This is a genomic window from Duganella qianjiadongensis (assembly GCF_009857915.1).
GTDB classification, from domain to species: domain Bacteria; phylum Pseudomonadota; class Gammaproteobacteria; order Burkholderiales; family Burkholderiaceae_D; genus Rugamonas; species Rugamonas qianjiadongensis.
Genome location: NZ_WWCM01000004.1, coordinates 173,015 through 230,685 on the forward strand (window position 1 = coordinate 173,015; position 57,671 = coordinate 230,685).

General features: G+C 62.2%; 43 protein-coding genes, 1 tRNA gene, 1 pseudogene and 1 riboswitch (2 of these 46 running past the window's edge). Of the genes and pseudogenes, 16 read left to right on the top strand and 29 right to left on the bottom strand.

Annotated features, from left to right (window positions below):
- Window positions 1-67: the end of an ACP S-malonyltransferase gene (locus GTP27_RS08245; protein WP_161038689.1), read on the top strand. Its footprint begins 839 nt before the window's first position; 67 of the gene's 906 nt are visible here — the last part of the coding sequence; the start codon falls outside the window, past its left edge; the stop codon is at window positions 65-67.
- Window positions 68-172: 105 nt separating this feature from the next.
- Here GTP27_RS08245 and GTP27_RS08250 read toward each other — a convergent pair whose 3' ends face one another.
- Together GTP27_RS08250 and GTP27_RS08255 are read right to left on the bottom strand one after the other, a co-directional pair.
- Window positions 173-775, bottom strand: a complete 603-nt coding sequence (locus GTP27_RS08250; RefSeq protein WP_229633543.1) for a phasin family protein — start codon at window positions 773-775, stop codon at window positions 173-175.
- A 231-nt stretch (window positions 776-1,006) separates the two neighbouring features.
- The gene (locus GTP27_RS08255) at window positions 1,007-1,873 is read right to left on the bottom strand and encodes a substrate-binding periplasmic protein (RefSeq protein WP_371865898.1); all 867 of its coding nucleotides are present in this window, start codon (window positions 1,871-1,873) and stop codon (window positions 1,007-1,009) included.
- A 140-nt stretch (window positions 1,874-2,013) separates the two neighbouring features.
- Here GTP27_RS08255 and GTP27_RS08260 point away from each other — a divergent pair, with 140 nt between their 5' ends.
- Window positions 2,014-2,340 carry a flagellar basal body rod C-terminal domain-containing protein gene (locus GTP27_RS08260; protein WP_161038691.1) on the top strand — a complete coding sequence of 109 codons (327 nt, stop codon included), beginning with the start codon at window positions 2,014-2,016 and terminating at the stop codon, window positions 2,338-2,340.
- Between the two features lie 8 nt (window positions 2,341-2,348).
- Complete coding sequence (locus GTP27_RS08265; RefSeq protein WP_161038692.1) at window positions 2,349-3,095, top strand: transporter substrate-binding domain-containing protein; 747 nt, start codon at window positions 2,349-2,351, stop codon at window positions 3,093-3,095.
- On the opposite strand, the gene GTP27_RS08270 is transcribed toward GTP27_RS08265, so the two are convergent.
- Together GTP27_RS08270 and GTP27_RS08275 are read right to left on the bottom strand one after the other, a co-directional pair.
- Window positions 3,096-4,214: a YbdK family carboxylate-amine ligase gene (locus tag GTP27_RS08270; RefSeq protein WP_161038693.1), complete on the bottom strand. Its 1,119-nt coding sequence runs from the start codon at window positions 4,212-4,214 to the stop codon at window positions 3,096-3,098.
- Window positions 4,215-5,402, bottom strand: coding sequence for a cation:proton antiporter (locus GTP27_RS08275; protein ID WP_161038694.1), 1,188 nt, complete (start codon window positions 5,400-5,402; stop codon window positions 4,215-4,217).
- A 106-nt stretch (window positions 5,403-5,508) separates the two neighbouring features.
- On the opposite strand from GTP27_RS08275, the gene fghA reads away from it, so the two are divergent.
- Window positions 5,509-6,357 carry an S-formylglutathione hydrolase gene (gene fghA, locus GTP27_RS08280; RefSeq protein ID WP_161038695.1) on the top strand — a complete coding sequence of 283 codons (849 nt, stop codon included), beginning with the start codon at window positions 5,509-5,511 and terminating at the stop codon, window positions 6,355-6,357.
- A gap of 110 nt (window positions 6,358-6,467) precedes the next feature.
- On the opposite strand, the gene GTP27_RS08285 is transcribed toward fghA, so the two are convergent.
- Together GTP27_RS08285 and GTP27_RS08290 are read right to left on the bottom strand one after the other, a co-directional pair.
- Window positions 6,468-7,430 carry a chemotaxis protein gene (locus GTP27_RS08285; RefSeq protein ID WP_161038696.1) on the bottom strand — a complete coding sequence of 321 codons (963 nt, stop codon included), beginning with the start codon at window positions 7,428-7,430 and terminating at the stop codon, window positions 6,468-6,470.
- Between the two features lie 209 nt (window positions 7,431-7,639).
- Window positions 7,640-7,715 (bottom strand) — tRNA-Gly (locus GTP27_RS08290).
- 163 nt (window positions 7,716-7,878) lie between these two features.
- Between GTP27_RS08290 and GTP27_RS08295 the strand changes: the two genes are divergently transcribed.
- From GTP27_RS08295 to GTP27_RS08310, 4 genes and pseudogenes are all read left to right on the top strand, one after another.
- Entirely contained in the window at window positions 7,879-9,513 is a 1,635-nt protein-coding gene (locus GTP27_RS08295; protein WP_161038697.1) for a Na+/H+ antiporter, read from the top strand.
- Window positions 9,514-9,517: 4 nt separating this feature from the next.
- Window positions 9,518-10,588 carry a sensor histidine kinase gene (locus GTP27_RS08300; protein ID WP_161038698.1) on the top strand — a complete coding sequence of 357 codons (1,071 nt, stop codon included), beginning with the start codon at window positions 9,518-9,520 and terminating at the stop codon, window positions 10,586-10,588.
- A complete protein-coding gene (locus GTP27_RS08305) occupies window positions 10,576-11,334 on the top strand; it encodes a LytR/AlgR family response regulator transcription factor (protein WP_161038699.1) in 759 nt (252 codons plus the stop codon). Before GTP27_RS08300 ends, GTP27_RS08305 begins: the two co-directional genes overlap by 13 nt.
- A 94-nt stretch (window positions 11,335-11,428) precedes the next feature.
- Window positions 11,429-12,520 (top strand): annotated as a pseudogene (locus GTP27_RS08310) (acyltransferase family protein); the annotation flags it as partial.
- Window positions 12,521-12,587: 67 nt separating this feature from the next.
- Here GTP27_RS08310 and GTP27_RS08315 read toward each other — a convergent pair.
- The 22 genes from GTP27_RS08315 to GTP27_RS08420 all read right to left on the bottom strand — a co-directional run bounded on the left by GTP27_RS08315 (window position 12,588) and on the right by GTP27_RS08420 (window position 44,969).
- On the bottom strand, window positions 12,588-15,035 hold the full coding sequence (locus GTP27_RS08315) for a penicillin acylase family protein (protein WP_161038700.1): 2,448 nt from the start codon (window positions 15,033-15,035) through the stop codon (window positions 12,588-12,590).
- A 101-nt stretch (window positions 15,036-15,136) separates the two neighbouring features.
- The gene (locus tag GTP27_RS08320) at window positions 15,137-16,075 is read right to left on the bottom strand and encodes a LysR family transcriptional regulator (protein WP_161038701.1); all 939 of its coding nucleotides are present in this window, start codon (window positions 16,073-16,075) and stop codon (window positions 15,137-15,139) included.
- A 56-nt stretch (window positions 16,076-16,131) separates the two neighbouring features.
- Window positions 16,132-17,100 (bottom strand): glycoside hydrolase family 43 protein, encoded by a 969-nt coding sequence (locus tag GTP27_RS08325; RefSeq protein ID WP_371865899.1) that lies wholly within the window; start codon window positions 17,098-17,100, stop codon window positions 16,132-16,134.
- A 19-nt stretch (window positions 17,101-17,119) separates the two neighbouring features.
- Window positions 17,120-18,103 (bottom strand): galactofuranose ABC transporter, permease protein YjfF, encoded by a 984-nt coding sequence (gene yjfF, locus GTP27_RS08330; RefSeq protein ID WP_161038702.1) that lies wholly within the window; start codon window positions 18,101-18,103, stop codon window positions 17,120-17,122.
- Window positions 18,100-19,140 (bottom strand): ABC transporter permease, encoded by a 1,041-nt coding sequence (locus GTP27_RS08335; protein WP_161038703.1) that lies wholly within the window; start codon window positions 19,138-19,140, stop codon window positions 18,100-18,102. Before GTP27_RS08335 ends, yjfF begins: the two co-directional genes overlap by 4 nt.
- Before the next feature lie 49 nt (window positions 19,141-19,189).
- On the bottom strand, window positions 19,190-20,752 hold the full coding sequence (locus tag GTP27_RS08340) for a sugar ABC transporter ATP-binding protein (RefSeq protein ID WP_161038704.1): 1,563 nt from the start codon (window positions 20,750-20,752) through the stop codon (window positions 19,190-19,192).
- Between the two features lie 4 nt (window positions 20,753-20,756).
- Window positions 20,757-21,731 carry an ABC transporter substrate-binding protein gene (locus GTP27_RS08345; protein ID WP_161038705.1) on the bottom strand — a complete coding sequence of 325 codons (975 nt, stop codon included), beginning with the start codon at window positions 21,729-21,731 and terminating at the stop codon, window positions 20,757-20,759.
- A gap of 107 nt (window positions 21,732-21,838) precedes the next feature.
- Window positions 21,839-24,226, bottom strand: coding sequence for a glycoside hydrolase family 127 protein (locus tag GTP27_RS08350; protein ID WP_161038706.1), 2,388 nt, complete (start codon window positions 24,224-24,226; stop codon window positions 21,839-21,841).
- 64 nt (window positions 24,227-24,290) lie between these two features.
- The gene (locus GTP27_RS08355) at window positions 24,291-25,385 is read right to left on the bottom strand and encodes an arabinan endo-1,5-alpha-L-arabinosidase (RefSeq protein WP_308495214.1); all 1,095 of its coding nucleotides are present in this window, start codon (window positions 25,383-25,385) and stop codon (window positions 24,291-24,293) included.
- A 1-nt stretch (window position 25,386) separates the two neighbouring features.
- Window positions 25,387-26,991 (bottom strand): glycoside hydrolase family 43 protein, encoded by a 1,605-nt coding sequence (locus tag GTP27_RS08360; protein ID WP_286173199.1) that lies wholly within the window; start codon window positions 26,989-26,991, stop codon window positions 25,387-25,389.
- Between the two features lie 3 nt (window positions 26,992-26,994).
- Window positions 26,995-28,542: an alpha-N-arabinofuranosidase gene (locus GTP27_RS08365; protein WP_161038707.1), complete on the bottom strand. Its 1,548-nt coding sequence runs from the start codon at window positions 28,540-28,542 to the stop codon at window positions 26,995-26,997.
- Window positions 28,543-28,605: 63 nt separating this feature from the next.
- Window positions 28,606-30,549, bottom strand: coding sequence for a glycoside hydrolase family 97 protein (locus GTP27_RS08370; RefSeq protein ID WP_161038708.1), 1,944 nt, complete (start codon window positions 30,547-30,549; stop codon window positions 28,606-28,608).
- 90 nt (window positions 30,550-30,639) lie between these two features.
- Window positions 30,640-31,407 (bottom strand): SDR family NAD(P)-dependent oxidoreductase, encoded by a 768-nt coding sequence (locus GTP27_RS08375; RefSeq protein ID WP_161038709.1) that lies wholly within the window; start codon window positions 31,405-31,407, stop codon window positions 30,640-30,642.
- Between the two features lie 28 nt (window positions 31,408-31,435).
- Window positions 31,436-32,974: an aldehyde dehydrogenase (NADP(+)) gene (locus GTP27_RS08380; protein ID WP_161038710.1), complete on the bottom strand. Its 1,539-nt coding sequence runs from the start codon at window positions 32,972-32,974 to the stop codon at window positions 31,436-31,438.
- Window positions 32,971-33,963 carry an AraD1 family protein gene (gene araD1, locus GTP27_RS08385; RefSeq protein WP_161038711.1) on the bottom strand — a complete coding sequence of 331 codons (993 nt, stop codon included), beginning with the start codon at window positions 33,961-33,963 and terminating at the stop codon, window positions 32,971-32,973. Before araD1 ends, GTP27_RS08380 begins: the two co-directional genes overlap by 4 nt.
- A 78-nt stretch (window positions 33,964-34,041) precedes the next feature.
- Window positions 34,042-35,784 (bottom strand): IlvD/Edd family dehydratase, encoded by a 1,743-nt coding sequence (locus GTP27_RS08390; RefSeq protein WP_161038712.1) that lies wholly within the window; start codon window positions 35,782-35,784, stop codon window positions 34,042-34,044.
- A gap of 130 nt (window positions 35,785-35,914) precedes the next feature.
- A complete protein-coding gene (locus GTP27_RS08395; RefSeq protein WP_161038713.1) occupies window positions 35,915-37,021 on the bottom strand; it encodes an aldose epimerase family protein in 1,107 nt (368 codons plus the stop codon).
- A 54-nt stretch (window positions 37,022-37,075) separates the two neighbouring features.
- On the bottom strand, window positions 37,076-37,672 hold the full coding sequence (locus tag GTP27_RS08400) for a hypothetical protein (protein ID WP_161038714.1): 597 nt from the start codon (window positions 37,670-37,672) through the stop codon (window positions 37,076-37,078).
- A gap of 192 nt (window positions 37,673-37,864) precedes the next feature.
- The gene (locus tag GTP27_RS08405; RefSeq protein ID WP_161038715.1) at window positions 37,865-38,818 is read right to left on the bottom strand and encodes a glycoside hydrolase family 43 protein; all 954 of its coding nucleotides are present in this window, start codon (window positions 38,816-38,818) and stop codon (window positions 37,865-37,867) included.
- Window positions 38,819-38,852: 34 nt separating this feature from the next.
- Window positions 38,853-40,205, bottom strand: coding sequence for an MFS transporter (locus tag GTP27_RS08410; protein WP_161038716.1), 1,353 nt, complete (start codon window positions 40,203-40,205; stop codon window positions 38,853-38,855).
- Between the two features lie 156 nt (window positions 40,206-40,361).
- Window positions 40,362-43,247 (bottom strand): TonB-dependent receptor, encoded by a 2,886-nt coding sequence (locus GTP27_RS08415; protein WP_161038717.1) that lies wholly within the window; start codon window positions 43,245-43,247, stop codon window positions 40,362-40,364.
- A gap of 216 nt (window positions 43,248-43,463) precedes the next feature.
- Complete coding sequence (locus GTP27_RS08420) at window positions 43,464-44,969, bottom strand: AMP nucleosidase (RefSeq protein WP_161038807.1); 1,506 nt, start codon at window positions 44,967-44,969, stop codon at window positions 43,464-43,466.
- A gap of 244 nt (window positions 44,970-45,213) precedes the next feature.
- Between GTP27_RS08420 and GTP27_RS08425 the strand changes: the two genes are divergently transcribed.
- Complete coding sequence (locus GTP27_RS08425) at window positions 45,214-49,293, top strand: Pls/PosA family non-ribosomal peptide synthetase (protein WP_161038718.1); 4,080 nt, start codon at window positions 45,214-45,216, stop codon at window positions 49,291-49,293.
- 12 nt (window positions 49,294-49,305) lie between these two features.
- Entirely contained in the window at window positions 49,306-49,914 is a 609-nt protein-coding gene (locus GTP27_RS24025) for a 4'-phosphopantetheinyl transferase family protein (protein WP_161038719.1), read from the top strand.
- A gap of 20 nt (window positions 49,915-49,934) precedes the next feature.
- Here the strand turns inward: GTP27_RS24025 and bla are convergent, their stop codons facing one another.
- On the bottom strand, window positions 49,935-50,819 hold the full coding sequence (gene bla / locus GTP27_RS08435; protein WP_371865903.1) for a class A beta-lactamase: 885 nt from the start codon (window positions 50,817-50,819) through the stop codon (window positions 49,935-49,937).
- Window positions 50,820-51,004: 185 nt separating this feature from the next.
- On the opposite strand from bla, the gene GTP27_RS08440 reads away from it, so the two are divergent.
- The 6 genes from GTP27_RS08440 to GTP27_RS08465 all read left to right on the top strand — a co-directional run.
- Entirely contained in the window at window positions 51,005-52,855 is a 1,851-nt protein-coding gene (locus tag GTP27_RS08440) for a DUF885 domain-containing protein (RefSeq protein ID WP_161038721.1), read from the top strand.
- Entirely contained in the window at window positions 52,855-53,769 is a 915-nt protein-coding gene (locus GTP27_RS08445; protein WP_161038722.1) for a cupin-like domain-containing protein, read from the top strand. The genes GTP27_RS08440 and GTP27_RS08445 overlap by 1 nt, the downstream gene beginning before the upstream one ends.
- 73 nt (window positions 53,770-53,842) lie before the next feature.
- Window positions 53,843-53,940: riboswitch (glycine riboswitch) on the top strand.
- 163 nt (window positions 53,941-54,103) lie between these two features.
- Window positions 54,104-55,369, top strand: coding sequence for a D-amino acid dehydrogenase (locus tag GTP27_RS08450; protein WP_161038723.1), 1,266 nt, complete (start codon window positions 54,104-54,106; stop codon window positions 55,367-55,369).
- Window positions 55,370-55,410: 41 nt separating this feature from the next.
- The gene (locus GTP27_RS08455) at window positions 55,411-56,328 is read left to right on the top strand and encodes a tetratricopeptide repeat protein (protein WP_202416621.1); all 918 of its coding nucleotides are present in this window, start codon (window positions 55,411-55,413) and stop codon (window positions 56,326-56,328) included.
- 84 nt (window positions 56,329-56,412) lie between these two features.
- Entirely contained in the window at window positions 56,413-56,739 is a 327-nt protein-coding gene (locus GTP27_RS08460) for a hypothetical protein (RefSeq protein ID WP_229633544.1), read from the top strand.
- A 162-nt stretch (window positions 56,740-56,901) separates the two neighbouring features.
- Window positions 56,902-57,671 carry the 5' end (the start) of a TonB-dependent receptor gene (locus GTP27_RS08465; protein ID WP_161038724.1) on the top strand. Its footprint extends 1,363 nt past the window's final position, so only the first 770 of its 2,133 coding nucleotides appear in the window; the start codon lies at window positions 56,902-56,904; its stop codon lies off the right edge, out of view.

The window sequence follows — 57,671 nt, forward strand, 5'->3', positions numbered from 1 at the left end:
TTCGGTGGCCGACTTCCGCAGCCTCGATGGCATACTGCGCTGGCTGGAGCGCTGCAGCGAAGCCTGAACACGCGCTCCGCCAGAACCCGTTCGGCAGCGCCCAAACGACAAGGGATACAACACCATGTTGCATCCCTTGCAGTGCCAAGGCCGCTGGCCTCAGGTCAGCGCCCTAGCTGTCTTTGCGGGCGCCAGCCGGTTTCGCCCCGGCCGTGCTCTGAGTGGTGCTGCTGCCAGTGGGCGACTGTGCCGTCTGGCCACCCTGCATATTGCCTTCGCGAATATCGCCGCTATGCTGACCGGCACTCTGCATGGTCGACGTGCCGCGCATTTCGCTGCCACGCGACTGGCGCATGCCATCGTTATAGCTGGTAAATGGATCACTGAATTTTTCCAGCGCATCCTGGTGGTTGCGCATGGTTTTTTCGGTTTCCTCCGAAGTGACGCGCGCCACTTCGTCGGCCAGTGCCTTGGCCGTGCGGCTGGTTTCCTGCACATGTTCCTCGGCCACTTTGGACAGGTCCACCTGGGTGTCGGCGGCGATACGGGACAGGTGCTGCTGATAGGCACGGACTTTTTCAGCCGTCGGCTGAGCATGTGCAGCCACAGCGGCAAACGCTTCCGTTGGACGATGCGACGTAATCATATGCTGGCCAGCCTTGGTACCTTCTTCCAGCATAGTCTGGGCCAGCTGGATATTCAGATCGCTGTATTGCTGCATAGTACGGAACAGCGACTTCGACATATCGTTAAAGAACGACAGTTGCGCTTCCATGTGATTTTTTGCGGCGGGGGTGACAGATTGAGAATATGGATACATAGATAAGCCTCGATAAAAGATGTGTAACTGTGAATGATTTGAACCGGTTCAACGCCGCTTAGGCAGCGCGAATGACAAGGCTACGTGACACAGGAGTGGTACCTCTGATATAGATCAAAGGTGCACACCTAGAATCGAGGGAACTTTTTAAATCGGAATTTTCTGATACGAGTAGCGGGATTCTGCTCAACGCATGCGTTTCAGGTCGCTCAGGTTAAACCATAGCTCCTTGCGCGCCAGCGGCGTCTGTGGCGGCAGCAAGGGATTGTTCAGCTCGATCAGCACGCGCTTGTCGAGCTGCGCACGCCGGATTGCCGGGCCAAAATGGCGCGCAAACAGCTGGCCGAAAGAACCATCGGCCAGCGCCAGCTCCAGCCCCTGCCGCAAATTCTCGGCCAGTTCGGCATTCTTCTTGTTGACGAAATAGTAATCGGCCGTAGGGTAGATCAGCAGGATGTTAGGGTCCACTGCCAGATCGGGATGGTGGCGCACTTCGCTCCAGATTTCGTGCACCGAACGGGGCGCCCAGTCGAAACGCTCCGCTTTAAGCATGCCGAACAGGCTGCTATATACGGTCACCGGATAAACGACGATGCCGTTATGGCGCAGTATGGTCAGATCGGGCCAGTCATGCCCCTGCCCGGTGGTGTAACGGCGCAAATCCTCCACGCTGCGTACCGCAGCCAGCAGATTCCTGCGCTCCGCTTTCACCAGGCCCAGCCGCCAGCCGATCAGGCCGCGCGACATGGGGATGCGGATAGGCAGCAGCAGTTTTTCCCGCTCCACCGATGTCATGGTACTGACCACATCGATACGGCCTGCGCCCGATTGCAACTCCACCAGCGCACGGTTCTGCTGCATGCTGGTGGGTGAGAGTTCCACCCGATATTTATTGCCCGCCTTTTCCAGCGCCAGTTTCAGCAAGGCATGACCATATTCGCCGCGCTCGTCTTCCACGCTCTCGGCGCGCGGATAATGCACCACAATAGGCTCGGCCCGGACAGCCGCCATCCAGCACAGACCCAGCAAAAAGAGACAGAAACGCAGCGCCACAGGCAATCCGGAACGAGATATTTTCACTTCGACCATACCGGCACGCCTGTGAACCGTCAAGCCTGCCTTTTTTTTCATCAGCACCGTGCACAGCAGCCCACATGGGTGTACACTGTACGAAATTACCTTGGGGAAATACCATGGCCATCGCTGTGCTCAGTTCAGGCGTCACCGGACTCAATGCTGCCGAGCGCGCACTGGGTAATAGCGCCCATGCGATTGCCAATATCGGCACTCAGGGCTTCCAGCCTTCGCAGGCCTATTTCGCGGAAAGCCAGCCGGCCGGCAGCGGCGTGACCGTCTCGTTTCAGGCCCAGCAATTACAGCAGATCGACGGCCCCAGCCAGACCGATCTGGCCAAGGAAACCACCAATTCCCTCGTCTACGAAAAGCAGTTCGATTTCTCGGCCAAAGTCATCAAGACTGCCGACCAGATGCTGGGCTCGCTGATCGATACCAAGGCCTAAGCCCGTTCATGTCGCTTATCCGCCCTTTCCGGCTGCTTGCTTCGTGCTATCTGCTGGCTGCTGCGGCGCATGCCCATGAACCGGCCGTACAAGTACTGTACAGCGAACGTCCGCCCTATTTGCTGCCTTCGGCCGAAGGCGGCCCCGGCGGACTGACGGGCGCTCCGGCCACACGCGCCTTCAAACAGGCTGGCATCGCTACCCGCTGGCTCAAGCTGCCCACCAACCGCCAATTGCTCACCATACGCGACAGCAAACTGCCGAGCTGCGCCATCGGCTGGTTTCGCACGCCGGAGCGCGAACGCTACGCCAGATTCAGCCGGCCGCTCTATCATGACAAGGACTGGACTGTACTTGCCCACAGCAGTCTTGCCGAACAGGGCGCGGGCAGCCTGCATGAACTCATGCAGCACAAGGAAGTGCGCATTCTTGTCAAGGACAACTATTCCTACGGCAGCGAACTGGACAAACTACTGGCCCGCACCAATCCCGTGCTAGCAGTATCCACTGCGCCCACCAGCAAAATGGTGCAGTCGATTAGCATGGGCGCTGCCGACATGATGTTTATCTCGGAAGAAGAAGGCAGCTATATCATGGAGCACCATCCAGCCCAGCAGACGCGTAGCCTGCGCCTGCTGCACCTCAAGGACCTCCCGCACGGCGGCGAACGCTACCTGATGTGCAACAAGGCCATGCCGGAAGCTTACATGGATCGCCTCAACAATGCGCTGGGCTCGCCCCCTGCTGGCCACTAGCTAACCGGCACGGAAGCGCGCGATGGCCGCTGCGACCATGCCCTCGGCACTGCCGCTGCGAACAAACTGCTGGCGCAGATAATGGGCATCACTGCCTTCGTGCGTCACCGCCACCAGATGTTCCAGCCCGTCCGTGCCGCCCAGCGCCGCTGCATAGGGCAGCATCTTGCGCAGCGTGGTCAGGATATCCTCGCGCAGCGACAGGCTTTCGTAGGTTTTGGGATGCACCAGTGTGCCGTCCAGACCGAAGCGGCAGGCCTGAAAGCGGTTGTAGTTATAGACCAGATAGTCGTCCTCCTGCGGCGCCGCTTCGCGCCGCTCCAGCAGATAGGCGCACAGTGCCTGCAGATAGCTGGCCAGTGCCGCGGCCCGTGCCACCGTCAGCGGCGTATCGCACACGCGCAGTTCGATGGTGCCGTATTCGGGCTTGGGGCGGATATCCCAGTAGAAGTCCTTCATGCTGTTGATCACGCCCGTATGTTCCATCTTGGCGAAATAGTCGCGCTCGAAGCTGGCCCAGTCCAGCAGGAACGGCGCCCGCCCGCTCATGGGGAAGGCAAACACGGAATTGAGCCGCGCCGAATTGAACAGCGTGTCGTTGGCCTGTACGAAGGGCGAGGACGACGACAGCGCGATAAAGTGCGGCACGTAGCGGCTCAGCGCATGCAGCAGATACAGCGCATCGTCGCCCGACGCGCAGCCGATGTGCACATGCTGGCCGAAGATGGTGAACTGCTTGGCCAGATAGCCATACAGCGCCGAGACCTCCTTGAAGCGGGGCTTGGCATAGATGCGCCGCTCGGTCCACTTCTGGAACGGATGGGTGCCGCCGCCGCAGATGCCGATATTGAGCCGCTCGCCTGCCTGCACCAGCGTATCGCGCACCAGTTCCAGCTGGGCCAGCAAGGCATCGTGCTGATGCTGCACATCGCTGTTAATCTCTATCATGCTCTCGGTGATCTCGGGCGTAACATTGCCGGGAAACGGCTTGCGCCCCAGCAGATGCAGCAGATCGGGACTGGACGCCGTCAGATCGTAATCGGACAGGCTGACCAGTTGCAGCTCCAGTTCCACCCCCATGCTCAGCGGAGTGGATGATTTAAACGGTGGCAAAGGCATTCAGACTTCCTCCTCGTCAGGGGTTTCGCGTGCCCAGATCAGGGCACGCTGGGTCAGCACGGGGCCCAGCACTTCCAGCAGCAGCGTCATGGCAGCCAGCGCCGCCAGCTCGTCCACCAGAACGATGCCCACATAGCGGGTCTGCTCCAGCAGCAGCGTAACGAACACCGACATCGGCGCCAGCGCCACACCGGTCAGCAAGCCTTTGCGCCAGCTGATCCCGCCCGCGCGGGCAAACAGCATCACCGCGCCCGTCTTGACCAGAAAGCGCGCCAGCACCAGTACGGCGCCCAGTGCCGCACCGGCCACCACGCGCTCCCATTCCAGTGCCGTGGCGGCAAACACGAACAGCAATATGGCCAGCAGTTCGCCGATGGCGCCGAAATTGCGCTCGGTACGGCTCAGCATCACGCGGCTATGGCGTGCTGCCAGGCCGAAGGTCAGCGTGGCCAGCACCGGCGACACATCGAGCGTGTGGGCCAGCAGCACCAGCAGCATTACGCCCATGGCAAAGGCCAGCGTGCCATCCTGCGCCAGTGCGCCCAGCTGGCGCAGCAGGGCCGGCACCAGCCAGCCCAGCAGGCCGCCCAGCAATGCTGCGCCACCGAGTTCGATCAGGCTGTGCGAAACCGCCTGCGCCAGACTGCCGGAAGTCTGGAACACCCAGAAGCCCACCACCACCTTGAACACGAACAGGGCCAGCACGCAGTTGATGGCCACCAGATGCAGCACGCGCTCCGTCACCTGCCCGGCGCTGTCGGACTCGTTAATCACCCGCAGCACGCCGGCGGGCGACGTGGACATGGCCAGCGACGCCAGCAGCAGCGAGGTCAGGGGCGGCATCTGGGTCAGGTGGGAGATCAGGTACACCACCGCGAAGGTGGCGGCCGCTTCGGCCAGCCCGCTCACGGCTATCCACGGATTGATGCGCAACCAGTGCAGATTGATGCGGTAGCCGAATTCGAACAGGATCAGGCCGAAAGCCAGATTGGCCAGCAGCGTGACGGTGCTGGAAGCGCCGCTGCTGAAACTGTCCGGCATGACCTGCGCCATCAGAAAGCCGACCAGCCCATACATGCTGATGCGGGGCAGGCGCGACCAGCGATGCAGTACTTCACCGGCCAGCCACGCCAGTATGATGGCGAGCGGCCAGCCCATAGCTGTCACGATGCGCGAAAAATCCGCCATGCTCTACTCCTGCTGTTGGAAACTTGTACAATTCTGGCGGGGCGGCACAGTTTCTACTGTGCGCCAGGATACATATGCAAGACAGCAGAGATAAAAAGGGTAGCCCATGCTAGAACTACTGAGCGAGCACGTCTGCTTTGGCGGCGTCCAGCGTTTTTACCGCCACACCTCACAGAGCACGGGTCTGCCCATGCGTTTCGGCCTGTTTCTGCCGCCCGCCGCACATCAGGCGGGAGCGCAGGTGCCGGCGCTATTCTTTCTGGCCGGGCTCACCTGCAGCGAAGAGACCTTCATGATCAAGGCCGGTGCCCAGCGCGTCGCAGCGGAAGTGGGTATGGCCCTGATTACGCCCGATACCAGCCCGCGGGGTGCCGGCATCGACGGGGAAAGTGCGCACTGGGATTTCGGCGTGGGCGCCGGATTCTATCTCGATGCCAGCGCGCAGCCATGGGCGCGGCACTACCGCATGGAGAGCTACATCCACGAATTGCAGCAACTGCTGGTGAAGGAATTCCCCATACATCCGCGCCGCATCGGCATCAGCGGGCATTCCATGGGCGGCCACGGCGCACTGACGCTGGCCTTGCGCCGGCCCGATATCTTCCGTTCGGTTTCCGCCTTTGCGCCTATCGCCGCGCCGTCGCGCTGCCCGTGGGGCATCAAGGCCTTCAGCGGCTATCTGGGCGAAGACCGCAAACAGTGGGCCGCGCACGACGCCAGTCTGCTGATGGAACAGGAGCAGACGCCCTTCCCCGACGGCATACTGATCGATCAGGGGCTGGGCGATAAATTCCTCGCCGAGCAGCTCTACCCTCAGGAATTCGAAGCCGCCTGCATCAATGCGCGCCAGCCGCTGCAACTGCGCCGCCATGCCGGCTATGACCATGGCTATTACTTCATCGCCAGCTTCATCGACGATCACATCCGTTTCCACGCCCGCAATCTGGCCAGCTGAGGCGGCGCCGGCTATGCAGGCACGCCGCTAGCCCGCTGGCGACGCCAGAAACAACAGGGGCCGTGACGCTGCCGTCACGGCCCCTGCATTATTAAGCTGGTGCGTCGCGCTTACAGCTGAACTTTGCCCAGCACATTACGGATGGTGCTGGCCAGATCCTCGGCAGAGAACTTGGCCACGTAGGCATCCGCGCCCACGCCTTTGACGTGGTCTTCATTGGTCTTGCCCGACAGCGAAGAGTGGATCACCACCGGAATCTTGGAGAAGCGCGCATCCTGCTTGATCAGGCGGGTCAGCGTAAAGCCGTCCATCTCCGGCATTTCCAGATCGGTCAGCACCATCGCGATGCGGTCCTGAATCTGGATGCCTTCCGCCTTGGTGCCTTCGTAGATCGCCTGCAGGCGATCCCACGCTTCCTTGCCCGACTTGGTCATGATGAAGTGTGCGCCCATCGCTTCCAGACCTTTTTCGATCAGGTTACGCGCTACCACCGAGTCGTCCGCTGCCAGCACCACGGCGCCCTGCTTCATATTCAGTTTCGGACCGATGGTTTCCGGATCGACGTCATCGCCGTCCGACGGAGTCAGGTCGCGCAGGATGGTTTCCACGTCCAGCACTTGGGCCAGACGGGTGTTCTGCACATCGCCGTCGACGCGGGCGATACTGGTCACCTTGCCGCCAGCCGTGCCTTCGGCGGTCAGCACCTGGCTCCAGTCCAGACGCACGATCTCGTCTACCGACTCCACCGCAAACGCCTGGGTGGTGCGGGCAAATTCCGTTACCAGCATGATGTTCAGGCCGGTCTTGGGCTTGACGCCCACGATACCGGGCAGATCGAGCACGGTAATGATCTGGCCGCGCAGATTGACCACGCCCAGCATATGCTGGGGCGAACCGGCCACTGCAGTCACTTCCGGCATCGCGACAATTTCGCGGATTTTGAAGACGTTAATACCAAACAACTCAGAATGTTCGCCATTGGCATCAGCGCCAAGGCGGAACAGTAGCAGTTCGAATTTATTGGAGTTGGTCAGATTACTGCGCTCATCAACTTCCTGCTGAACTGATTTCATAGATTTCGTCTCCGAAGGTGGTCCGCTAACCAGCAGTCGCCCTGATGGGGCAACCCTGCCATTACGCCTCAGTATAACGTTTGCAAGTGGGATAAGTCACATTTTGCGCGGCAAAGTATTGATTTACAGCACGATTTACAACGCTGTTCTTGAAAATAGGCAAAAAAAAAGAAGCCGCAAGGCTTCTTTTTTGATGTACCGCTGAATTCTGGAGCGGGAGAAGAGTCTCGAACTCTCGACCTCAACCTTGGCAAGGTTGCGCTCTACCAACTGAGCTACTCCCGCAGAAGGCAAGATTATGACAGAAGCACGACAAAAATACCAGAGCCATTTTTCTGCCCGTGCAAACACTGGCCGCAACGGGCCGGCACTATGAGGCCGCGCAACTTTTTCATGCAGTAATGATGGTGTAAAGTAAGACTGGTTTTGCAATATTGAAAGTAGTGAAATGGATGCTGTTGAAGTCATACTGATCATGCTGCTGGCGGTGGTGGCCAGTGCCTACCTCTCGCGCCTGCTGCCGCGCGCGGTGCCGCTGCCGCTGGTGCAGATCACCCTAGGCGCCCTGATCGCAGCCAAGTCCAGCCACGGCGTGGAACTGGAACCGGATCTGTTCTTCCTCGCCTTCCTGCCGCCACTGCTATTCCTCGACGGCTGGCGCATTCCCAAAAGCGGCCTGCTGCGCGACAAAGGCATGATTCTCGAACTGGCGCTGGGACTGGTGATCTTCACGGTAATCGGTGCCGGCTTCCTGATCCACTGGCTGATACCGGCCATGCCGCTGGCGGTGGCGTTTGCGCTGGCAGCCATCGTCTCGCCTACCGATCCTGTCGCCGTCAGCGCCGTCGCCGCCAGCACGCCCATCCCCAAGCGCCTGATGCACATACTGGAAGGCGAATCGCTGCTCAACGACGCCAGCGGCCTGGTTTGCTTCCGCTTTGCCGTAGTGGCGGCCCTGACAGGTGCATTCTCGCCGGCCAGCGCGGCCATGACTTTTGTCTGGCTGGTACTGGCCGGGATAAGCGCAGGTGTCGCAGTCACCCTGCTGGTGACAGGCGTACAGCGCTGGCTCACGCGCCACTTCGGCGAGCCGGTGGGCTCGCCCATACTGGTCAACCTGCTGCTGCCATTCGGCGCCTATCTGGTAGCCGAGCGTCTGCATGGTTCCGGCATACTGGCCGCCGTGGCTGCCGGCATTACCATGAGCTATGTGGAACTGAGCGGCCATGCACTGGCTCACACCCGCATCCAGCGTTCGGCAGTCTGGGATACCGTGCAGTTCGCCCTCAACGGCGTGATGTTCGTGCTGCTGGGCGAACAGCTGCCTGACGTTTTCCGTGACGCCCGCGCCACCATCGAGGAAAGCGGCCACCTCAATCCATGGTGGCTGGCCGTGTATGCGCTGGCCATCAACGCCGGTCTGCTGCTGTTGCGCATGCTGTGGGTCTGGGCCTCGCTGCGCCTGACCGTCTTCAAACAGCGCATGCGCCACCAGCCGCGCCTGAAGATCAATCCGCGCCTGCTGCTGGCTACCACACTGGCCGGTGCGCGCGGCACCATCACGCTGGCTGGCGTGCTGACGCTGCCGCTGGTGATGCCGGATGGCCGGCCCTTCCCTGCGCGTGCGCTGACGATTTTTCTGGCCTGTTCGGTGATACTGGTTTCGCTGCTGATCGCCAGCATAGGCCTGCCGCGTCTGCTGGCCGGGGTCAGTTTCCCGGCCGAGACAGAAGAGCAGCGCGAGGAAGATCTGGCACGCCGCACTGCCGCCAAAGCCGCCATTACGGCCATCGAGCAGACCCAGATCAGCCTGATGGAAGCGGAAAGCTGCGTCGATCCGGAGGTGTATCCGCAGGCGGCTGCGCGGGTGATTGCGTTCTACGAGCACCGTCTCAAGGAGGTCGATCCAGCCAGCGAGCAGGTCTGGCGCAAAACCGACCATGCCGAACAGGAGCTGCGCTTTGCCGCGCTGGACGCGGAACGGCGCGCCATCTGGAATCTGGCCAGACATGATCACATTTCCGATGAAATTTCGCGTAAGCTGGTGCGCGAAATCGATCTTATGGAAGCGCGCTACCGCTAAGCCTATGCCCAAGACCCGCACCATCGTCAGCATCGCCTGGATATTGTTCTGGGGCCTGATGATCGCCACCTCGGTGCAGGAATACCTGCGCGATCACCAGCACGGCATCTGGAAACCGGTGCTGTGGGAAACTTCGTCTGCCCTGGTCGCCAGCGTGCTACTCCTGCTGCAGCGGCATTACACGCGCCGCCATGACGCGCTGGTCGCCGCGCCGCTACGCTGGTTCCTGCGCCAGCTGGTGTGGCTGCCCGCCTACTGGATACTGTTCGTCCCGCTGGCTTTCAGCCTACGCCATGCCGTGTATGGCCTGATGGGCGAGCAGTACACCCATGATGGCTGGACACAGGTGTATCTGTACGAAGATATCAAGATGACGATTTTCTTCTCGCTGTTTACTGCGATTACTTTCGGCATACTGTCTTTCCATGCCATGCTCGATGAACGCCTGCGGGTAGAACGGGCCAATGCCTCGCTGCGGCAGGCGCAGCTGCTGCAGCTTAGCCAGCAGATGCAGCCGCATTTCCTGTTTAATGCGCTCAACACCATTTCGTCGCTGATGCACAGCGATGTAGCAAGGGCCGACAGCATGCTGGTGCAACTGGCCGATGTGCTGCGCGCCACGCTGGAAGTGGGCGAACGCCATCTGGTCACGCTGGAAACCGAACTGCGCATCGTGCGCGGCTATGCCGCCCTGATGAGCGAACGGTTTGCCGACCGGGTCAGCATTACGTGGGACATCGAGGAGGGCGCACTCACCTGCGAGGTGCCCGTCATGTGTCTGCAACCGCTGCTGGAGAACGTCTTCAAGCACACGGTGGAACGGCGGCGCCAGCCGGTTGCCATCCGCATTATGGCGCAACGCCAGCAAACCACACTCACGCTGTGCGTGCAGGACGATAGCGGCCTGTTGCCTACGCCCGCAATAGGCAGCGACACTGATGCCGGCAGCGGCATCAGCCTGCGCAACCTGCAGGAAAGGCTGGCCGCACTGTATGGCAAGCGCGCCAGCTTCGAACTGCGCCAGCTGGCACCAGCCGGCGTACTGGCCGAGCTAAGGCTGCCATGCGCATCCTGATCGTCGACGACGAGCGTCCCGCGCGCGAAAAATTGCGCCGTCTGCTGGCGTCCGAGCCCGGCATCAGCGCAATCGAAGAAGCACGTGATGGCGTCGAAGCGCTGGAGCGCCTGCCCGCCTTCGCGCCCGATCTGCTGCTGCTCGATATACAGATGCCGGAAGTTAGCGGCCTCGATGTCGCCGCTTCGCTGCCCGCACCGGCGCCTTGCGTGGTATTCGTCACGGCGTACGATGACTATGCCATCCGGGCCTTCGATGCCAACGCCATCGATTACCTGCTCAAGCCCTACGATCAGCCACGCCTGCAGCGCGCGCTCCTGCGCGTACGCGAACGCCTCGCCCTGCGCGCAGCGGCCAGCACCACTACCTCGCTCGACGATGCGCCCATGCCTTCCCCTGTCACCGTGCAGCTTCCCGCCATTACCCAGCTGCTGGTGCCCGAACGCAGCGGCACACGGATAGTCAAGGTCGACCAGATCGGCTGGATAGAAACGGCAGATAACTATGTCGTGCTGCACACGGCCCATGCCGCACCGCTGATGCGCCAGACACTGGCCGGCCTGCTGGAGCAGCTCGGCCCGCGCTTCGTCCGCTGCCACCGGCGCGCCGCAATCCAGCTCGAATGGGTAGCCAGCATCGTCAATCTCGACAAAGGCGATGGCGAAATTATCCTGCGCGACGGCAGCCGCGTGCCGCTCAGCCGCCAGTACCGCAACGAGCTGGAAACGCGCCTCAGCGCCGACTAATCCGCTTCGCCCCACGCCACGCCCGTTTCGCCCCAAAACCATCGCTGCGCACAGCTGGCGGCGCTAGTCTTGCAACATCAACCAGGAGACTAGTATGAACCAGACTCGCCTTAACCCCCAGCGCCTGTATTTTCTCGACTGGATACGCATCTTCGCCTTCTGTGTGCTGATCTTCTACCACACCGGCATGTACTACGTGAGCTGGGACTGGCATGTGAAAAGCCCGTTCGCCAGCGACGCGATCGAACCGCTGATGGTGCTGTCGTCGCCCTGGCGGCTAGGCCTGCTGTTCCTGATTTCCGGCGCTGCTACCGCCTTCATGCTGCAGAAGTGGCGCGTGAGCACCCTGCTGCGTCAGCGCAGCTGGCGTTTGCTGCTGCCGCTCATATTCGGCATGTTCGTCATCGTGCCGCCGCAAGCCTATTTCGAAGTGGTGGAAAAAGTCGCCTATCAGGGCGGCTACGCAGAATTCATGCGCCTGTATGTGAGCGGCTACCATGGCTTCTGCCGCGGCAGCGACTGTCTGCGCCTGCCGACCTGGAACCATCTGTGGTTTGTCGCCTATCTGTGGGCCTATACCATGCTGGGCGGGCTGCTGGCGTGGCTGCTGGGCGCGCGGCTGGGAGCCATTTCGGACGCGCTGGGCCGCCTGCTGCAAGGCTGGCGTATTGTCGTACTGCCGGTAGCCGTGCTGGCCGCAGCGCGCTTCGCGCTGGCCGACAGCTACCCCACTACCCACGCGCTGGTGGACGACTGGTACAGCCATGCCCAGTATTTCTTCCTGTTCGTGCTGGGCGCCCTGCTGGCAACACAGGCTGCTTACTGGCGCCGAGTGGAAGCGTTGCGCTGGACCAGTCTGGCCTTGTGGCTGGCCAGCTGGGCCCTGATCGTGTGCTACTGGTCGATACCGGAAGCACTGGCCGGCACGCCCGCAGTACAGCAATGGAAGCCGCTGATGCGCACCATCTACTGCCTGTGCCAGTGGGCGCCTATCCTCACCGTCTGCGGCTTCGGTTTGCGCCACCTGAATTTCGACAGCGCCAAACGGCGCTATCTGACCGAAGCCGTATTCCCCGTCTACATCCTGCACCAGACGCTAATCGTCAGCATGGCGCACTGGCTCAAGCCGGTCCGCCTCGCCCCTGCCACCGAAGGGCTGATCCTGATCGTGCTGACCTTTACCATCAGCTTCGGCGTGTTCGAGGTGGTGCGCCGCATTGCCCTGCTGCGCCCTCTGTTCGGACTGGGACCGCTTACTTCACAAACGTCAGCGTATGTTGCGCAGGCCCCGGCAGCAACGGCGCCGGACGGCCATGCACCCAGTCATCCCGGCCATCAAGGAAGTATGGCGACAGCGGGTGCCCGCTCTGGCCACCCGGCAGGTTGAACACGCCCTGCTCTTCATGGCCCGGCGACACCGACAGCCGCTCGGACTGGCCGAAGTTAGGGCCAGATACACGCGGCATGTGCTGATCACCGGGCAGCATGTCCGGTGCCACTTTCAGGAAGCGGCCCAGCAACGGCACGGATGCTGCAAACGGGTGGGCGCTGGTAGCGGTATTGCGCTCGCCCCAGCTGGCACTGGCCAGCGACTTGCCATCCTTGGTCAGATTGGCAATCACGCGGTCGATCGCCGCCAGATGCAGCGCCTGCCAGCTGGCGTACTGCGGCGGCAGCCACGCGGCCGGCTGCTGATCGAGCACACGGGCCAGCACCACCGGCCAGCGCGAAGTAATCGCAGCCATGCTGGCTTTCGGGTCGATGGCTGCCAGCTGTTCGTTGGCGCTCTCGAACAGCAGGTCGTACAGCGCATACATATAAGCACGGCTAATGCGGTAACCTACCGAGTCCACGCTGGCCTTGCCGGTCCAGCTATCCTTGAGCAGCCTGAGTACTTCGGCACGTTGCGGCTGATGGTCCAGCGCCTTGGCATCGAGTGCGGCGATGGCACGCTCGCGCCATGAGGACTGGAAGATAGCGCGGTCATCGAGACCGATTTCATAGACTTTCTGCACATTGGTCTTGGGGCCCAGCGCCGTCAGGTCTTCGCGTACCTGATGGGTGCGAGCGCCAAGGTCGAAACCGCCATCGCCCAGCTTGTCCGAGCCGGCATTGAGCAGCTGGCGGCTATTGGCCGTGTAAAGCTGGCCGGCGGCGGGATTGACCACTTTCGGATATTCTTCCGGCGTCAGCCAGCCCGTCCATACGCCTGCCGCTTCCGTGACCGCCATCGGGTAGGTGGTGACATTGCCGCTGGCGGCACGGCGCGGCAGCGGACCGGCGATGGTCCAGCCGATGTTGCCCTTGTCGTCGCCACCAACGAAGTTCTGCGCCGGTATGCCCAGCGTCGGCGCAATTGCCAGCGCCTGATCCAGCGTATCGGCCCACTCCAGTTGCTGGGCGTTGACGTTCACGGCCTTGGTGGTATGCGCCACCCAGTGCACCGCATAGCTGCGCCCACGCGATTCGCGGATAGGGCCCAGCGTCGTCTCGCGCACGGCCAGCTTCTCCGCAGGCGCGCCTTTGACGAGTATGATTTCCTCGTGCAGCACCGGCGTTTCCCAGCCTGCCTGCGTGCGCACCTGTCCGGGTTTAGCGGCATCGGTATCGAGCGCGATCAGATCGACATAATCGCCATAGCTATTGGTGAAGCCCCATGCCACATGGCCGTTACTGCCCACCACCACCACGGGCGCACCGGGCAAGGTAACGCCGACGATGCGGCGCTGGCCGCCCTTCCCGTCCGGGAACTGCAACGCAGCGCGGTACCAGATGGCGGGCAGCGAAATGCCAAGGTGCATATCGTCAGCCACAATGGCGGCGCCGGTATCGCTACGGCTGCCGGCCACGGCCCAGTTATTGCTGCCTACGGTATTGAGGAAATCGGCGCTGGCCAGCTTGGTGCCGTACAGTGCCTGCACGCTGGCTGCTTTCGGATCGGTCTGGGTAGCGCCGCCAGCCGCTTTCGGTTTGCCCCACCAGACTGGCGGCGCATCCGGTATGGTCGCCGTACCGGCGATAGGCGATACATCATCGAGCGGCGCATCCCAGTGGGTGGCTTCCGGCGCGAGGAATACCCGCTGGGCCGGACTGGCATTTTCCGCCATCCAGCCACGCGCCAGTTCGCGCGCTTCCTGACTGCCCTGCAGATCGAAGTACATGGCCCAGATCACCAGCAGCGAATCATCGGCCGACCATGGACGCGGGGCCATGCCTACCAGTGCATATTCGAACGGACGGCTACGCAGCTGCGCCAGACCGGCATTAACGCCCGCGGCATAGCGTTCGAGCAGGGTGCGGTCGGCCGCCGGCATGGCTTTCAGCGCTTCGGCAGCGCGTGCGCGGAAGCGGTGCAGCCGGTGCGATTTATCCACGCCCAGTGCCCGTTCGCCAAACAGTTCGGACAGTTCGCCCGCTGCAACGCGGCGCAGCAGGTCCATCTGGAAGTAGCGTTCCTGCGCATGCACGAAGCCGGTGGCATAAGCCACATCGAGGCGCGAGCCGCCGCTGATCAGAGGCACGCCATGCGCGTCGCGCGCCACGCTGGCGGTGGTTTCCAGCCCGGGCGCCTGCTGGGTGCCGTCCAGTTGCGCCAGACTGCCGCGCAAATACAGCCAGCCACCTGCTACGGACAGGGCCACAACGCCCGTCACACCCACAGCTACCCGCTTAGACCAGCGCGCCACTTTGCTTCGATTCATGCTTACTCCATCCCTTGTCTAACTTACATGACGGTGAGTTTGCCAGAAGCGATGCGCAGCGCGCAAGCATGCAGTTTCAGATCGGATCAGCTCAGTTCAGCTCAGTTTAGTTCGCGCGCCACTTCGCGTACGGATTTCAGCAGCAGGCTGGCGCCGGGCGACATGATGTGCCCTTCCACCGTGATGATGCCATAGGCGTCCATGCGGCACGGCAGCTCGATCGGCAGAATATTCAGCACGCCCTGCGATTCGTAGTACTTGGCCACCGCCACCGGCATCACGTTGAGCGCGTCGGTCTGCTGCAGCAAAGGGGTAATCAGCAGCACGGCCGTGGTGTCGATCACGTTGATCGGCACTTCCAGCCCGGCGCGGCGGAACATCAGTTCGCAGCGGGCGCGCAGAATACTGCCCTGCGGCGGCAATATCCAAGGCTGGCTGGCCAGCTCGCGCAAACTCAGCTTGCGCGCCGACAGCAGCGGGTGGCCGGCGCGCACCACGGCGCAAGCCGGTTCGTCACCCAGTTCTTCGTAGCTCAGGCCCTCGGAGCTATGCCGCTCGGGGATACGGCCTATCATGAAATCAAGCCGGCCACGCTGCAGCTGCTCCAGCAGGATGTTGGACTGTTCCATCTCCACGCCTATGCGCAGGCGCGGCGCCTGCTGCTTGGTGCGGGTGATCGCCTTGGGCAGCAGTTCTATGCCCGGCGTCATGATGGTGCCAATATCCACCTGCCCGGCCAGACCGGCCTTGATGGCGACGATATCCTCGTGCGCCAGCGACAGGCTGGTAAGCGCCATGCGGGCATGGCGGATCATGGTTTCACCGTAGATGGTCGGTTCCATGCCGCGCGGCAGACGTTCGAACAACTGCACGCCCAGCATTTCCTCCAGATCCTTGAGCTGCTTGGAGGCGGCCGGTTGTGTCATGTGCAGCTCTTCCGAGGCACGGTGTATATTGCGTTGTTCGTCCAGCGCGATCAGCAGCAACAGCTGGCGCGTTTTCAGGCGCGCGCGCAGGAACCAGTTGGGGTTAGTATCCATCGAAAAATGATATCACAATCAGTATTGCAACATGCTCCATCCAGATTGATTGGGTATCACTTGCAGGCTGCGGAAGGATTCCCGGCCGGACCTTCCCTGGTCTGCGGAATAAACGGGATGGTGCCGTCGGCGTTGTACTTGAATTCTTCCACGGCGACGGAACGGCGATATTCGCCGCCACCGGGCAGCTTGGCGTTGTGGTAGAAGATGTAGGACTTGCCGTTAAAGTCGATAATCGCCTGATGGATGGTCTTTACCCTGGCGTTCTTCGACATGATCACGCCGCGATACTGCCATGGCCCCGTTGCCGTCGGCCCCGTCATGTAGGCCGTCTCCTCGGGGAAGTTGCGCGAGTAGGACAGGTAGTAGGTGCCGTTATGCTTGTGCAGATAGGACGCCTCGGTGAACATATCCATGCCCACCGTCTGGATAGGGCCATCGAATTCGATCATGTTCGGTTTCAGCTTGGCGTACTTGAGCACCGTATTGCCCCAGTACAGGTAGGCCTGACCGTCGTCATCCTGAAAAATCGCCGGATCGATATCGTCCCATGCAATCGGCGATTGCAGCGTCATATCATTGGTGACCAGCGCAGTGCCGCGCGCGTCCACAAACGGGCCTTCCGGACGGTCGGCCACGGCCACGCCGATGGCATGGCCGGGGATGGTGGCATGATCGACCGTGGAATAGAAGTAGTATTTGCCATCGCGCTTGGTGATGTCGGCGGCCCACGCGTGGCCCTTGGCCCATTTGAAGGTGGCTGCCTGCACGGGCGAGCCACGGTCGGTCCAGTTCTTCATGTCGCAACTGGTGTAAAGCCGCCATTCATTCATCACATAATCGGGGCTCTTGGACGTGGCTTCGTCGTGGCCCACGTACAGATACACGGTACCATTTTCCACGTAGGCCGACGGGTCGGCCGTGTACAGTTTGGGGAACAGCGGATTGGCTGCCTGCGCCAGCGGCGCGGCCAGACTGGCCACGGTCAAAGCCGCGAACGTCAGAGGTTGCAGATATTTTTTCAAAACAGTCTCCTTGTAAATCCTAACGGCGTGCACCCAGCGCCAGCGCGCGCTGAACCACACAGAATACGAACAGCAGCACCCCGATCACGATCTTGGTCCACCACGAGCTAAGGGTACCGTCGAACGCGATCAGCGTCTGGATGGTGCCCAGTACCAGCACGCCGGACAGCGCGCCAGCCACATAGCCATAGCCGCCACTGAGTAGCGTACCGCCTATCACCACAGCCGCGATGGCGTCGAGCTCCGTGCCCTGTGCGTGCAAACCATAGCCGGACAGCATATAGAACGAGAACAGTACGCCGGAGAGCGCGGCGCAGAATCCGCTGAAGGCATAGATCAGCACTTTGGTGCGGGCCACGCGCAGCCCCATCATCTGGGCCGACTGCTCGTTGCCGCCCACCGCGTAGATGGCGCGACCGAAAGGCGTGCAATGGGCCACGTAAATGGCAGCGGCCAGCGTCAGCAAGGCAATCAGGGCCGACGGCGACAGATAGCCGTCCAGCACCGGCAACTGGGTCTGCGACATGCTGACGAACAGCGGCTGGTCGATGGTAATCGAATTAATGCTGATCAGGTAGCACAGGCCGCGCGCCAGAAACATGCCGGCCAGCGTGACGATGAAGGGCTGCAGCTTGAAAAAGTGGATCATGGCACCCATCAATGCGCCGAAGCCGGTGCCGACTAGCAGCACAATGACAATCGCCAGCAATGGCGGCCAGTGCCACACCTGCACCATCCATGCCGCCATCATCGTGGTCAGCGCCAGTACCGAACCCACCGACAGGTCAATGCCGCCCGAGATGATGACAAAGCTCATGCCTACCGCAATCACCAGCAGGAAGGCATTATCGATCAGCAGATTCAGTAGCACCTGCAAAGACAGAAAACCGGGATAGGCGGCGCCGCCCGCACCCAGCAGCAGCGCCAATAGCGCTACCGTGGCCAGCGAAGTGAAATATGGCGACGCCATCGAGGCGCGTGCGCGCAATGCCAGACTACTCATGCTGCTTCACCTTTATTTGCCTTGGCGCGCGTGCGGAAAGCACGCCACATATTCTTGAACTCGGCCGATTGCGACAAACAGACCAGGAACACCACCACCGACTTGACCACCATATTGATTTCCGGCGGCAGGCCCAGCGAATAAATGGTGTAGGTCAGCGTCTGGATGATAAGCGCTCCTACCACACTGCCGACCAGACTGAATTTGCCGCCGGCGAGCGAGGTGCCGCCCAGCGTGACGGCCAGAATCGCATCGAGTTCCAGCAGCAGGCCTGCATTATTGGCGTCGGCGCTCTTGATATTGGCGCTGATGATCAGGCCGGACAGGCCGGCGCAGGCGCTGCAGAACACATACACGAAGAAGATCAGCACCGCCGTGCGCAGGCCGGCCAGCCGGGCCGCGACGGGATTGACGCCCACCGTCTGGATGAACAGGCCCAGCGCCGTCTTACGCATCAGCAGCGCCGTCAGGGCAAACACGCCGCCCACCAGATACAGCGAGAACGGCAGCCCGAACAGATAGCCGCTGCCGAGGAAGAAGTAAGGCTGGTAGTACACGGTGATGATCTGGCCATCGGTGAACAGCTGGGCCAGGCCCCGTCCGGCCACCATCAGGATCAGCGTGGCGACGATGGGTTGCAGGCCCAGACCGGCCACCAGCACGCCGTTCCATCCGCCGCACAGCAGCGCCGCGCCCATGGCCGCACACAGCGCCCACACCATAGGCGTATTCGCCACATAGGTCGGCACCCCGTCCTGCAGCACCATGGTGCCGCCGATCAGCATCGAGGCTACGGTAGCGCTGATGGCCACCACTGCACCCACCGAAATATCGATGCCGCGCGTGGCGATCACCAGCGTCATGCCCAGCGCCGCCAGTATCAGCGGGGCGGCGCGGTTAAGAATGTCGATCAGACTACCGTAAAGATGGCCATCCTTGATTTCGAGGTGAAAGAAGCCGGGAACCAGCAACAGGTCCAGCATCAGCAGCAGGACCAGCGCCGCCACGGGACGGAACAGAGGGTGGTGCACAAACATAGTAGAGGTTCCGGTTTTCGCTGCAGCGGCGGTCCGCTGCAAAGTCAGACTAGGCATGGCTCGCTCCCGCGGCGATCACCTGCAGTACCGAGCTTTCATCGAGCTCGTCGCGGGCATATTCACCGGCCGTTTTGCGGTCGCGCATCACCACAATGCGGTCGCTCACGCGCAGCACTTCCGCCAGTTCCGAGGAGATGAACAGGATGGACATGCCTTTGCGGCAGAGATTAGCCACATAATCCATGATCTCCTGCTTGGCACGTACGTCGATGCCGCGGGTAGGTTCGTCGAGGATCAGCATTTCAGGCTCGGTCACCAGCCAGCGCGCCAGCAGCACTTTTTGCTGATTGCCGCCGGAAAGCGCAGCGATGGGTGTTTCGATACTGGCGGTCTTGATGCCCAGCGCCTGCACGTAATGCTGCGCCAGTTGCTGCTGGCGTTTCAGCGGTATGGCGCGCAGGATGCCCATGCGTGCCTGCAAGGCCAGCATCATGTTCTCGCGCACTGACAGGTCCAGCACGGCGCCTTCATGCTTGCGGTCTTCCGAGCAGTAGCCTATGCCAGCGGCAATTGCGTCGCGCGGACTGGCGAACTGGCGCTGCTGCCCGTGGATGGCCACCTTGCCGCTATCGGCCCTGTCGGCACCGAACAGCAGCCGCGCCAGTTCGGTACGGCCAGAACCCAGCAGACCGGCCAGACCTAGCAGCTCGCCCTTGCGCACCTCCAGATCCACCGGCGCCAGCGAACCGCGCCGGCCCAGCCCCAGCGTACGCAGGAAAGCCGGCAGGCGGCCCGGGGCCGGCTCGCTCCCGGCGGCGACAGCCGGCTGCGCCGCCGCTGCCGCAGGCCGCACAACTGCGGCTGGCGCACCTACCATCTTGTTCACCAGATCGACGCGCGACAGTTCGCTGCAGGCATACTCGCCTTCCCGTTCGCCATTGCGCATCACCGTGATGCGGTCGGAAATGGCATAGGTCTGGTCGAGGAAGTGGGTAACGAACAGAATTGCCATACCCTGCTGGCGCAGATCGCGCAGCACGGAGAACAGCAGTTCCACTTCCTTTTCATCGAGGCTGGAGGTAGGCTCGTCGAGGATCAGCACTTTGGCCGATCCCAGCAGGGCGCGCGAGATGGCCACCATCTGCTGCACCGCCAGCGGGTAGCTGGCCAGCGGGCGGTCCACGTCGATATTCACTTGCAGGCGGGCCAGCAGCGCGCCAGCCTGCTCGCTCATGCCGCGCCAGTCGATACGGCCACCCTTGTGCGGATAGCGGCCTATGAAGATATTCTCGGCTACGGACAGATTCGGGCACAGATTAACTTCCTGATACACGGTGCTGATACCCAGATTCTGCGCGTCGAGCGTGGAAGCAGGACGGATTGCCCGGCCTTCCAGCAGAATCTGGCCCTGGTCGGGCACATGCACGCCAGTGAGCACTTTGATCAGGGTGGATTTGCCGGCGCCATTCTGCCCCATCAGCGTATGCACTTCTCCGGGATACAGACTGAGCGAAACGCCGTTGAGCGCCTGCACACCGGTAAAAGCCTTGCTGATGCCGCGTAGCTGCAGCACCGGTGCCACTGACGATAACACTGTCGATGAGCTGGTCATGGACTTAGTATTTACGGTTGGGGAATTCTTTGGCCGCCACTTCGGCAGGGAATACGCCCTCCACCGTAGTGATACGGCGCGGCACCGGCTTGCCGGCGACGATATCGCGCGCCAGCTGCATCAGCTGCGGCCCCAGTAGCGGGCTGCATTCCACCGTGACATTGAGCTTACCGGCCAGCATAGCTTCGAAAGCCCCCTTCACGCCGTCGATGGAAATGACGAGGATGTCCTTGCCCGGTTTCAGTCCAGCTTCTTCGATGGCCTGTATCGCACCGATGGCCATGTCGTCGTTATGCGCGTACAGCACGTTGATCTTCTTGCCTTCCGCCTTGAGGAAGGCTTCCATCACTTCCTTGCCTTTGGCACGGGTGAAGTCGCCCGTCTGCGAGCGGATTACCTTGAATTTGGCATTCCCGCCGATGACTTCCTCAAAGCCTTTTTTACGATCCAGTGCAGGCGCCGAACCGACCGTGCCCTGTAGCTCGACAATATTGATGACAGGATTAGGCAGCTTGGCCGAGCGTTCCAGCAGCCAGCGGCCAGCGCGGCGGCCTTCTTCCACGAAGTCGGAGCCGATGAAGGTGACGTACAGCGAAGGATCGCTGACATTGACCGCGCGGTCAGTCAGCACCACGGGAATTTTGGCGGCTTTGGCTTCGCGCAGCACCGTGTCCCAACCCGATTCCACCACCGGCGAGAAGGCGATCAGATCGACCCGCTGGGCGATGAAGGAACGGATGGCTTTGACCTGATTTTCCTGCTTCTGCTGGGCGTCGGCGAATTTCAGCGTAATGCCGTCTTTCCTGGCGGCGTCCTTGATGGACACGGTATTGGCAGTGCGCCATTCGCTTTCGGCGCCCACTTGCGAGAAACCGATGACCAGCGGTTTGGCGGCGTATGCGGCGGGAGTGGCGAAACAGGCGGCGAGGCAGACAGCGAAGCAGCCGCCAGCCAGCAGGGTTCTGCGTTTGGATTGCATAGCAAAGTCTCCAGATGGATTTTTATGTATCTTCTGCCATCCATACTATGAGAATCTCAAATATCTATCCAATCACATTTTCACCAACTTCGATAACAATTTTGATATCAGCGCAGTAGGCGCAAACCATACAGGCCGCCAGCCATGGAACCCTCGCGTGCTTCGAAACGCAGCTCCCATTTTTCCGCCCTGGGCAGGTCCTCGGGCAGCGCATAGTCCACTGTGTAGAACTCCTCACTGGCATCGCCCTGCAGCCTCACTTCGGCCAGCAGATAGCCATTGACGCGGATATCGAAACGCCGCCCTGCGTCACCACGGGCGTAAGTCAGCCGCAGTACGCGCGCTTCGTGCCTCGCGTCATTGAGCTGATAGCTGAACCATCCGCTCGCATGGCGCCAGTGGCGGCCCTGATTCAGCCCGGCGTCGGCACCGTCGCCGCGGAAGAAATGATCGGACTCCGGCTGCTGCTCGCCCGGCGCCACCTGATCGATGGTGCGGGCATCGAGCGCCAGCCGCTCGGCTTCATTTTGCGCTGTCTTTTTCCTCAGCTCTGCCAGATTGGCAGGCGTGGAATACGGCCAGTAGATCACGTAGCGCGAGTCGTGCAGACGATAGAAGGGGATCAGGGTGATGGTCGTGGCGCCCTGCCCCTGCTGCTGCACTAGCCCCGTGGCGGTAAAGGTCAGTGGCTGGCCCGGTACAGGACGCAGGCGCTGCATGAAGTCTTTGCTATCGCTGACCAGCATGGGGCTGGCTTCCAGCGAACAAACCGGCCCCTGTGCCACATGGCCCATACGCGATTCATCGGCCAGGAAGTTGAGCTTCTCGTTAGCGTAAGGCTGCGTCTTCGCAGCCAGTACAACTGGCCCGTGCAGCAGCGCATAGTAGTTGGATTTATCCGGCATCTGCTCCAGCCGGGTTGTCATGGGCAGCTGCACTTCCACCTGATCGCCGTCCTTCCACTGGCGCCGCAGGCGGACAAAATGATCGCTGCCCAGCTGTACTTTCACCGGCCGGCCATTGACGCTGAGGCGCAGCGCGCCTGCGGCCACCCATTCCGGATAGCGTATCTTCAGCGTGAAGCTGGCGCTACCATCGATACGCAACAGGCTGCGCTCTTCGTCGGGGAAGCTGCCATACTGGGTGACGCGGATGCCGCGCTGGCGCCAGTTCAGGGTGGATGGAATGAACAGATTGACGTACAACTCCTCGCCCCGGTGGGCGTAGATAAACTCGCCGTACTTGGCATGGCTCTCGATGCCGGAACCCACACAGCACCACATGCCCTTATCCACCTGCGAATACACGCGGTAGTGGTTGGGCCGCATGGGCGTGAAATACACAAAACCACCCGTTTCCGGCCGCTGCGATGACAGAATGTGGTTGTACAGGGCCCGCTCGTAGTAATCGCCATAGCTGGCGCGGCCATCACGCTGGAACAGCAAACCGGTCAGCTTGAGCATATTGTAGGTGTTGCAGGTCTCCGGCCCCTCCACCTCGCTCATCATGGGCGAGAAGTCCTGCGCATCATGGAAATGCTCCTTGACGCTGTTGCCGCCTATCGCCACCGTGCGGTGGTCGTGCACGGTCTGCCAGAAGAATTGCGCGGCCTGCTGCCAGTCTGCACGGCCGGTCATCGTGCCTATGCGCTGATAGCCTATCACCTTGGGGATCTGGGTATTGGCGTGCATGCCCGTCAGCTGGTCGCGCCCCTGCGCCAGCGGCTGCATCAGCGATGGCTGCGAAAAACGGATGGCGAGATCCAGATATTTGCGCTGCCCCGTCAGCTGCGCGACATCGGCCAGCACTTCGTTCATGCCGCCATGTTCGCTGCGCAGCATGGCCTGCATCTGCTCTTCACTTAGATGGCTGGTCAGATTCAGTGCCCAGTCGGCCATGGCGACCAGCATGTCCCGCGCATCGGCATTGCCGCCATACTGGTAGGCATCGCGCAAACCGGCGTACAGCTTGTGCAGGTTGTACCACGGCACCCATTTGCCATTGACAGAAAAATTATCAGCATGGAGTTCGCCCCGCGCGATGGCCTGCCATGCGGCGCTGCCTTCGGGAATACCGCCGATATAGCCGTTACCGTTCTGCTGCTGGCAGCGTTTCAGTTCTGCGACGAAGTAGTTCAGGCGGCGCAGCACTTCGGCGTCGCCCGTTGACGCATACATTAGCGCCAGTGCGGATAAATAGTGGCCGCCGAGGTGGCCATCGAGACCGCTCGATTCCCAGTTGCCGTAGCTAGGCTGACGGATCGGCAGCCCGGCTTCGCGCAGGAACGGCGCCAGCAGGCGGTCCGGCTCCATTTCCAGTATGTAGTGCAGGTCGGTACGCTGGGCATCCAGAAACGGACTGGCACCGAGCCGGACATCGGCCAGCGGGAATAACTCGATAGGGGCTGACGGTGCGGCGGCGCTGCTGTCCGCAGGCAGCAGCACAACTAGGGGCCACGCCGCCAGCAACGCCAGGCGGCGCAGGCACTGTTTCATTTGCGATCTCACGGGGACTGATCTTCAGGCGCTGGCCAGCCTGTGCTGGCCAGCTGCCAAGGGCTTAATGAGGAGCGATGATGCGGCTGCGGTAGCGCTCCAGATCCGCCGGATCTACCGCAGGCCAGCCTGCGCTATCCCAGCGGATTTCCAGAACCTTCAGCTTCTGCAGGAAGTCATCAGCGGTTTCATAGGCGTGCAGGACCAGATAATCCTTGCCGTCGAAGGTGTAAGTACCGTTGTGACCCAGCCCGCGCCAGGCCTGGTTACCGGCGATGACGGTGGTGCCGCCACCCTTCATCATGTCTACGCCGCTCTTGTCCAGATACGGGCCGGCGACGCTTTTCGAACGTCCCACCACCACGTAATAGGTGCTATCTCCCTTGCGGCAGCAGTAGCCGAACGAGGCAAACTGGTAGTAGTAATCGCCCTTGCGGAAAATGAAGGGGGCTTCGATATCATCCTTGCCCGCCGTGGCACCTGCCGGTGCCGGCACCGTGCTACGGCTGGCAATGGCGTGCCATTCCTGTGGTTCGGCCAGTCCCGTGCGCTGTTGGTTAAGTTTCACCAGCTTGATGCCGCTCCAGAACGATCCGAAAGCCAGCCATGCGCCGCCCTTTCCATCTTCGATGACGTTGGGGTCGATGGCATTCCAGTTATCGCGTATCGGCACCGATTGCAGCACCAATCCCTGATCGTCCCAGCGATAGTCGGGCGAACGGGGATCAAGCGTCTTGTTGACGGTAACGCCTATGCCCGAAGTGTTCTTGCCGAAGCCCGACACCGAGTAGTACAGATAGTAGCGGCCGTTATGGTAGTGCACATCCGGCGCCCAGATATGGCCGTCGAAGGTAGGCGCCACCTTGCGCACCCACGCCGGTGGCTGGGCAAACACCTGCCCTTCCGGCTGCCAGTCGCGCATATTCTTAGAGCTGTAGAACGGAATGCCGGGACCGGTGCTGAACAGATACCAGGTATCGCCTTCCTTGGTCATCACAGGATCGTGCACGCTGACCTGCTGGCCCACGGCGTTAGGCTGCGTCGCTGCGGTGGCCAGCATGGTGCTGGCAGCGCCTATGCCCAGCACTACCCCCAGACTAAACAGCAGGGCCAGCGACGACTTTGCCGCCTGGTGTATTTTTCCGATTTTCGATGGCATCTCAGTTCCCCGTCCGCGCGCCCCAGATGGACACGCCCTCTACCGATTGCGCCGTCCATGTGACGACAAAGGCACCGGCATTGCTGTTCCACTGGCGCGATAGCACGCCATTGAAAGTTCCGGCGCTGCCCAGCGCGATGGTAATCTTATTTCCGCCATTATGCTTCCATGTACCGCTGGCAGAGCCGGAAACCGTGCCATCGGCCGCCAGCCGGATATTTTGCGAGGCCTTGATAGTGGCAGAGATGTCCTTGCCGTGGTTGATCATCTTGTAGGCGCCAGCGGCATCGGCGGCCGTCACTTCCGCAGCGAGCGGCGTGGTGTTCTTGCTCAATGGGGCATAGCGGAACGGCGCCACCACAAACCAGCCATCCTCGTTGAGGAACATTTCGTGCACACGGATCTGGTGCAGTTCGCCCGTGCCGGGGAAGCGGGTATGGAAGATCAGGAAGTACTGGCCTGTCGCACTGTCGTAATAGGCCGAGTTGTGGCCGGGCGAGACATAGCCCAGCGGCGTACCCGTTTCGCCATCCGCCAGCGCGAACTGGTGGTTGCCCATGATTTTCTGGCCATATGGTGCGATGCTGGCGTCGTCGAATAGCGGCAGGGCCGGATTCGACTTCACGTTTGCCATGTCGTTGCCTTTAGCATCCAGGTACGGGCCGTCCGGATTAAGCGAACGCGCCACCCGCATATTGTAGGCGCCGCTGGCATCGAGCCCGCCGAAAGACGTGAACAGATAGTAGTACTTGCTCTGCGGGCTGTAGAGAACGTAGGCGCCTTCGATGCGGCTATGGTTGCCGCCCATCAGATGCTTGCCGTAGCCCTGCCCCGGTTTCTGCAGGCCGGTCGCCGGATCGAGAGCGAGGATGAAGATACCGCCCGAATAGGAGCCGTAGGCCATCCATAGCTTGCCGTCCTTGTCGAAGAAGGTGGCTGGATCAACCGTATTGGGCATGGTCAGTGCATCGTAGACCTTGACGCCATCTTCGCTGATCTGGCCCCACATGCCGGATTTCAGCATGATCTGCTTGTTGACGTAGGGTCCTTCGATCTTGTCCGCTACCGCTACCCCGAGCGCCGAACGGGGCGAATCGCCTTTGCAGGCGTCGTAGTAGAAGTAGTACTTGCCGTCGGCAAGCCGGATCACGTCTGGCGCCCACAGGTCGGTTACCTGCGCCCATGCGAAGGTGTCGGCCAGCGCCGTCGTCACATTGGTGAACAGCGGATTACTGTTGTTGACGCCATCAGCCAGCTTGGTCCAGTTCATCAGGTCGGTGGACTTGGCTGCGGCCAGATGGGAGCCGAACACATAGTAGCTGCCATCGACGCGGATCACGGCAGGGTCGTGCACCGAGGCGTCGGCGAAGCTGATGCTGGTGGGCGTAGGCGTGGGCGCGGGCGTCGGTGTCGGTGTCGGTGTCGGTGTCGGCGTAGGCGTGGGCGTTGGCGTGGGCGTTGGCGCGGGCGTGGGCGTTACCGCCACCGTGCTGCCACCGCCGCCGCCGCAACCGGCCAGCAGCAGCGCCACCCCGCCAGCCATCGCCTTGCGGCGCGAAATGCTGATCTCGTCCAGCTTGATGTTGATGATCTCGTTCTTATTCATGGTTTACTCCACCGCTACCACGACCACGGCCTTGGCCGGAATCTGCACGCTAACTTTACCGTCAACGGCAGTTGCGCTGAACGGCGCAGGTTTGACTGCCTGCGGTGCTGCAAAGGTGTTGTGCGCATCCATGGCAGCGGCAGTCAGCACGCGGCCACGCACGGCTTTTACCGTCTGCCCCGGCACGGTAATGGCTACGTCGGCTGCCTGCCGCGGATTGGTGTTGACCAGCGCCAGATAGACTTTACCGTCGCTGGCCCGGGCTGCCGTAGCGCTAATCTCCGGTATGCTGGCGCCATCGAGCGCGTACTGGCGGTTATTGCTCAGTGTCAGCGGCAGGAAGGTGGCGTTCTGGAACGGCACATACATTTCAAATGCATGATAGGTTGGCGTCAGCAGCATCTTGTCCTTATCGGTGATGATCATGGCCTGCAGCACGTTGACCATCTGGGCGATATTGGTCATGCGCACGCGATCAGCATGGGCATGGAAGATGTTGAAGTTAAGCGCTGCAACAAGCGCATCGCGCAGGGTGTTCTGCTGAAACAGGAAGCCGGCATTGGTGCCCTTTTCCACGTCATACCAGGTGCCCCATTCGTCGACGAACAGGCCCAGTTTCTTCTCCGGATCATGCTGGTCCATGGCGGCGGAATTGCGCTTCATGTGCTCGTCCATGCGCAGGGTATTGGCCAGCGTGGAGATCCATTCCTGCTCGGCGAAGCCGGTGGCCGCGCCCTTCACTTCCCATTTGCCGGTAGGGATGGTGTAGTAGTGGAAGCTGATGCCATCGGTCTGGCGCTTGAGCTGTTTGCTCAGTACATCGGACCAGCTGGTGTCGTTGTCATTGCCGCCGCTGGCGATCATCCTGGGGCGGTATGGCGCCGGCGCACGCAGGAAGGTCTCGACATTGCGATACAGGCTGGCGTAGTGTTCCGGTGTCATATTGCCGCCGCAGCCCCAGGCCTCGTTACCGATGGCGAAATACGCCACCTTGAACGGTTTGTCGCGGCCATTTTTGCGGCGCAGATTGGCCAGCGTGGATTTGCTGTCCGAGGTCAGGTACTCGATCCACTCCGACATCTCCTGTACGCTGCCGGTGCCCAGATTGCCGTTGACGTAGGCATCGGCGCCCAGCATTTCCACCAGATCGAAGAATTCATGCGTGCCGACGGCGTTCGACTCCTCCACGCCGCCCCAGTTGGTGTTGACCTTGACGGGACGTTTGTCGCGTGCACCGATGCCATCCTTCCAGTGATATTCGTCGGCGAAGCAGCCGCCGGGCCAGCGCACCAGCGGTACGTGCATGGCTTTGAGCGCACCCACCACGTCGTTGCGCCAGCCTTTGGTGTTGGGGATTTTTGAATTCGGGCCCACCCACAGGCCACCGTAGATGCCGCTGCCGAGGTGCTCGGCAAACTGGCCGTAGATGTCCTTGTTGATCACCGGTCCGGGCTTGCTGGTGTCGATGCTGACGCCGACCGGTTCGGCTGCAAACACCGATCCTGCCGCCAGCAGCGACAAGGCTAACACGCTACGCTTTAAATAATTCATGCTGATCTCCTGGTTTATTTTGTCTATCTGTTTTAAAAGCTGTATTCGTGCACAGGCACTGGCCTAGAGCCGGATCAGGAAGCCGCCATGCGGCTTGATGGTGAGCTCGACCTGCTTGCCGGCTGCGATAGGCAGCTGAACGAAGCTGCGCTCGGCCGCACCATCGCTGATCAGGCTGCCCTGTCTGTGCTGCGCGAAAGACAGGTCCAGCGTCACGCTGCGGGCACTGTCGCCAGCGTTGATGCCGGCGATATACCAGTGCTGCCCTGCGCGTCGCGCCATGACCACGTACTGACCCGGATAGCCATCCAGCAGGTGGCTGTCGTCCCAGCTGCGCGGCAGTTCCTGCAGCAGCTGTTTGACGTACGGCGGCACAGCAGCCATGCCTTCCGGCGTTTCGGCAAAGTGCTGGATGCCGGACAGGTACAGCACGGCGGTAGCCAGTTCGAAGCCATTGCTGGCACTGCGGCGGATGTTCGGTATATCGCCAAACACCATGGGCGTGAAGTCCATCGGGTCAAACAGGTTGCGGGTGAATGGCAGCATGGCTGCGTGGCCAGGCATGCTGTCCTCGTCCACCTGCTCGAAGGTGGTGAATTCCATCCCGCGCACGGCTTCCATGGTCATCAGATTCGGGTAGGTGCGGCTCCAGCCGCGCGGCAGCGTGGCGCCGTGGAAGTTGACCAGCAGTCCGGCGTCGGCGGCATCGCGCAGGATGCCGACGTAGTAGGCCATCATGGACTGGCCGTCGCCGCCGAAGAAATCGATCTTCACGCCTTTCACGCCCATTGCGCGCAGACGGCGGAATTCGGCCATACGCTGCGCGTGGGTCAGCAGCTGGCTCTTGGGAGTATATTCGGTGGTGTTCCACGCGCCGGACGAGTTATACCAGAGCAGGACGCCGACCTTTTTCGCTGCCGCGTATTGCACCAGTTCGCGCACCTTGTCATAGCCTATCTTGCGGTCCCAGTCGGCATCGATCAGGGTGTAATCCCAGTGCATATCGGCGGCATAGTCGATAAACTTCTTCTGCACTTCGTACACCGTGGCGTCATCCTTGAGCAGCGCCCAGCTCCACGAAGCGTGGCCGGGCTGCACCAGCGCAGGCGGGAAAGCAATCGCCGGCGCTGCCAGATCCGTGCCCAGTGTCGAGTCAGTGACGGTTTTCAGCGTGCCCAGTGCCAGCACGCGCCACGGCGTGGTCAGCGTGCCTGCGACGTCGGCCAGCAGGCCGCCACCGGTATAGACTTCGGCGGCCATGGGCTGGCCCAGGCTGTAGACGCCGCCCTCAGAGTGCTGTGCCAGCCGCGAGGCCTGATAGCTGCCGTCCATGCCAGCCTCGGAAACCGCCAGCCAGTTCGCGCCCGCCTTGAACAGCGCGGGAAATACCCAGCCCGCCGGCGTGGGAGCGGCGCTGCCAGCCGGTATATCCATCTGGTAGTGCTCTTCGTAGGAAGGATTGGTACCCTTCCAGCCTGTCTGTGCTACCGACATGGGCTGCAGCCATGCGCGCGCGCCCGATGGCAGCGCGAATGTAGTCTGTTCGGCGATCAGCTGTTTGCGCGCCAGCGTGGCTTCCTGCACGCGGTAGCGGAAGGCCAGGCCATCATTGGAGACGCGCAGGCTGATCTCCATGCTCTGCCCGCCCGCATTGCGCACTGTGGCAGTCTGCTCCAGCGCGTGATAGCTGATCTTGCGCCGTTTTCCGACCGCCATGTCGTACTGCTGATGGACCGCCTGCACAGAGCTGATACGGGTAACGCTCAGCTGCTGCGACAGGTCGGCGCCCTGCAACTGCAGGCCCAGCCGCGATGGCAGCAGCACTGGCTGACCATCGCGCGTCACCGTGTAATGCAGCGTGCCGCCCGGCCCCGCCTGCAGTGCCACGCTGATATGCCGGTCGGGGCTGCGCAGCACCGTCAGGTCGGCAGAGGCGCGATCTTTTGCTGCCGCCTGGCCTAAGGTACAGGCGGCCAGCATCAGCACGGAGTATCCTGTCTTCACCATGTTTTTACCCAGAATGTAAGTCTTGCGGCTGCCGCTCACCGGCCCGGATTCGAGGCTGGCCAGTGCGACGGCAAAATACGCTGAGCAGGCCTAGACCCAGCCTGCATCGACGATGAATTCCTGCGCCGTACACATGGCACCATCGTCGGCAGCAAGAAACAGCACCATCGAAGCGATATGCTGTGGCATCAGCTTGGTCGGGATGCACTGATTACGCTTGATCTCCGCCTCGCCCGCGTCGTCCAGCCACAGGTCGATCTGGCGCTGCGTCATCACCCAGCCCGGCGTGACCGTGTTGACGCGGATGCCGTGGGCGCCGAATTCACGGGCAAGGCCCCGTGTCAGGCCATGCACTGCTGCTTTCGAGGTGGCGTAGACGGGATAGCCCGCGTTCTTCACATGCCACGAAATGGAACCGACGTTGATGATGGAGCCGGCGCCCTTTTTCTTCATGCCTTCCAGTACAGCCTGGCAGGTGAAAAACATGGGCCGCTGGTTGATGGCGATGCGCTCGTTCCAGTATTCCAGCGTGACTGCGCTGGTTTCATGGCGCTGGTCATTGGCGGCGTTATTCACCAGTATGTCGAAGTCGCCCACGGCAGCGGACATTTCAGCCATGGTGGCCTGCAGGGCGGCGATATCGGTGATGTCGCACTGGCGGAACAGCGGCTCGGGATAACCGGCATCCTTGACGCGGCGCGTCAGCGCCAGACTGGCATCGCGCGCGATATCGACGAACGCCACCTGCGCGCCCTGCTCGGCGAACGAAATCACCATCGCTTCGCCTATGCCGCTACCACCGCCGGTAATGAATACGCGCTTGCCGCGCAGGCTGGCAAATCTGGCCAGTTGGGTCATACAGTCTCCGGATATATTGATCTTTTTTTTAGTTGATAGCGGCACTGCTGTCGCGCAGCACGGCAGGCAGCAGCGCCTGTGCCAGATTCTGGTAGCACACGGGACGCAGGAAGCGGTTGATCGCCGCCGTGCCCACCGACGTGCTGCGGCCATCGGAGGTGGACGGGAACGGGCCGCCGTGCACCATGGCGCTGCAGACTTCCACGCCAGTCGGATAGCCATTGGCCAGTATCCGGCCCGCTTTGCGTTCCAGCAGCGGCAGCAGGGCCTGTGCCGCGTCGAGATCGGCCGTATCCATCTGCAGCGTTGCGGTCAGCTGGCCTTCCAGGCTTTCCGCCACCTGATGCAGCTCGGCCAGATCGCGGCAGGCCACCACCAGCGAGGCTGGGCCGAATACTTCTTCCGCCAGCGCATGCTGCGCCAGGAAGGCAGCGGCCGTGGTGCGGAATAGCGCCGGCGCGCCCTTGCCCTGCTCCTGCGGCGCCAGCGCCAGCGTGGCGACTGCTTCATGCTGCGCCAGCTGCTGTATGCCGCGCTGATAGCTGCCGGCGATACCGGACGACAGCATGGCACAGGCAGCACCGCCAGCCAGCGCCTGCGCGGCCGTGCTGGTAAAGCGTTTCAGATCCGGCCCGTCGATGCCGATCACCAGACCGGGATTGGTACACATCTGCCCTACCCCCAGCACCAGCGAGGCGGCGAAGCCCTGCGCGATCTCTTCAGCGCGTGCCGCCAGCGCCTGCGGCAGCAGGAAGACGGGATTGATCGAACTCATTTCTGCATACACGGGGATGGGCACGGGACGTGCAGCCGCCACGGCCATTAGCGCCATGCCGCCGCTGCGCGAGCCGGTAAAGCCGACCGCCTTGATGGCAGGGTGGCGCACCAGTTCCTGCCCGATGCCGTTGCCACTACCCGTCAGCAGGGCAAACACGCCAGCCGGCAGGCCGCACAGTTGCACCGCCTCGACGATGGCACGGCCTACCAGTTCCGAAGTGCCCGGATGGGCCGAGTGGGCTTTCAGCACCACCGGGCAGCCGGCGGCCAGTGCCGATGCCGTGTCGCCACCGGCCACCGAAAAGGCCAGCGGGAAGTTACTGGCAGCGAAAACGGCCACGGGGCCGACGGCGATCATGCGCATGCGCAGATCGGGCCGCGGCGGGGTGCGCTCGGGCAGTGCCGGATCGAAGCGCAGGTCTTGCCACTTCCCCTCGCGTAGCAAGCTGGCAAACAGTTTCAGCTGGCCCACGGTGCGGCCACGCTCGCCTTCGACGCGCAGGCGCGGCAGGCCGCTTTCGGCCATGACGCGTTCTAGCAGCGTGTCGCCCAGCGCCATGATCTGCTCGGCGATGGTTTCGAGGAATACGGCGCGCTGCTCGGCGCTCAGGGCGCGGAACTGGTCGAACGCGGCATCGGCCAGGCGGCAGGCCTGATCGATCTGCTGCTGATCGACCGCGTGAAACGCCGGTTCCATCTGCTGTTGCAGGCCGGGGTTGAAGGCGTAGACAGCGCTGCCGCTACCTTTGACGGCCACGCCGCCTATCAGTGCATCACCGGTAATCATCATAACGGCAGCACCTTGGCCACTTCGGTGGCGTACACGGACAGCTTGTTGCGCAGCGCAGGGCCGAACTGGGGCGCCTCGATCTCGAAGGTTTCGCCCGCTTGCACCACGATGTTATCGGCCACGCTCAGGGTGGCCGTGCCAAAGAAGTGGATATGCACATCACCGGCGCGCCTGAACAGCGGGTATTTGAAGTGGTGGTGCTCCAGATTGGCCAGCGTGTGCGACATATTCTGCTCGCCGCTGAAGAAGGCTTTTTCCCAGCGCAGCTTGCCCGCTTTATCGTAAATGCGCGAAACGCCTTCGATATGGGCCGGTGCCTCGCCCACCAGCAGGGCCGGGCCGAGGCCGCAAGCGCGCAGTTTGGAGTGGGCCAGATACAGATAGTTCTGACGTTCGGTCACGTGGTCGGAGAACTCGTTGCCGATGGCATAGCCGACGCGATAAGGCTGGCCGTCGTCGCCGATCACATACAGGCCGGCCACCTCGGGCTCTTCACCGCCGTCAAGGGCAAAATCGGGCATGGCCAGATCGGCACCGCTGGCGGCCACGATGGAGCCGTCACCTTTGTAGAACCATTCCGGCTGTACGCCGGCGACGCCGGGCGCAGGCTTGCCGCCTTCCACACCCATGCGGAACATCTTCATGGAATCGCTGAGCGATTCCACATCGCCGCCGATTTTCTTGTGCATGGCGTCGCGCGTGTCGGCGCTGCCCAGATGGGTCAGGCCGGTGCCCGTAACGTAGCAATGGGCCGGATCGGCATGATCGATAGGCGGCAGCAGGCGGTTCTCTGCCAGCACGGCGTCGAAGGCCAGCGTGGCCGCGCCCAGCGCTGCACTGGCCAGTGCAGCCAGGCTCTGTTTCTGGCGGATTGCCGCCTGCGCCAGCGCGTAGGTGGTTTCATAGCCTTCGATTACGCGGATGGTGTTCTGTTCCAACACGCCGATCTGGCGGCTGCCTTGAACATTCTTGAATTGCACGAGCAGCATGGCTTCTCCGTATTTGAGTATTCTGTTGTTGCGATAAAGGGGCGCGGGGGCGCGGCAGCGGGCCGCTACGATGCGGCGCTAGTGCGAGTGACGGGGTACGGCCGAGCCGCGATGTCCGACCAGGAAGTCGAAGTCGCAGCCTTCATCGGCCTGCAGCACGTGTTCGATATACAGCTGCTGGTAGCCGGTTTTCGGTCCCGGCGCACTGCCGCGTACACGGGCAGCCTGACGCTGAGCCATTTCCTCGTCGGAGATTTCCAGATTCAGCACGCCACCGGCGCAATCGAGTGTGATCCAGTCGCCATCCTTGACGATACCCAGCGGACCGCCCGCCATGGCTTCCGGCGCCACATGCAGCACCACCGTGCCGTAAGCCGTACCGCTCATGCGCGCATCGGAGATACGCACCATATCTTTCACGCCAGCGGCCAGCAGCTTGGGCGGCAGGCCCATATTGCCCACTTCGGCCATGCCCGGATAACCTTTCGGGCCGCAGTTCTTCATCACCAGCACCGAGCTGGCATCGACCTCCAGATCAGGATCGACGATGGCAGCCTTGTAGTGCTCGAAGTCTTCGAACACTACGGCGCGGCCACGGTGCTGCATCAGTTCCGGCGTAGCGGCCGATGGTTTCAGCACGGCGCCGCGCGGCGCCAGATTGCCGCGCAGGATGCAGATGCCGCCATCCTTGAGTAGCGGTTTGTCCAGCGGACGCACCACTTCATCGTCGTAAATCGGCGCGTCATGACAGTTTTCCCACAGCGTCTTGCCGTTCACCGTCAGTGCACCGGGATGCGGCACCAGCTTGCCCTCGCCCATGCGGCGGATCACGGCAGGCAGGCCACCGGCGTAATAGAACTCTTCCATCAGGAAGCGGCCTGAAGGCAGCAGGTCAACGATGGTCGGCGTGCCACGGCCGATGCGGGTCCAGTCTTCCAGTTCCAGATCCACGCCGATACGGCCGGCAATGGCTTTCAGGTGGATCACGGCATTGGTGGAACCGCCGATGGCAGCGTTGACGCGGATGGCGTTTTCGAAGTTCTCGCGCTTGAGGATTTTGGACAGTTTGAGGTCTTCGCGCACCATATCGACGATGCGGATGCCGGACATATGGGCCAGTATGTAGCGGCGCGAATCGACTGCAGGAATGGCAGCATTGTGCGGCAGCGTAGTCCCCAGCGCTTCGGCCATGCAGGCCATGGTGGACGCCGTGCCCATGGTGTTGCAGGTACCGGCCGAGCGCGAGTGGCCCGATTCGGCCGACATGAATTCGTGCATGGAGATTTCGCCAGCCTTGACCTGCTCGTGCAACTGCCACACGGCGGTGCCGGAGCCGATGTTCTTGCCGTTCAGCTTACCGTTCAGCATAGGACCGCCACTCACCACGATGGTGGGAATATCGACCGAGGCTGCACCCATCAGCAACGCTGGCGTCGTCTTGTCGCAGCCTACCAGCAGTACCACGCCGTCCATAGGATTGCCGCGGATCGATTCTTCCACATCCATGCTGGCGAGGTTACGGGTCAGCATGGCGGTCGGGCGCAGATTCGATTCGCCGTTGGAGAATACGGGGAATTCGACGGGGAAACCGCCCGCTTCCAGTATGCCGCGCTTGACGTGTTCGGCCAGTTTGCGGAAATGTGCATTGCAAGGGGTCAGCTCGGACCAGGTATTGCAGATGCCGATGATGGGTTTGCCCTGAAATTCATGATCAGGGATACCCTGATTCTTCATCCAGCTGCGGTACATGAAACCGTTCTTGTCCTGCGTACCAAACCACTCGGCCGAGCGTAACTTCACCTTTTTGTCGTTCTCAGACATGCATATCTCCTAAGTATGTTCCTGTACAGGGACGTGCTTGTCATGTCCCTGCATCGATAAGTCATACTAAGTTGTACAGAGATATCTTTCCAATAAATTATTATTCGACTTTGATACCGAAATCGATATCTCAACTGGACTGCTGGACCGGACAGGCGGCAGGCGCGCTGCCTGCTGCCGCGTCGGTGCTGAAACGGTAGGCCATACGCGTGCGGTACTCGCTGCCGGGACGCAGTATGGTGCTGGCAAATTGCGGCTGATTGGGCGCATCGGGAAAATGCTGCGGCTCCAGGCAGAATCCGCTACGGAAGCGGTACACGCGCCCCTTGCCTTGCAGCGCCTCGGAAAGGAAATTACCGCTGTAGAACTGCACGCCCGGCCCCTGTCCCCACACTTCCAGCACGCGCCCCGATACAGGTTCGCGCACCCGCGCGGCCAGTTCCAGCGTGCCTTGCTGCTGGCGGTTCAAGGCAAAATTGTGGTCATAGCCCGAACCATAGGCTAGCTGCTGGTCCTCGTGGTTGATACGGCTGCCTATCGCCGCCGGCGTACGGAAATCGAATGCGCTACCCTGCACCGCGCGCAGCTCGCCCGTCGGAATCAGGCCCGCATCAACCGGCGTGTAGGCGTCGGCCGGTATGGTCAGCTCGTGCCCGAGGATATCGCCCTGCCCCGCCAGATTGAAATACGCATGGTTGGTCAGGTTGACAGGCGTGGCCTGATCGCTCACGGCATGAAAAGCGATATGCAAAGCGTTATCACTACCCAGTTCATAGTGCACCGTTACATCCAGATTGCCGGGATAGCCCTGCTCGCCGTCCGGACTGCGGTAGCGCAGCGTCAGCGTGGCCGTTTCAGCACTGGCCGAAGGCTCGGCCTGCCACAGCCTGCGATGGAAGCCGTCACGCCCGCCATGCAGGTGATGGCGGCCATTGTTGATGTCGAGCTGGTAGCGTTTGCCATCGAGTTCGAATTGCCCCTGGGCGATGCGGTTGCCGTAACGGCCTATCAGCGCGCCGAAATAATGCGATTCACCCATGTAGGCAGCGGCATCATCGAAGCCCAGACACACATCGCCCAGCTGGCCCTGCCGGTCCGGCACCAGAATAGATGTAATGACACCACCGAGGTTGCTGATACTGACCTGCATGCCGTGGCGGTTGCGCAGGGTATAGAGCGTCGCCGCGCGACCATCGGGCAGTGGCCCAAACGGGGAACTGGAAATGCTTGCTTGCATAAAGTACTTTCTGGATGAGATGTATAGTCGGATAGACGTTGCCAGCCGGCTGGCTTAATCCACGTCTTCCATTAAATCGGTCTGGCGGCGATTCTTCGGCTGCCGGCGCTCCAGCACTGTCGTCGATTGATGGTCTACATGTTCGATCAGGGTCACCGCCGCAGTCAGGGCCTGGCCCATGGCCTTTGCCGCTGCTGACAGTGCCTCGGCCGCCGTTTCCGGTGGTTTTACTGCCAGCTTCCGCTGCGCCATCAGGCGGCTGCGCAACAGGCCGGCATTGATCCACTGGCGCTCGCCCGGCATGCGTAGCCACAGATCGCGCCAGGCATTGCGTCCGTCGCCGGAAATTGCTTGCGTCATGCCGCGCGGCGTGACGGCACGCTGCCCGAACACCAGCTGGTCACCCTCCACCTGCGCAAAATGGTAGCCCTGCAGATACTTCATGCGTAGCTGCGTACCTTCCGGTAGAAATAGCTGTTTCCACTGGTAGCCGTGCAGCGGTTCCTTGCTCTTGCTCTGCTCGCTGATCCAGGCCCTGATGGCCTCGTCCGCGGCTTGTGCTACCGACAAAGTACTGCCACTGGCAATCAGGAAATCGCAAAGCCGCTGCCAGGTGTGGGGTGGCAGCACATTCTCTCTTGGCGCATTCATACTCGTTTACCTGCCTCGTTCTTACTCGTTTTGTCTCGTTCTGTCTCGTTTGACTCGCAGCGCAACCGAAGGTTCAAACGAGGCGAAACGAGACAGAACGAGTACAAACGAGACAATGAAACGAGACAGGATTGTTTTGGGCGTGCCGCGCGCTACCCCACCTATCTAGGCCACCCAAGCATAGGCCAGGGGCTAGGCTATCGAAGGCAGGCCGAATACCGGCATACCCTGCGCATCCCACTTGAGCGGCTTCACATAGGTGTGGCGATCCGGATTCCACAGCGGGTCGCCGATTATCTCCGTGTAGGTGCGGGCGTGGTACACCAGTAGCACGGTCTCGCCATCCTCGCCCACCGTAAAGCTGTTGTGGCCGGGGCCATACACGCCATGCTCGCAGCAGGTCTGCAACACCGGCTGGGCGGACTTGGTCCACGCAGCGGGATCGAGCAGATCTGCATTTTCGTCCGCCCACAGCAGGCCCATGGCATAGTTCTCATCGGTCGCACTGGCCGAATAGCTGATAAAGATCTTGCCATGGCGCTTGAGCACGGACGGCCCCTCGTTGACCCAGAAGCCGCGGATTTCCCAGTCAAACTCGGGCTTGCTCAGCATCACCGGCGCACCGCCGAGCTGCCACGGCGTTTTCATGGGCGCGATATACAGATTGGAATTACCTTCGATGGCCACATCCTTCTGCGCCCAGAGATAATACAGCTGGCCCTTGTGGCTAAAGGTCGTCGCGTCGAGGCAGAAAGTATCGATGCCCGTATCGATCTGCCCCATGAACTCCCACTGCCCTTGCAAGGGATTAGCACTGGTATTACGGATCGCATACATACGGTGCTGGAACAGCTGGTACTTGATTTCGCGGCTAGGGGCCGCGGCAAAATACACATACCACGCGCCATCATTGAAGTGCAGCTCGGGCGCCCACAGCAGTTCGCTGTAAGGCCCGGTTTCCGGCTTATGCCAGACATCGACCTTCTCGGCATCCACCAGCCCGGCCACCGTACTGGCCCGGCGCAGTTCGATGCGGTCATATTGCGGCACCGAAGCGGTAAAGTAGTAATAGCCGTCCGTATGGCGATAGATATGGGGATCGGCGCGCTGTTCGATCAGCGGCTTGAGGACATTCACAGTTTCCATGCTTTGCTAGATAAAATCAGAATTAACAACGGTTTCAATGGGTGGCATAGCCGAGCTGGCGCATTTCTTCCTTCACCTGCCCGTAGTAGCTATCGCTGATGCGGTACTTGAACATCAGCAGCCCCATCATCAGATGGAAGCAGCCCGGTATCACCGTCAGCATCAGCGCGATACCGCTCATGGCCAGCTGCGACTGCGGCTGGTTAGGCACATACTGGAAATAAGTGAGCAGCACGCCGACCATGCCGCCTGCCACCGCCATACCGGCTTTCTGGCACACCGAGATCCCGCCAAAGGCCAGCCCCGACACCCGCTTGCCGCTCTGTACCTGACCGTAATCGATGGTTTCCGCAATCGACGACCAGAACACGGGCGCATGCAGATCCACCACGAACGACAGGGCAAAATACAGCACATAGGCCAGCAGAATATCGCCCGGCTTGACCAGATAGAAAATCGCGATGCTGATCACAAACACCAGCAACTGGGTATTGCGGAACAGCTTGACCTTGCAGTAGCTCTTGGTAATCCAGGTCGATGCCACCATCGACAAAATGGCCGCCACAACACCGAGCGACAGGAAGGTAGATTGCACCGACACATCGCCGCCCAGATAGTACTTGGCGTAATACAGTGCCACCGAACCGCGGATCACATAACCCACCGTACCCGTCACACAGGCGCCGGCCAGCAGCAGCCACTGGTCGTTTTTCATCAGCAGACGGAACTGCGCCAGCAGCGAAGTGCGCTCGACCTTGTGCACTACCCGTTCGCGGGTGCCGAACACGCAGAACAGGAACAGCAGCACGCCCATAGCCGCCATCACGCCCATCGCCGCCTGATAGCCGGTAGCAGCCTTGCCTTCGCCCCAGTATTCGGCCAGCACGGGCACCACGATGGTCACCATGAAAGCGCCTATCTTGGCGAAGAACAACCGGTAGCCATTGGCCGACAGGCGTTCCTGCGGGTCGCTGGTCAGGCCGGAAATCAGGGAAATATAGGGGACGCCCACGCCGGAAGTCATCAGCGTCATCAGCACATAGGTGCTGTACGCCCACACCAGCTTGGCGCTGTAGGCCCAGTCCGGCGTAGTGAACACGAAGAACACGCTGATCCCGTAAGGCAGCGCCAGCAGCAATAGCCATGGCCGGTAGCGTCCCATGGCGGCGGCATAGCGGTCCGTCAGCTGGCCCACCGCCAGATCGGACAGCGCCCCCGCCACCTTCACCAGCACGAACAGCAGGGCCAGATCCTGCGTATGCAGACCGTAAATGTCCGTGTAGAAGAAGGTAATAATCAGCATCATCGACGAGATGACGACATTCAGTGCCATATCACCGGCACCGAAAGCGATTTTTTCCATCAACGATAATTTTTGATTCGACATCAGATACTCCACCAGATAGTCATTCCCGTTCGCGGGTAGACGTTAACACAACAGCACGGGCATGCTCAACCGCCACGCAGAAGGCAAACGGGGCGTTGCGGGTATCAACCGTGCAACGCCCTGTCTGGCTGGCGGGGTCTTCCTGAACGCCGGGGCTTACATCTGCCAGCGCAAGGCTGCCGAGACCGAACGTCCGATCTGGAGCGTACCGAAGTTGGTCAGCTGCGGGGTCCCCGCAGTACCGAAGTGGTAGTACTGCTGCTGCATTTCATTGGTCAGGTTCACGCCACTGATATCGACCGACATCCGGTCGTTGATTTTGTAGGATATTTGCATATCAATACTCTTCTCCGGACTACGCCAGATACCGATCGGATTGGCAAACAGAGCCGCCTCGTTCTGGGCCAGGAAACCGGAGCGCCAGACATAGGACAGGCGCGCGCTGATCGGTCCCTTTTCATAGGCCAGCGTGGCGTTGTACGAACTGTGCGACACGCCGAAGAACGGCGTTTCGAGTTGCGAGACAATCACACCAGCATCATTGGCGTCGGGCACGTTCTGCGACGAGGTCAGTCGGGTATAGCTGCCCTGGAAGCCCAGACCATCGAGCAGGCTAGGCAAGCCTTTAGGGAAGTAGATCAAGCCCAGTTCGCCGCCCTGGATGTTGCCGTTGGAAGCGTTGACCGGCGAATTGATCACATAGTCATAGCCATTCGCATGACTGCCGCCCGAGGTCGAGTTGCGGAACGGATCGTTTGCGGGATCAACGTGTACCTTGTGACGCAAGCTCACGACCAGACCATCGATCTTGCGCTTGAACAGCGTGCCGTAGACCGCACTGTCTTTCTGGAAATACCACTCGCCCGTTAGATCGAGGTTGCTGGAGCGCGTAGGTTTCAGGTCAGGATTGCCGCCAGAACCCGAGCCATAACCCACTTTCGACACGTCGTCGCCAAGTTGCAGGACAGGATTCAGATCACCGAAATTAGGGCGGCGCAGCGTCTGACCATAGTTGGCGCGCACCACGACATCCTTGCTTGGGTCGTAAATCAGAGTCATGCTAGGCAAGAACTTGCTGGTCGACTTGCTGGCACTCGAAGGCGTCACGGCCTTGCTGGTCGCATCGACCTTATAGAAGGTCATGTCGGTATCGACCTTCACGTAGCGCATGCCGAAATTGCCGCGCAGGCGATGGCCAAACAGTTCGTTCTCGGTATTCCCCATCACGAACAGGTTGTTGGTTTTTTCGTCGATATCGAAGGTCTTCTGCGAGCTCAACTTGTCGGTCGTCAGGAAGTTCGGGTCGACCGAGTTATACAGCTTGCGCCAGTCGTCGATATGGTCGCGGATGTAATAGGCATTGGGCTCGATCCATGAGCGTGGTACATCCGAGATGGCCGTGCCAAAGCCCGAGTTGGTGGAGGAATATGCCGCCCCCAGCGTGGCCAGATTGCGCCCCAGGAAGGACGATTGGGTCCGGTTAGCTTCCGACGCCTTGCGGTCGTCGAAACGCAGGCCGAAGTGCACCGTTTTCAGCGCACCCCAGTCGGCATCATAGACGCCGCCCAGGCTAGCCGTCGCTGCGCTGCCCTTGTTGCGGTTGGCGTTATCGTAGAATTGTGCAACATTCCATTTGCTAGGGTCGGTCAGATCGGCATTATTATTGAAACGGAATGCCGTGTTGTTGCTACCGTTGTTAAAATCGACGGCAATCGACGGCGCCACGCGGTCGATCCGGGTAGCAGTGAATTCCGAGTGATAAGTACTGGTCTGGTAGGACACATCGCCTTCCAGCTTCAGCCTGTCGCTAATATCCCACTTGCCGTTCAGGGCATACACGTAGGAATCGGTTGCCGACGTGGTGTAATCGCCGCTGTTGAAGCCATACACGTTGTTGACATTACGGCTCTTGATAATATTCGTGCCCGGGTAGGTCGTGATCGAGCTCGCAGGGTTGCTGCCGAGATCGCCCCACCAGTCAACAAAGCTGAACAGCAGCTGGTTGAACGTCTTGTCACGATAACCGTTGTACATCGACTCGAAGGTGTAGACCGCATCGCTGTTCGGCTTCCACTGCAAGGCGACATTGGCGGCAGGACGCTCGCGTTCGCCTTTAAGGTCGCTCTGGAACACGGCATCGCGCGCCAGATAGTAAGGATAAGCCTTGCCGTTGAAGTTGAGCGTAGATCCCGCTGCCGTCGGCAAACCGGTGTGGGTACCTGGCGTCCAGATGCTGTTGTCGAAGATGCGCTGCAGAGGCGTGTAACCTGCAGGAACTTCAGCGGCATTCGGGCTGGTAAATGGCACCATCGCACCCGGCGTTACGCTTTCATTGCGGTATTTCGTTTTAGCTCCCGACAGATTGACCAGAGCACCGACCTCGCCGATGCCAGTTTCCCAGCGGTTGCTGAGCATGGCGCTAAGCTGTGGATTGGCTTCTTTGGCGGGATCAAGATAGGTTTCGCGTGCCGCCAGCGAAATTTTCTGCCCTTTGAAATCGAATGGCCGCAGCGACTTGACGTCCACCTGACCGGCAATGCCGGTTTCCAGCTGACTGGCGTCGCGTGTCTTGTAGACGTCAATCTGGCGAACCAGAGTCGACGGGATATCCTGCAGCGCGACTTGCTGGCCGGAAGCCGTGAATATCGTGCGACCGTTCCACGTTGTCTGGATATCGGGCAGACCACGGATGGACAGAGCGCCGACTTCGCCGCCGGCGCGGTTGGTGACCTGGATGCCCGTCACGCGCTGCAGCGCTTCGACGACATTGTTGTCGGGCAGCTTGCCGATATCTTCAGCAACGATAGATTCCACCACCTGGTCATTGGTACGCTTGATTGCCAGGCTCTTGATCAGCGATGCCTTGACGCCTGTGACGAGCACAGACGGGGCATCAGCCGGCTCAGCTTTTTCGGCGACCGTTTGCGCCCATACCGAAGCGCTGCTCAGCAGGCCGGCGGCGGCCAACACGGCCACGCCGGTTTTCAGGACAAGGCGGTGCTGATTATGGGATATGGAAGTCCCGACGATAAAGTCGTTCATACGTCTCCTGTGTTATCTGTTTTATAGTGATTTGCGGCTAACTCGGAATTCATCTTATTGGTTGAGCAAAAAACAAACCAATCAATTTTTTCCGGTTTTTGATATCGAAAAAGATATCAACGCAGGAGCTCCATCGCATAAAAAAGCCCGCACAAGGCGGGCTGGCACGGGCCACGGCAGGCCGGAACTGGCCGCTGCAAGCGGCCCCTGCCGGGGCTACTGGAAGGCTACTTCCGTGAAACTGCGCAGTTTGCGGCTATGCAGCTTGTCTACCCCTAGCGCACGCAGCAGATCGAGCGCGCGCATGCCGATGCGCAGGTGCTGGTCCACACGGTCGCGGTAGAACTGGTTGGCCATGCCCGGCAACTTGATCTCGCCATGCATAGGCTTGTCGCTCACACACAACAGCGTGCCGTAGGGCACACGGAAACGGAAGCCATTGGCGGCGATGGTGGCGCTTTCCATATCGAGCGCAATGGCGCGGCTCTGGCTGAAGCGGCGCTCCGGCGTACGCTGCGGCAGCAGCTCCCAGTTGCGGTTATCGGTGCTGGCCACGGTGCCGGTGCGCATCACCCGCTTCAGGTCATGGCCGGTCAGCTGGGTCACTTCGGCCACCGCCGCTTCGATCGCCACCTGCACTTCGGCCAGCGGCGGGATAGGCACCCACAGCGGCAAGTCTTCATCCAGCACATGGTCTTCCCGCACATAGCCGTGCGCCAGCACGTAGTCGCCCAGTTCCTGGGTGGTGCGCAGGCCGGCGCAATGACCGAGCATCAGCCAGGCGTGCGGGCGCAGCACGGCAATATGGTCGGTAATGGTCTTGGCATTGGCCGGTCCCACGCCGATATTCACCATCGAAATGCCGGTACCGTCGGCACGTATCAGGTGGTAGCCCGGCATCTGCGGCAACCGTGGCGGCGCAGCGCCCAGCGCGTCGGCCGCCTGTACCGCCTGCCCCACCCGGCGCGTCACCAGATTGCCCGGTTCGACGAAAGCGATGTAGTCATCGCTGCCGCTGGCTGCACTGAGCGGAGACGCCATCAGTTCATGCCCGAGCTTGACGAATTCGTCGATGTAGAACTGGTAATTGGTGAACAGCACAAACTTCTGGAAATGCTCGCACGAGGTGCCCGTGTAATGGCGCAGCCGCTGCAGCGAATAATCCACCCGCGGCGCCGTGAACAGCGACAGCGGCTGCGCTTCGCCGGCGCGCGGCTCGTGGGTGCCGTTGGCGATGCCGTCATCCATGGCCGCCAGATCGGGCAGATCGAACACATCGCGCATCAGCAGCCGGCGCTCGGCCGTCAGGCTGCCTTCGAGGTGCTCGTGCTCGGCAAACGAGAAGTGGATGGGGATAGGCTGCGAACTGGTGCCCACTTCGAGCTTGAGGCGGTGTTTGCCGTGATTTTTCAGCAGCAGATGAAATTGCTGCTGGTAGTAGCGCGCAAACAGGTCGGGCCGCGTCAGCGTGGTTTCGTAGGTGCCGGGACCGGCCACAAAACCGAATGCCAGCGTGGAATCGGCACGCGCCACGGTATCCGTATGCACCCGCACGAAGGGATAACAGGCCCGCACATGCTCGCCGACGTCCTCGCCGGCGACAAAACGCCGCATGGTATCGCGCAGATGGGCGATATTCGCATCATAAATGGCCACCACCTGCGCGTAAGCAGCCTGCGGGTCCTCGAACTGCATGGGGGCGATGAAGGGACTACTTAACATCGGACGACCGGTAACCATAGCACTCCTTGAAAACGCGCCTTGCGGCGTAAAACTTCCGTTATTGCCATTGTACGGGCTGGCCGCCGAGTTTGCATGTCGCCGTGCTGGCACTGCGGCCCGCCTGCGGCCAAGCGCCGCCGCGCCGCCATAATGGGCCGGACCGGGCCACGAGGCCGCGGCGCGACTAGAGCAACTGGCGGCAGTACCGTACAATGGCGCCATCAACGCAAAATAAAGTATCAGCATGAATCAGCCAGTTTCGCCGCACCACCCGCCCGCGCACCCCGACATCCTGTTCGGACCTGCCCAGAGCGAGCTGCTGCGCGAGGAAATACTGGCCGATCTGCTGCAGGCCAGCGCCGCGCGCCAGCCCGACCATCCGGCCCTGATCAGCGCAGAGCGCAGCCTGAGCTACGCCGAACTCGATGCCCGCGCCGCGCTGGTCGCGGCCCGCCTGATACGCGATGGCGTGCAGGCCGGCCAGATCGTGGGCCTGTGGCTGCCGCGCGGGATAGAGCTGCTGGTGCTGCAGGCCGGTATCGCCAAGGCCGGCGCGGCCTGGCTGCCGGTAGATGAAGACACGCCGGTAGAACGCCTGCAAGTCTGCCTCGACGACGCCAGCGGCGCGGGCGTGCTGACCTGCGCCGCCTTTGCGCCCCGGCTGGCGCAGCTGGGCCGTCCCGTCTGGACCGCCGAAGACCTGCTGGGCAGCGCGGCGAGCGCCGATGCCGCAGCGGCGGCCGCACTGGTGCGCGCCCGCCGCGCCGAAACCAGTCCCGACATGCCGGCCTACGTCATCTACACCTCGGGCTCCACCGGCAAGCCGAAAGGCATCCTGATCAACCAGCGCAGCATCTGCCACTTCCTGCGCAGCGAAAACGCCGTGCTGGGCGTGCATAGCGGCGACAAAGTCTATCAGGGCTTCTCGGTGGCCTTCGACATGTCGTTCGAAGAAATCTGGATCGCCTATCTGGTCGGCGCCACGCTCTGGCTGGGCCCCAAGGAGATCAGCGGCGATCCGGAAACCCTGCCGCGCATGCTGGCCGAGCAGCAGGTCACCGTGCTGCATGCCGTGCCTACCCTGCTAGCCCTGTTCAATCAGGACGTGCCCAGTCTGCGCCTGATTAATCTGGGCGGCGAAATGTGTCCGGAAGCGCTAGTCGAGCGCTGGTCGCGTCCGGGCCGGCAGATGTTCAATACTTACGGCCCCACCGAAGCCACCGTCTCGGCCAGTCTGGCCCGTTTGCAGCCGGGCCAGCCCGTCACCATCGGCACGCCGCTGCCCAACTACGGCCTGCTGGTGATCGACGCCGAAGCGGCCGCCAGCGAACCGCCCCAGCTCAAGCTGCTGGCGCGCGGCGCCACCGGTGAACTCTGCATCACCGGCCCCGGCCTCGCGGCCGGCTATCTGGGCCGGCCCGACCTGACGGCGGAAAAATTCCTCGCCAATCCATGGGGCTGCGGCCTGCACGATGGCCGTCTGTACCGCACCGGCGATCTGGCCCGCATCGGCGCCGACGGCGAAGTCCTGTGTCTGGGCCGTGCCGACGATCAGGTCAAGATCCGCGGCTTCCGCGTCGAACTCGGTGAAATCGAAGCCGTGCTGGCCCAGCAGGCCGGTGTCGGCACGGTGGCCGTGCTGCTGCGTAAAGACGACGGCATCGACCAGCTGGTGGCCTATCTGGTCACGGAAGCCGGCGCCACGGTGGCGCCGCGCAGCCTGCGCGCCGCACTGGCGAGCGCCCTGCCGCCCTATATGGTGCCGGGCCGCTACCAGTTCCTCGACGCCATGCCGCGCCTGACCTCCGGCAAAATCGACCGCAAAGCCCTGAAAGCCATGCCGCTGCAAGCAGACAGCGCAGGTGCAGCGGGCGAGGCCAGCGCCGAGCCCGACTCCGATCTGGCCGCAACCCCGGCCGAACAGGCGCTGTTTGCCGCGCTGGCGACACTATTCCCCGGTCAGCCCATCTTGCGCCAGGCCGATTTCTTCAGCGATCTGGGCGGCCATTCCTTCTTTGCCGCGCGGCTGGCCTCGGCCCTGCGCACCGATGCCCGCTTTGCCCACATCACCGTGCGCGACATCTACCAGCAGCGCCAGATCGGCAAGATCGCACAGGTACTGGCCGCAGCACCGGCCGGCGCGGCAGCGCAGGAAGAAGCGCCGTGGACGCCCCCGTCCGCCCTGAAACGCTGGACCTGCGGACTGGCGCAGGCCGCCGCCATGCCGGCGCTGGTAGCCCTGCGCATGGCGCAATGGCTGGCGCCGTTCTTCACCTACCACTTCTTCACCGGCGACCCGGGCGACTCGGTGGCGCGCGCCATCGCTGCCTCTGTCGCCGTGTTCCTGCTCGCCACGCTGGCCGAATTCGCCATCGCCATTGCCGGCAAGTGGCTGATCGCAGGCCGCCTGCAGGCCGGTTCCTATCCGCTGTGGGGCTGGACTTACTATCGCTGGTGGCTGGCCGACCGGCTGGTGGAAGCCGCCCCCGCCTACCTGCTCAGCGGTTCCTCGCTCAGCAGCTGGTGGCTGCGCGCGCTGGGCGCCAGGGTCGGCAAAGAAGTCATCATCGGCTCGATGACGCTGCGCGCCCCCGATCTGCTGGAGATCGGCGACAACGTCAGCGTCGGCAACGCCGTCAATTTCGAAAATGCCCGGGTCCAGCGCGGCCGCCTGCTGCTGGGCCCCATCACGCTGGAGCAGGATGCCTGCGTCAGTTCCTTCGCCGTCCTCGAAGGCAATACGCGGGTCGCCGCGCTGGGCCATCTGGAAGGCCAGTCCGCGCTGGCCGACGGCCAGACCGTGGGTGCCGGCCGCATCTGGTCCGGCTCGCCCGCGCGCGACATCGGCGCCTTCGATGCCACCGTACTGCCGCCTCGGCCCGTCGCCAGCGCCCTGCGCCGCGCGGGCGAAGCGCTGTTCTTCCTGTTCGGCATACTGCTGATCGTGACGCTGTTCTTCATGCCGGTGTTCCCCAGCTTCGTGCTGATAGACTGGTTCGACGACGCCGGCTGGCTGCCATGGATACAGGGCGAAGACCTGCGCATCCAGCTGCTGCGCTACTTCCTGCTGGCCTTCCCCGCCAGTGCCGTGCTGATTATCCTCACCGCCCTGCTCTCGGCCGGCATCCGCTGGAGCGTGCTGCCGCGCTTGCGTCCGGGCCAGTTCGCCATCCACAGCCGCACCTACTGCGCCAAGTGGCTGGTGAGCCAGATCCAGGAATCCAGCCTCAACGTGCTGCACGGGATATACGCCACCGTGTTCGCGCCCAACTGGTACCGCCTGCTGGGCGCCAAAGTCGGCAAGGACGCAGAGATTTCCACCGCGCTGGGCGTGGTGCCGGACATGCTGACGCTGGGCGATGAGACCTTCATCGCCGATGCCGTCATGCTGGGCGATGAAGAAATCGACGGCGGCTGGATGACCATGAAACCCACCGTCATCTCGCACCGCAGCTTCGTCGGCAATGGCGCCTACATCCCCGACGGCACGGTACTGCCCGAGCATGTGCTGATCGGCGTGCATTCGCGTGCGCCCGACAACGAGCGCATGCAGAGCGGCGATACGTGGCTGGGTTCGCCCCCGCTCAACCTGCCGGCCCGCGAGCAGACCAGCGGCTATCCGGAACGCCTGACCTTCCACCCCTCGCCGCTGCGCCGGCTGGGGCGCGGCCTGATCGAAGCCTTCCGCATCGTCGCGCCGCATGCACTGGTGATCGCAGTCGGCTACACGCTGGTGCTGGCAGTGATGCCTGCTGCCGGTGCGGGCCGCTGGGCCGAAGTGACGTGGGATCTGACGCTGGCCGGCCTGATCTACGGCATCGGCAATTATGTGTTCGTGGTGCTGCTCAAATGGCTGCTGATCGGGCGCTATCGCAAACAGTCGGAACCCATGTGGACACCGTTTGTCTGGCTGTCCGAAGGCGTGACCAATCTGTACGAAGGCATCGCCGTGCCCAACTTCATGCGCTATCTGCGCGGCACGCCTTGGCTGCCGCTGGCCTTCAATCTGATGGGCTGCCGCATCGGCAAAGGCGTGTATCTCGATACCACCGACATCACGGAATTCGATTGCGTCCACATCGGCGACTACAGCGAACTCAATGCCCTGACCTGCCCGCAGACCCACCTGTTCGAAGACCGCGTGATGAAAATCGACCATGTGCAGATCGGCAGCAAAGTGTATATGGGCCCGCGCAGCGCCGTGCTGTATAGCGCCGTGGTGGGCGACCATGCCCGTCTCGGCCCACTCACGCTGGTGATGAAAGGCGAGCAGATTCCGCCGCGCAGCTACTGGGCCGGCTGCCCGGCAGCGCCAGCCAGATAAGGCCGCCCCGCCGTGGATGCACCCGCCCCTGCACCCGACACCGCGCTGGCGGTGCAGCCGTGGCCCGGCCCCTTACAGTTTTCCTCAGAAGGCATGCTCGTACTGGGCCTGCAACTGCAGTCCAGCGCAAAGGGCGAGGCACGCGCACAGGCCAGACTGGCAGTACGGCATGCACTGACGCAGGCCATGGCCACATTACTGCACCACCCGCCGGCCAGTATCCATATCGATAACCGGCGCGGCCACGCCCCGCAGATCAGCATCGCGGGCAGCCATGGGCCAGCACCGCAATGCTCGTTCGCATACGCTGATCGCTATGCACTGGCCGCGCTCAAGCTGCACGGCGCCATCGGCGTGGATCTGATGCCAGTCATCGATATTCCCGACTGGCAGGCGGTGGCACGCGATTATCTGGGGCCGCAGGTCTGCGCCCGTCTGCAGGCGCTGCCCGCCAGCCAGCGTGCAGCCGCATTGGCGCAGGAGTGGTGCCGGCTAGAGGCGCAACTGAAATGCCGCGGCGTGGCGCTAGCGGAATGGCGTGAAGAATGCCGTGCTGACGCCCGCCATGCCCCGCTGATCCTGCCGCAGGCCGCCATGGCCGGCCATGTGGCATGGCGCTAGAAAGTCGCGCAGGCGGATATTCAGAATTTAAACGCGGCCAGCGCAATGCGGGCGGCTTCGGCAATCACCTCGCTACGTGCCTTGTCGTCCTTGCCCTGCTGGGTGTAGTACACGGCCAGCACGATGGGGGCTTTTCCCGGCGGCCAGATGATGCCGATATCATTCGTGCTGCCGTAATCGCCGGTACCGGTTTTATCGCCTACCAGCCAGCCGCTAGGCACGCCGGCACGGATACGGGTATCACCGGTGGTATTCCCCAGCAGCCAGTCCTTGAGCTGCTTGCGCGCCAGCGGCGCCAGCGCATCGCCCAGCACCAGCCGGTTGAGCGACTCCGCCATCGCTGCAGGCGTGGTGGTGTCGCGCAGATCACCGGGCAAGGCCGTATTGAGCTGGGTTTCCATGCGGTCCAGCCGGAAGGCCTGATCGCCGATGGAACGGGCGAACGCCGTCACTGCCGCCACGCCGCCCAGCTGCTGGATCAGCAGATTGGCCGCCGTGTTATCGCTATATTGTAAGGTCGCTGCACACAACGCCGCCACCGTCATGCCCTTGCCTGCATATTTGCCGGAGATAGGCGAATAGCTCACCAGATCGCTGCTGCTGTAGCGGATGCGCTGTTTCAGCAAGGCCGGGCCTCGCGCCAGGATGGCGCCTGCCAGCATCAGCTTGAAGGTACTGCAGAACGGGAAGCGTTCGTCGGCGCGATGCTGCGCATGCTGGCCGTCGGCAGTATTGAGTGCAAACACGCCCAGCCGCCCGCCCGCATCGCTCTCCAGCCGCGTCAGCAGCGCGTCGGCCGGCGACGGCACCCCGGCAGCAGGGTTTTCCAGCACTTCGGCGGCACGTGCAAATGGCGCAGCGGCCAGCGCCAGCAACAGTGAACGACGGAGCGAACGGCGGGCTATCAGATGAGGCATAAATAAAACAGTATCAATTAATAAACATAAACAATCATACATTGAGATTCTTAAGACTGGCTAAGCCAGACTATCTATCGCCGCCAGACTGCCCATACATTGACAGTCAGCCATGGAAGCGCTAAGTTCCGCATCGCGCTCTAGCGCCGCACCCCGCCCATATTGAGGAAGCCATGAACCCTATGCCAACTAGCCTGTCCCGCCGCGAACTGCTGCTATCCGCCCTTTCCGCTACCGCGCTGGGCTCCCTGCCCACGCTGGCACACGCGCAGGCAGGCCCGGCGGATGCCACGCTGGCCGGACTGCTGGCAGGCTTTGCCGACGAAATTCTGAATCTGACGCCCACCACTGCGACCTCGCTAGGTCTCGACAAAGACCAGCGCGCCGGACTCAAAGCCCAGCTGGAAGATGCTTCGCCAGCCGGCGACGCAGCATGGGCGGCGCAGGTCAACAGCATGCTGCAGCGGCTGAATACACTCGATCGCAACGCGCTGGGCGCCGACGCGCAAGTGCGCTACGATACGGTGCGCTATGCTGCCAGCGAAGGCGCAGCCGGTATCCGCTTCAGCTTCGGCGGCGCCGCCAGCGGTTTCTTCGGCGGCACCGCGCCGTATCCCGTCAGCCAGCAGGACGGCGCCATCGTGCGCATCCCCGAATTCCTCGATAGCCAGCACCAGATCGCCAACGCTGCCGATGCCGAAGCCTATCTGGAGCGCGTGGCCGCGCTGGCGCGCGTACTCGATCAGGAAACCGCCCGCATCAGGGAACAGGCCAGCCACGGCATCATGCCGCCCAACTACATCGCCCGTATCGCGCTGGGCCAGTTGCAGGAATACCGCAAAACCAGCGCAGCAAAACAGAAGCTGGTCACCTCGCTGGCGGAACGCACGGCCAAACTGGGCCTGAGCGGCAACTGGCAGCAGCGCGCGCAGAAGCTGGTGGAAAGCGCCGTCTATCCGGCACTGGACCGCCAGATCGCAGCCTTCCGCACAGCCACCGCCCACGCACCGGCCACGCCCGGCGTGCACCGCCTGCCGGACGGCGCAGCCTACTACGAGTGGGCGCTCAAACTGGGCACCTCGACCAACCAGAGCGCACGCGAAATCCACGCCATCGGCCTGCAGCAGATACGCGAAATTCAGGCCCGCATCGACGGCATCCTGAAGTCGCAGGGCATCACCCAGGGCAGTGTCGGTGCGCGCCTGCAGGCACTGTCCAAAGATCCGGCCCGCTTCTATGCCGACAACGACAGTGGCCGCGCCGAACTGATCGCCTACTGCAACGAGCGGGTCGAAGCCTTCCGTGCCCTGATGCCGAAAATTTCCCATCTGGGCCTGAAAGTGCCGCTGCAGATCAAGCGCGTACCTGCCGACATCGAGGCCGGTGCCGCACTCGGTTATATGAACCCCGCCGCGCTCGATGGTTCGCGTCCGGCCATTTACTACATCAATCTGAAAACCACCAAGCTGTGGGCCAAACATGAACTGTCCTCGCTGACGGCACACGAAGGCCTGCCCGGCCACGCCTTCCAGCTGGGCTATATGGCCGAACGTCAGAGCGAACTGCCGCTGATTACCTCGCTGATCGGCTTCAATGCCTTCGTCGAAGGCTGGGCCCTGTATTCGGAACAGCTGGTGGACGAATTCGGCCTGTACCAGAACGACCCGTTCGGCCAGATCGGCTATCTGCAGGGCCAGCTATTCCGCGCCGTGCGGCTGGTCGTCGATACCGGCATGCACGCCTTGCAATGGACGCGCCAGCAGGCCATCCGCTTTGCCGTCGAAAACACGGGCCGTGGCGTGCAGGCCATGACCAGCGAAATGGACCGCTACGCCGTTTCGCCGGGTCAGGCTTGCGGCTACAAGATGGGCCACAACGAAATCCTGCGCCAGCGCGAGCGCGCCAGGACAGCACTGGGCAGCAAATTCGATCTGGCCGCCTTCAACGACGCGCTGGTGAGCAGCTGCGGCGTGCCGCTTACCGTGCTGCCGACCGTGGTGGACCGCTACATCGCCCGCGCCTGATGGAGCAGAATGCAGCTGATCTGGCGCGCCTGCCGCCGCGCGTGCTGGAGGCAGAAGCCCGCGCGCCGGAACTGGCCGCCGAGCGCCAGCAGGCGCGCGCCCAGCGCGATGCCGCCGTGCGTGGCGTCACGTCGGTGGCGGCCATGCGCAGCGCTATCCAGCAGGCGACCAGCGCCCTGCCGCTGATCGCCAGCGTGCCACGCTACCGCAGCATGGATGCGGCGCAGTTCCGCGCGCTGGCCACGCAAGGCCAGCCTTTCATGCTGACGGAGCTGGTAGGCCGCTGGCCGCTGAGCCAGATGGATATCGACGTACTGCGCCAGCAATACAGCCAGATGCCGGTGCGCGCCCGCGTCGGCGACTACATCAACACCGCCTTTGCCCCCGACCGTGCCATGCTGGACATGACCATGGGCGCCTATCTGGACCTGATCGCGGCCGGCGCCTACGCCCTGCCGCCCTATCTGGGCAATCTGGAACTGCGCGAGCTGAACCGGCTATGCCACTGGCCCACCTATTTCGACAAAATGGGCCCGCCCCGTTTCTGGATAGGCCCGGCCGGCACCATCACGCCCCTGCACGCCGATTACGACGACAACATCTTCGCCCAGATCTGGGGCCGCAAGCGCATCATGCTGGCGCCGCCCCACCACGAGCCCTATCTGTACGTCAAGCCTGCCAACGAAATCCTGATCGGTTCTCCCGTCGATGCCGAAGCGCCCGACTACCAGCGCTACCCGCTGGCGCAGCAGGCCAGCCTGATCGAGTGCATCGTCGAGGCGGGCCAGCTGCTCTACATCCCTGCCGGCTGGTACCATCAGGTGCACGCACTCGACTTCTCGCTGTCGGCCAACCGCTGGGCGCGCGCCCTGCCGCTGGTGCTCAGCCACAACGATCTCGGCGTACGCGCCTAGTGCGGCACAGACAGCGCTGGTGCGGCCGCAGAAATTGCTGTAAGCTGCCGGTTTTGCAAGCTGGCCAAAAGCCAAGGCCGTATCGGGAGAGCCTGTAGCGAACCCGCATCCTACAGCGCCGAAGGAGCAACCGCCCCGGAAACTCTCAGGCAAAAGGACCGATACCGCATTTCAAACTCTGAAGAGCAACCGGGCTAGCCGTCGCCCGCTGCACCGAAGGAGCAAGCGACGTCGCTACCCGTGGCCGTCGTGAATCTCTCAGGTCCCGAACAGAGGGGGTGTCGATCCGCATGTCGCGCGTCGACCACACCCTTTGACGTGTCTGGAGTCCCGCATGAAACACATCGCCATCATCGGCGCCGGCATCACCGGCGTCACCACTGCCTACGCCCTCGCCAAACAGGGATTCCGCGTCACCGTACTGGAACGCCACCGCTACGCCGCCATGGAAACCTCCTACGCCAATGGCGGCCAGCTCTCGGCCTCCAATGCCGAAGTGTGGAACCACACCAGCACCATCCTCAAAGGCTTGAAATGGATGCTGAAAAACGATGCCCCGCTGCTGGTCAACCCCAAGCCCAGCTGGCACAAGCTGTCGTGGTTCGGCGAATTCATCGCCGCCATTCCCCGCTACGAAGCCAACACCATCGCCACCGCCCGCCTGGCCGTGGCGGCGCGCCAGCACCTGTTCAGCTGGGCCGAACAGGAAGGCATAGACTTCGACCTGAAACGTCAGGGCATCCTGCACATCTACCGCGACAAGGCCGGTTTCGACCATGCCGGCGCCGTCAGCCGCCTGCTGGCGCAGGGCGGCCTGCCGCGCCGCGCGGTCACGCCGGACGAAATGCGCGCCATCGAACCCACGCTGGCCGGCCAATACTACGGCGGCTACTACACCGAGAGCGATAGCAGCGGCGACATCCACAAATTCACCACGGGGCTGGCGCAGGCGGCGGAAAAGCTGGGCGTACAGCTGCGCTACGGGCAGCAGATCAGCGCCGTGCAGGCCGACGCAGCGGGGGCCGACATCACGCTGGCGCAGGATGGCCGCAGTGTCACCGAACGCTATGACGCCATCGTGGTGTGCGCCGGCGTGGCCAGCCGCGCTATCGCCGCCATGGTCGGCGACCGCGTCAACGTCTACCCCGTCAAAGGCTATTCCATCACCGTGCACCTCAACGACGCTGCCAGCCGCGCCGGCGCGCCCACTGTCAGTCTGCTCGACGACGCCACCAAACTGGTTGCCAGCCGCTTTGGCGCCGACCGCTTCCGCGTGGCCGGCACGGCCGAATTCAACGGCTACAACCGCGATATCCGTGCCGACCGCATCGCCCCGCTGGTGGCCTGGGTGCAGCAATGCTTCCCGTCCGTCAGCACGCGCAGCATCACGCCGTGGGCCGGCCTGCGCCCCATGATGCCGGATCTGATGCCGCGCGTGGGACAGGGCAAACTGCCCAGCGTGTTCTACAACACGGGCCACGGCCATCTGGGCTGGACCCTGTCTGCGGCCACCGCCGACATGATCGCCGAAATGATGGCCACGGCGCTCGGTTCACCAAACGTTACAATTGCCACTACACAAGCCTTGAAATTGGCATAAACTAGCCCCATTTTCAGCCTGTCCCACACTGGAGATCTGACATGATGGCAAAATCTTTCGCACGTATGACTCTGCTGGCCGGCGCTCTGGCGCTGGCTGTGCCGGCGTTTGCGGCTGAACCGACCATACACGAGGTCTATCTGGCCGCCGAAGCCGGCAAATACACTGAAGCACAGGCCATGATGGACCAGGTGCTCAAGGCCCACCCGAATAGCGCCACGGCGCATTTCGTGGAAGCCGAACTGCTGGCCAAACAGGGTAAATTCGCCCAGGCACAGGCCGAACTGGCCACGGCCGAGCGCATAGCCCCCGGTTTGCCCAAAGTCGATCCCAAGGCTCTGAGCAAGCTGCGCACCCTGCTGGCCGAAGGCCAGAAACCGGCGACCAGCTACAGCCAGCAGGCGCCGCGTAACAACGCTGCCAACAGCGGCTACAGCAACAGCAATTACGGCGCACCGAAAAGCAGCGGCATCCCCTGGGGTACCGTGCTGATACTGGGCGCCGGTTTGCTGGGCTTTATCTGGCTGGCTACCCGCTTCATGAACAAGCGCAATGAAGCAGCGCAGGGCTACCAGCCCGCTCCGCAATACAGCCCCGGCGCAGCTGCACCGGGCTATGCCCCGGGCGCCGCCTATCCGCAGCAGGGCTATCCGCAGCCCGGCTATGGCCAGCCGCAGCAGGGCCCTACCATGGGTTCGCGCATCATGGGTGGTCTGGCCACGGGGGCTGCAGTGGGCGCAGGTATCGTTGCCGGTGAAGCGCTGGCGCGCCAGTTCACCGGCGGCAGCCATGATGCCGGCCAGAGTAGCCAGCCACGCAACGACATCGTCTACGATGACCCATCGCGCGACGAACTGCTGCGCCGCGACGATATGGGCGGCAACGACTTCGGCACCAGCGGCGGCTGGGACGATGGCGGCAGCGGCGGCGGCGATAGCGGCGGCGGCGACTGGGATTAAGTTCAGCATGAAAAGAGCGGCACTGCCGCTCTTTTTTTTTCGCGCCTACGGCAGATTGCGCCGCGCAGTGCTAGAATCCTGCCCATGCAGACCTTGACACTCACTACAGGCACCCGGCAGAAGACGCGCATGCAGCGCGTGCTGATGCTGTTCGTGTTGGTGTTCCTGTCGCTGCAGCTGATAGGGGCTGGTTCGCACCAGCACGCCTATACGGAGCAACACAACGATTGCGCTGCCTGCGTGATCGGCCACCTGCCGTCGGATGTTCCGCCGCCGGCACTGGCGCCCTTGCCCGTGTCGCTGCTGATCAGCCTATCCCTGCCCGCACCGCAGCGCTTCGTGCGCGCTCTGCGCACCGACTTCTTTACCCCGCCCGCCCACGCGCCGCCCGGCGCTGCTGTTCTTTCCTAAGCTCTTACTAAGCCCGTACTAAGCCTGTATCTGCCGCGACGCCGTGCTCGCGCGCTGTGCCTACGCACCGCAGCGGCATTGATCTGGCCTGTTTGGACACTCCTACGCATTTACACGGATGCGCGCCGTGCCTGCGCGCGCCACCACAACTCGGGAATGAATATGCAACATCAGCCACAACTCCGTACTCTGCCACTGCTGCTGGCAGCCGCTTTTCAACTGCACACCGCCCACGCCGACGAAGCGCCGGTGCAGCAGGTCGAAGTCACTGCCACCGCACTGAAAAACGCCCGCGTCGACCTGTCGCCCAATGTGGGCACCACCGTCTATTCGATCGACCGCCACATGATAGAACAGCTGGCGCAAGGCGATAACACGCCATTCAACGAAGTGCTGCTGCGCCTGCCCGGCGTAAGCCAGGATTCCAAAGGCTCGGGCGCGCTGCATGTGCGCGACGACCACGCCAACGTGCAGTACCGCATCAACGGCGTGCAACTACCGGAGAGCATTACCGGCTTCGGCCAGTCCATCGACACCCGCCTGATACAGCAGACCGATTTCATCACCGGCGCCCTGCCCGCCCAGTACGGCCTGCGCACGGCCGGCATCGTCGACATCCAGACGCGCGAAGGCAATCTCAAAGGCGGCGGCCGCGTCGGCGTACTGCTGGGCAGTCACGATTACGTGGAACCGTCGGCAGAACTGTTCGGCACGCAGGGCGCCGTCAACTACTACCTGTCCGGCAGCTATCTGTCGAATGCCCAGGGCATAGAAAATCCGCTGCCCTCGCGCAGCGCCCTGCACGACCGCACGCGCCAGTCGAAATCCTTCGGCACGCTGTCATGGTTCCTCGACGAACAAACCCGTCTCGGTCTGATGTTCGGCACCTACCACGGCCGCTTCCAGATTCCCAATAACCCGGGCCAGACGCC

Excerpts from the sequence above, each read along its gene's own strand:
- GTP27_RS08265 (WP_161038692.1), top strand. The coding sequence starts at position 2,349 with ATGTCGCTTATCCGCCCTTTCCGGCTGCTTGCTTCGTGCTATCTGCTG.
- GTP27_RS08380 (WP_161038710.1), bottom strand. The coding sequence starts at position 32,974 with ATGATGATTACCGGTGATGCACTGATAGGCGGCGTGGCCGTCAAAGGT.
- GTP27_RS08340 (WP_161038704.1), bottom strand. The coding sequence starts at position 20,752 with ATGACCAGCTCATCGACAGTGTTATCGTCAGTGGCACCGGTGCTGCAG.
- GTP27_RS08355 (WP_308495214.1), bottom strand. The coding sequence starts at position 25,385 with ATGCCATCGAAAATCGGAAAAATACACCAGGCGGCAAAGTCGTCGCTG.
- GTP27_RS08305 (WP_161038699.1), top strand. The coding sequence starts at position 10,576 with ATGCGCATCCTGATCGTCGACGACGAGCGTCCCGCGCGCGAAAAATTG.
- yjfF (WP_161038702.1), bottom strand. The coding sequence starts at position 18,103 with ATGAGTAGTCTGGCATTGCGCGCACGCGCCTCGATGGCGTCGCCATAT.
- GTP27_RS08400 (WP_161038714.1), bottom strand. The coding sequence starts at position 37,672 with ATGAATGCGCCAAGAGAGAATGTGCTGCCACCCCACACCTGGCAGCGG.
- GTP27_RS08460 (WP_229633544.1), top strand. The coding sequence starts at position 56,413 with ATGCAGACCTTGACACTCACTACAGGCACCCGGCAGAAGACGCGCATG.
- GTP27_RS08410 (WP_161038716.1), bottom strand. The coding sequence starts at position 40,205 with ATGTCGAATCAAAAATTATCGTTGATGGAAAAAATCGCTTTCGGTGCC.
- GTP27_RS08335 (WP_161038703.1), bottom strand. The coding sequence starts at position 19,140 with ATGTTTGTGCACCACCCTCTGTTCCGTCCCGTGGCGGCGCTGGTCCTG.
- GTP27_RS08370 (WP_161038708.1), bottom strand. The coding sequence starts at position 30,549 with ATGGTGAAGACAGGATACTCCGTGCTGATGCTGGCCGCCTGTACCTTA.
- GTP27_RS08345 (WP_161038705.1), bottom strand. The coding sequence starts at position 21,731 with ATGCAATCCAAACGCAGAACCCTGCTGGCTGGCGGCTGCTTCGCTGTC.
- GTP27_RS08250 (WP_229633543.1), bottom strand. The coding sequence starts at position 775 with ATGGAAGCGCAACTGTCGTTCTTTAACGATATGTCGAAGTCGCTGTTC.
- GTP27_RS08390 (WP_161038712.1), bottom strand. The coding sequence starts at position 35,784 with ATGTCTGAGAACGACAAAAAGGTGAAGTTACGCTCGGCCGAGTGGTTT.
- GTP27_RS08365 (WP_161038707.1), bottom strand. The coding sequence starts at position 28,542 with ATGAATTATTTAAAGCGTAGCGTGTTAGCCTTGTCGCTGCTGGCGGCA.
- GTP27_RS08445 (WP_161038722.1), top strand. The coding sequence starts at position 52,855 with ATGGAGCAGAATGCAGCTGATCTGGCGCGCCTGCCGCCGCGCGTGCTG.
- GTP27_RS08455 (WP_202416621.1), top strand. The coding sequence starts at position 55,411 with ATGATGGCAAAATCTTTCGCACGTATGACTCTGCTGGCCGGCGCTCTG.
- GTP27_RS08285 (WP_161038696.1), bottom strand. The coding sequence starts at position 7,430 with ATGAAATCAGTTCAGCAGGAAGTTGATGAGCGCAGTAATCTGACCAAC.
- GTP27_RS08395 (WP_161038713.1), bottom strand. The coding sequence starts at position 37,021 with ATGCAAGCAAGCATTTCCAGTTCCCCGTTTGGGCCACTGCCCGATGGT.
- GTP27_RS08360 (WP_286173199.1), bottom strand. The coding sequence starts at position 26,991 with ATGAATAAGAACGAGATCATCAACATCAAGCTGGACGAGATCAGCATT.
- GTP27_RS08450 (WP_161038723.1), top strand. The coding sequence starts at position 54,104 with ATGAAACACATCGCCATCATCGGCGCCGGCATCACCGGCGTCACCACT.
- GTP27_RS08315 (WP_161038700.1), bottom strand. The coding sequence starts at position 15,035 with ATGAATCGAAGCAAAGTGGCGCGCTGGTCTAAGCGGGTAGCTGTGGGT.
- GTP27_RS08375 (WP_161038709.1), bottom strand. The coding sequence starts at position 31,407 with ATGACCCAACTGGCCAGATTTGCCAGCCTGCGCGGCAAGCGCGTATTC.
- GTP27_RS08300 (WP_161038698.1), top strand. The coding sequence starts at position 9,518 with ATGCCCAAGACCCGCACCATCGTCAGCATCGCCTGGATATTGTTCTGG.
- GTP27_RS08440 (WP_161038721.1), top strand. The coding sequence starts at position 51,005 with ATGAACCCTATGCCAACTAGCCTGTCCCGCCGCGAACTGCTGCTATCC.
- GTP27_RS08320 (WP_161038701.1), bottom strand. The coding sequence starts at position 16,075 with ATGGATACTAACCCCAACTGGTTCCTGCGCGCGCGCCTGAAAACGCGC.
- GTP27_RS08275 (WP_161038694.1), bottom strand. The coding sequence starts at position 5,402 with ATGGCGGATTTTTCGCGCATCGTGACAGCTATGGGCTGGCCGCTCGCC.
- araD1 (WP_161038711.1), bottom strand. The coding sequence starts at position 33,963 with ATGCTGCTCGTGCAATTCAAGAATGTTCAAGGCAGCCGCCAGATCGGC.
- GTP27_RS08420 (WP_161038807.1), bottom strand. The coding sequence starts at position 44,969 with ATGTTAAGTAGTCCCTTCATCGCCCCCATGCAGTTCGAGGACCCGCAG.
- GTP27_RS08270 (WP_161038693.1), bottom strand. The coding sequence starts at position 4,214 with ATGCCTTTGCCACCGTTTAAATCATCCACTCCGCTGAGCATGGGGGTG.
- fghA (WP_161038695.1), top strand. The coding sequence starts at position 5,509 with ATGCTAGAACTACTGAGCGAGCACGTCTGCTTTGGCGGCGTCCAGCGT.
- GTP27_RS08415 (WP_161038717.1), bottom strand. The coding sequence starts at position 43,247 with ATGAACGACTTTATCGTCGGGACTTCCATATCCCATAATCAGCACCGC.
- GTP27_RS08295 (WP_161038697.1), top strand. The coding sequence starts at position 7,879 with ATGGATGCTGTTGAAGTCATACTGATCATGCTGCTGGCGGTGGTGGCC.
- GTP27_RS08425 (WP_161038718.1), top strand. The coding sequence starts at position 45,214 with ATGAATCAGCCAGTTTCGCCGCACCACCCGCCCGCGCACCCCGACATC.
- GTP27_RS08405 (WP_161038715.1), bottom strand. The coding sequence starts at position 38,818 with ATGGAAACTGTGAATGTCCTCAAGCCGCTGATCGAACAGCGCGCCGAT.
- GTP27_RS08350 (WP_161038706.1), bottom strand. The coding sequence starts at position 24,226 with ATGAAACAGTGCCTGCGCCGCCTGGCGTTGCTGGCGGCGTGGCCCCTA.
- GTP27_RS08260 (WP_161038691.1), top strand. The coding sequence starts at position 2,014 with ATGGCCATCGCTGTGCTCAGTTCAGGCGTCACCGGACTCAATGCTGCC.